The sequence below is a fragment of the Frigoribacterium sp. CFBP 13712 genome, from assembly GCF_014842255.1.
In the GTDB taxonomy this organism is placed as follows: Bacteria; Actinomycetota; Actinomycetes; order Actinomycetales; family Microbacteriaceae; genus Frigoribacterium.
Genome location: NZ_JACYVH010000008.1, coordinates 56942 through 97754, shown reverse-complemented (window position 1 = coordinate 97754; position 40813 = coordinate 56942). Strand labels below are relative to the sequence as shown.

At 71.5% G+C, this 40813-nt stretch carries 42 protein-coding genes and 1 pseudogene (1 of these 43 only partly in view); 28 read left to right on the top strand and 15 right to left on the bottom strand.

The window, feature by feature from the left end:
- The first annotated feature begins 414 nt into the window (after positions 1-414).
- The 3 genes from IFT51_RS13080 (at position 415) to IFT51_RS13070 (ending at position 2278) form a co-directional block, all read left to right on the top strand.
- Entirely contained in the window at positions 415-612 is a 198-nt protein-coding gene (locus tag IFT51_RS13080) for a hypothetical protein (RefSeq protein ID WP_192061519.1), read from the top strand.
- 722 nt (positions 613-1334) lie between these two features.
- A complete protein-coding gene (locus IFT51_RS13075) occupies positions 1335-1898 on the top strand; it encodes an SMI1/KNR4 family protein (RefSeq protein WP_192061518.1) in 564 nt (187 codons plus the stop codon).
- An 89-nt stretch (positions 1899-1987) separates the two neighbouring features.
- Complete coding sequence (locus tag IFT51_RS13070) at positions 1988-2278, top strand: hypothetical protein (protein ID WP_192061517.1); 291 nt, start codon at positions 1988-1990, stop codon at positions 2276-2278.
- 8 nt (positions 2279-2286) lie between these two features.
- Here the strand turns inward: IFT51_RS13070 and IFT51_RS13065 are convergent, their stop codons facing one another.
- Entirely contained in the window at positions 2287-2763 is a 477-nt protein-coding gene (locus tag IFT51_RS13065; protein WP_192061516.1) for a hypothetical protein, read from the bottom strand.
- Between the two features lie 149 nt (positions 2764-2912).
- The gene (locus tag IFT51_RS13060; RefSeq protein WP_192061515.1) at positions 2913-3134 is read right to left on the bottom strand and encodes a hypothetical protein; all 222 of its coding nucleotides are present in this window, start codon (positions 3132-3134) and stop codon (positions 2913-2915) included.
- Positions 3135-3228: 94 nt separating this feature from the next.
- Here IFT51_RS13060 and IFT51_RS13055 point away from each other — a divergent pair, with 94 nt between their 5' ends.
- A complete protein-coding gene (locus IFT51_RS13055; protein ID WP_192061514.1) occupies positions 3229-3435 on the top strand; it encodes a hypothetical protein in 207 nt (68 codons plus the stop codon).
- Between the two features lie 144 nt (positions 3436-3579).
- Here IFT51_RS13055 and IFT51_RS13050 read toward each other — a convergent pair whose 3' ends face one another.
- Both IFT51_RS13050 and IFT51_RS13045 read right to left on the bottom strand, forming a co-directional pair.
- Positions 3580-3966: a hypothetical protein gene (locus tag IFT51_RS13050; RefSeq protein WP_192061513.1), complete on the bottom strand. Its 387-nt coding sequence runs from the start codon at positions 3964-3966 to the stop codon at positions 3580-3582.
- Positions 3967-4174: 208 nt separating this feature from the next.
- Positions 4175-4840, bottom strand: a complete 666-nt coding sequence (locus IFT51_RS13045; protein WP_192061512.1) for an SDR family oxidoreductase — start codon at positions 4838-4840, stop codon at positions 4175-4177.
- A gap of 261 nt (positions 4841-5101) precedes the next feature.
- Here IFT51_RS13045 and IFT51_RS13040 point away from each other — a divergent pair, with 261 nt between their 5' ends.
- The 7 genes from IFT51_RS13040 (at position 5102) to IFT51_RS13010 (ending at position 10748) form a co-directional block, all read left to right on the top strand.
- Positions 5102-5407 carry a hypothetical protein gene (locus IFT51_RS13040; protein ID WP_192061511.1) on the top strand — a complete coding sequence of 102 codons (306 nt, stop codon included), beginning with the start codon at positions 5102-5104 and terminating at the stop codon, positions 5405-5407.
- Positions 5408-5416: 9 nt separating this feature from the next.
- Positions 5417-6577 carry a hypothetical protein gene (locus IFT51_RS13035; RefSeq protein WP_192061510.1) on the top strand — a complete coding sequence of 387 codons (1161 nt, stop codon included), beginning with the start codon at positions 5417-5419 and terminating at the stop codon, positions 6575-6577.
- A gap of 9 nt (positions 6578-6586) precedes the next feature.
- Positions 6587-6970, top strand: a complete 384-nt coding sequence (locus IFT51_RS13030) for a hypothetical protein (protein ID WP_192061509.1) — start codon at positions 6587-6589, stop codon at positions 6968-6970.
- 86 nt (positions 6971-7056) lie between these two features.
- Positions 7057-7617 carry a sigma-70 family RNA polymerase sigma factor gene (locus tag IFT51_RS13025; RefSeq protein ID WP_192061508.1) on the top strand — a complete coding sequence of 187 codons (561 nt, stop codon included), beginning with the start codon at positions 7057-7059 and terminating at the stop codon, positions 7615-7617.
- Positions 7610-8347: a hypothetical protein gene (locus IFT51_RS13020; RefSeq protein ID WP_192061507.1), complete on the top strand. Its 738-nt coding sequence runs from the start codon at positions 7610-7612 to the stop codon at positions 8345-8347. The genes IFT51_RS13025 and IFT51_RS13020 overlap by 8 nt, the downstream gene beginning before the upstream one ends.
- 370 nt (positions 8348-8717) lie before the next feature.
- The gene (locus IFT51_RS13015; protein ID WP_192061506.1) at positions 8718-9317 is read left to right on the top strand and encodes a hypothetical protein; all 600 of its coding nucleotides are present in this window, start codon (positions 8718-8720) and stop codon (positions 9315-9317) included.
- A 39-nt stretch (positions 9318-9356) separates the two neighbouring features.
- Positions 9357-10748 carry a signal peptidase I gene (locus IFT51_RS13010; protein WP_192061505.1) on the top strand — a complete coding sequence of 464 codons (1392 nt, stop codon included), beginning with the start codon at positions 9357-9359 and terminating at the stop codon, positions 10746-10748.
- On the opposite strand, the gene ctlX is transcribed toward IFT51_RS13010, so the two are convergent.
- Together ctlX and IFT51_RS13000 are read right to left on the bottom strand one after the other, a co-directional pair.
- Positions 10726-11823, bottom strand: a complete 1098-nt coding sequence (gene ctlX, locus IFT51_RS13005) for a citrulline utilization hydrolase CtlX (protein WP_197982047.1) — start codon at positions 11821-11823, stop codon at positions 10726-10728. The genes IFT51_RS13010 and ctlX overlap by 23 nt on opposite strands.
- 8 nt (positions 11824-11831) lie before the next feature.
- Entirely contained in the window at positions 11832-12860 is a 1029-nt protein-coding gene (locus IFT51_RS13000) for an ornithine cyclodeaminase (protein ID WP_371740801.1), read from the bottom strand.
- A gap of 193 nt (positions 12861-13053) precedes the next feature.
- Between IFT51_RS13000 and IFT51_RS12995 the strand changes: the two genes are divergently transcribed.
- Both IFT51_RS12995 and IFT51_RS12990 read left to right on the top strand, forming a co-directional pair.
- Positions 13054-13485 (top strand): Lrp/AsnC family transcriptional regulator, encoded by a 432-nt coding sequence (locus IFT51_RS12995; RefSeq protein ID WP_192061503.1) that lies wholly within the window; start codon positions 13054-13056, stop codon positions 13483-13485.
- Positions 13486-13534: 49 nt separating this feature from the next.
- Positions 13535-14095: a TetR/AcrR family transcriptional regulator gene (locus tag IFT51_RS12990; RefSeq protein WP_192061502.1), complete on the top strand. Its 561-nt coding sequence runs from the start codon at positions 13535-13537 to the stop codon at positions 14093-14095.
- Positions 14096-14674: 579 nt separating this feature from the next.
- Here the strand turns inward: IFT51_RS12990 and IFT51_RS15230 are convergent.
- A complete protein-coding gene (locus IFT51_RS15230; RefSeq protein WP_371740800.1) occupies positions 14675-15709 on the bottom strand; it encodes a MurR/RpiR family transcriptional regulator in 1035 nt (344 codons plus the stop codon).
- 202 nt (positions 15710-15911) lie between these two features.
- Between IFT51_RS15230 and IFT51_RS12980 the strand changes: the two genes are divergently transcribed.
- The 3 genes from IFT51_RS12980 to IFT51_RS12970 are packed head-to-tail and all read left to right on the top strand — an operon-like array spanning position 15912 to position 19225.
- Positions 15912-16934: an ornithine cyclodeaminase family protein gene (locus IFT51_RS12980; protein ID WP_243215858.1), complete on the top strand. Its 1023-nt coding sequence runs from the start codon at positions 15912-15914 to the stop codon at positions 16932-16934.
- Between the two features lies 1 nt (position 16935).
- Positions 16936-18531: an aromatic amino acid ammonia-lyase gene (locus IFT51_RS12975; RefSeq protein ID WP_197982046.1), complete on the top strand. Its 1596-nt coding sequence runs from the start codon at positions 16936-16938 to the stop codon at positions 18529-18531.
- Positions 18532-18589: 58 nt separating this feature from the next.
- Positions 18590-19225, top strand: coding sequence for a DUF6518 family protein (locus IFT51_RS12970; RefSeq protein ID WP_192061500.1), 636 nt, complete (start codon positions 18590-18592; stop codon positions 19223-19225).
- A gap of 166 nt (positions 19226-19391) precedes the next feature.
- Here IFT51_RS12970 and IFT51_RS12965 read toward each other — a convergent pair whose 3' ends face one another.
- From IFT51_RS12965 to IFT51_RS12955, 3 genes are all read right to left on the bottom strand, one after another.
- Positions 19392-21341, bottom strand: coding sequence for a BCCT family transporter (locus IFT51_RS12965; RefSeq protein WP_192061499.1), 1950 nt, complete (start codon positions 21339-21341; stop codon positions 19392-19394).
- 62 nt (positions 21342-21403) lie between these two features.
- Entirely contained in the window at positions 21404-22342 is a 939-nt protein-coding gene (locus IFT51_RS12960; protein ID WP_192061498.1) for an alpha/beta fold hydrolase, read from the bottom strand.
- Between the two features lie 218 nt (positions 22343-22560).
- A complete protein-coding gene (locus tag IFT51_RS12955; RefSeq protein ID WP_192061497.1) occupies positions 22561-22827 on the bottom strand; it encodes a hypothetical protein in 267 nt (88 codons plus the stop codon).
- A gap of 167 nt (positions 22828-22994) precedes the next feature.
- On the opposite strand from IFT51_RS12955, the gene IFT51_RS12950 reads away from it, so the two are divergent.
- Positions 22995-23528 carry a PadR family transcriptional regulator gene (locus IFT51_RS12950; RefSeq protein WP_244637286.1) on the top strand — a complete coding sequence of 178 codons (534 nt, stop codon included), beginning with the start codon at positions 22995-22997 and terminating at the stop codon, positions 23526-23528.
- A gap of 5 nt (positions 23529-23533) precedes the next feature.
- Positions 23534-25243 carry an AarF/UbiB family protein gene (locus IFT51_RS12945; RefSeq protein ID WP_192061496.1) on the top strand — a complete coding sequence of 570 codons (1710 nt, stop codon included), beginning with the start codon at positions 23534-23536 and terminating at the stop codon, positions 25241-25243.
- A gap of 212 nt (positions 25244-25455) precedes the next feature.
- Here IFT51_RS12945 and IFT51_RS12940 read toward each other — a convergent pair whose 3' ends face one another.
- From IFT51_RS12940 to IFT51_RS12925, 4 genes are all read right to left on the bottom strand, one after another.
- Positions 25456-25605, bottom strand: coding sequence for a hypothetical protein (locus IFT51_RS12940; protein ID WP_192061495.1), 150 nt, complete (start codon positions 25603-25605; stop codon positions 25456-25458).
- A complete protein-coding gene (locus IFT51_RS12935) occupies positions 25602-25739 on the bottom strand; it encodes a hypothetical protein (protein ID WP_192061494.1) in 138 nt (45 codons plus the stop codon). Before IFT51_RS12935 ends, IFT51_RS12940 begins: the two co-directional genes overlap by 4 nt.
- Positions 25740-25879: 140 nt before the next feature.
- Positions 25880-26872, bottom strand: a complete 993-nt coding sequence (locus tag IFT51_RS12930) for a MerR family transcriptional regulator (RefSeq protein WP_192061493.1) — start codon at positions 26870-26872, stop codon at positions 25880-25882.
- A gap of 200 nt (positions 26873-27072) precedes the next feature.
- The gene (locus IFT51_RS12925) at positions 27073-28077 is read right to left on the bottom strand and encodes a substrate-binding domain-containing protein (RefSeq protein WP_192061492.1); all 1005 of its coding nucleotides are present in this window, start codon (positions 28075-28077) and stop codon (positions 27073-27075) included.
- Positions 28078-28192: 115 nt separating this feature from the next.
- On the opposite strand from IFT51_RS12925, the gene IFT51_RS12920 reads away from it, so the two are divergent.
- Both IFT51_RS12920 and IFT51_RS12915 read left to right on the top strand, forming a co-directional pair.
- Positions 28193-29215, top strand: coding sequence for an amidohydrolase (locus IFT51_RS12920; RefSeq protein WP_244637285.1), 1023 nt, complete (start codon positions 28193-28195; stop codon positions 29213-29215).
- Positions 29212-29898, top strand: a complete 687-nt coding sequence (locus IFT51_RS12915; protein ID WP_192061491.1) for a cysteine dioxygenase family protein — start codon at positions 29212-29214, stop codon at positions 29896-29898. Before IFT51_RS12920 ends, IFT51_RS12915 begins: the two co-directional genes overlap by 4 nt.
- A gap of 124 nt (positions 29899-30022) precedes the next feature.
- Here IFT51_RS12915 and IFT51_RS12910 read toward each other — a convergent pair whose 3' ends face one another.
- Positions 30023-31537 (bottom strand): aromatic amino acid ammonia-lyase, encoded by a 1515-nt coding sequence (locus IFT51_RS12910; protein ID WP_192061529.1) that lies wholly within the window; start codon positions 31535-31537, stop codon positions 30023-30025.
- A 155-nt stretch (positions 31538-31692) separates the two neighbouring features.
- Between IFT51_RS12910 and IFT51_RS12905 the strand changes: the two genes are divergently transcribed.
- The 8 genes and pseudogenes from IFT51_RS12905 to hutI all read left to right on the top strand — a co-directional run.
- Positions 31693-32751: an ABC transporter ATP-binding protein gene (locus IFT51_RS12905; RefSeq protein WP_192061490.1), complete on the top strand. Its 1059-nt coding sequence runs from the start codon at positions 31693-31695 to the stop codon at positions 32749-32751.
- Positions 32748-33401 (top strand): ABC transporter permease, encoded by a 654-nt coding sequence (locus IFT51_RS12900; protein WP_192061489.1) that lies wholly within the window; start codon positions 32748-32750, stop codon positions 33399-33401. The genes IFT51_RS12905 and IFT51_RS12900 overlap by 4 nt, the downstream gene beginning before the upstream one ends.
- Entirely contained in the window at positions 33398-34165 is a 768-nt protein-coding gene (locus IFT51_RS12895) for an ABC transporter permease (RefSeq protein ID WP_192061488.1), read from the top strand. Before IFT51_RS12900 ends, IFT51_RS12895 begins: the two co-directional genes overlap by 4 nt.
- A pseudogene (locus IFT51_RS12890) lies at positions 34162-35063 on the top strand (glycine betaine ABC transporter substrate-binding protein); the annotation flags it as partial. The gene IFT51_RS12895 and the pseudogene IFT51_RS12890, both read left to right, overlap by 4 nt.
- 189 nt (positions 35064-35252) lie before the next feature.
- Positions 35253-37124 carry a urocanate hydratase gene (gene hutU, locus IFT51_RS12885; protein WP_192061487.1) on the top strand — a complete coding sequence of 624 codons (1872 nt, stop codon included), beginning with the start codon at positions 35253-35255 and terminating at the stop codon, positions 37122-37124.
- Positions 37108-38421 (top strand): allantoate amidohydrolase, encoded by a 1314-nt coding sequence (locus IFT51_RS12880; protein WP_192061486.1) that lies wholly within the window; start codon positions 37108-37110, stop codon positions 38419-38421. Before hutU ends, IFT51_RS12880 begins: the two co-directional genes overlap by 17 nt.
- Complete coding sequence (locus IFT51_RS12875) at positions 38418-39938, top strand: formimidoylglutamate deiminase (protein WP_192061485.1); 1521 nt, start codon at positions 38418-38420, stop codon at positions 39936-39938. Before IFT51_RS12880 ends, IFT51_RS12875 begins: the two co-directional genes overlap by 4 nt.
- On the top strand, positions 39935-40813 hold the 5' portion of the coding sequence (gene hutI, locus IFT51_RS12870; protein ID WP_192061484.1) for an imidazolonepropionase. 321 nt of this gene lie beyond the right edge of the window; 879 of the gene's 1200 nt are visible here — the first part of the coding sequence; the start codon lies at positions 39935-39937; the stop codon falls past the right edge of the window. Before IFT51_RS12875 ends, hutI begins: the two co-directional genes overlap by 4 nt.

Below are 40813 nucleotides of genomic sequence, written 5' to 3'. Positions count from 1 at the left end.
GAGCCGAACCGTTCCGCTATCGCGCATCGCAGCGGGTCGGGTGCCTCGATAGCCGATCCTTCACCGTGCAGAGCCCGTGGACCCTTTGCTTCGACCTACGGTCGGTAGTGGTCGCGCCTATTGGGATCCGTGAATGGCCCTGGGTGAGGCTTGTTCCCGTTGAGAACGCCCAAGCTGGTTAGCCCGGCCACGATGCCGATCGTCAGCAACTTCACGCCACCAAACAGAAGGTTCTTGGTCATGGTCGCTCCTCTCTCGTTCGTGACGCTATGTACTTGACTGAAGGGTCCCACGTCTAGATCGTGGCCGCTAGACGATCACCTTCCGGACTATGCCCGATGAGGTGAGCTAGAAGCAGGTAAAACGAGGACGGGCGCGCGAGGTCAGGCGGGATGAGAGAGCAAGATGAGTGCCATGACACCCGCAGACCTTCTCCTTGCCATCGGGGTTGCGTGCGTCATCGTCGCCGTTGGGATGAATGTAGTCACCGCCGCTCGTTTCAGTGGCGGCAAGGCGATGTCGAAAGAGCGTCGCCGCCGCTTCGCCGGGCTCACGGTCTCTATCGCTGTTGTGGGGCTGGTTTGCATGGTCGCTTGGTTCGCCCAGTCTTGATCGCTCCACCAAGCGAGCACGGGGCCGCCGTGGGCCCGATAGGGGATCGGCTACCGAAACGGCCACCCATCGCTCTGGAGACTCCTGTGTCGTCCCGTTTAGCAGAGGGGAGGATGTCTTAGTTTCGTGCCACGTCCAGTAGCAAACAGCCGGCTCCGAAGACGAGCCAGGAGACGATAATCCAAGGAAAGACGATGTGCCTGCGTCCTTGGTACATCGGTCCGCCGTCTCGGCGGTGGTGTACAAGCTCGTAGATCACGCCACTCAAAAAGCCGGCGAAGCCAAGGGCAAGAAGCACGAAGGGCAGAGCGTTCATCAGTCCTCCGGTTGTCGTCAAGGCCCCTTTCTTGCATAAAGGCACCGTGGCTAATAGAACCACAGCACCGATGCGCTGTGCCCAATAGGGGATCCTCGACCGGCCACGACGGAAGCTATACGAGCCAGCTCGTGGCGAAGAGAACGACTCCGACGGCGAGGGCTAGTGCTCCGACCGCTAGCAAGCGAAGCTGCTTGTGTCGTGGCAGCTCTTTTCCCTGGCTGTACTTCAGGCCAATGTGACCGAGTATGCCGAACACGACGAGCAGACATGGAAAGTAAGCGAGTCGGAGCCACTCGGAAGTAGTCATCCTGCATCTTCCCGCGTACTGACCGTTGCACGGCGGCCCGCAGCGGTGTCCCGGTAGCCGATCGGCTGTCGAACAGGTCGCGTCTATGCTGGCGACGTGTCTGCCGCCGAGGTCGTCGAGCTCCTTCGAGAACGACGTGTCGCCCTCGAGGCGGGGCTTTCCGAGGCTGAGTTGCGTCGTGCTGAACGCCGATACGGCGTCCGTTTCGCCCCCGACCACCGCGAGCTCCTGACCCTCGCGCTTCCCGTGGGTGATGGCTGGTACGACTGGCGGGCCAGAGGGGACGAGCGTGTCCGCAAGGCGATTCGAGAGCCTTTCACAGGTGTCCTGTTCGACGTCGAGAAGAACGACTTCTGGCCTGCGTCGTGGGGCGAGCGCCCCGACTCCTTCGCGGCGCGCTCCGAGGTCGTTAAGCGACAGGTCGGCACTTGGCCGCAGCTCGTACCTCTGTACGCCCACCGCTATTTGCCGGCTGCGCCGTTCGGTCCAGGGGCCCCGGTATTCTCCGTTCACCAGACGGACGTCATCGTCTTCGGCATGAACTTGCTGGACTATGCAGCTCGCGAGTTCGGCACGACCCGGGTGCTTCCGGAAGGCGACCTGGACACGAGCGGGCTGGAGCCCTGGTCCCTCTTGGCATTTGAAGAATACGTTCCGTAGGGCCGAACACGACCCGAAGGCGTCCCGATAGGGGATCGGTTGCTGGGTCGTAAGACTCTCCGCTCGCCCGGGCGCTGTAGAAAAGTTCCATGAACAGATACGACCCCCTGCCCGGCAAGACAGCTCGGGGCACGCGAACCGCCGGTCTCGCCGCAGTGGCCACGGGCGTCCAGGGGATCTTCCTCTACCGCGCCATCTTCGACGAACCTACGTTTGCCTCTTGGATGTTGTGGCTAGCGGTGTTCGTTGTCCTGCTCGTCGGTTTCATCTACGCCGGAATCCGAGACAGCCGGCTCAACAGGGCGGAGGCCGCAGAGCGGGACGAGCTTCTCGAGCGTGAAGCTGAGAGCAGGCGGCGCCACGGCCGAGCGTCACAGTAGGGGATCGGTTACCGAACTGCCGGTGCTTCTCGTCGCGCCAATCGTCGCAAGCTCAAGACCGCCGTGATGCCAGCACTTAGAGCAGCAATCAGACCGATGAACGCTCCGGAGAAAACGGCTTGAGTGAGGAGACCCACAGCTATCCCTGCTGAGATCCCGACAACTGCCGCCGCGGCCGATGCAGCTAGCGCCTGGCTTCTCGACCTGCCCCAACGCAGGCGCTGCCGCCACAGCGACGCGCAAATGAATCCAGCGACAGCCCCGATGAGGGCAAAGGCCACGGCAGCAGGAACGGCATAGATAAGGCAGATCAAGATCCATTCGGTGATCCCGCCGCCGTCGAGTCCGCCAAAGGCGCCCCATACGACCACCCACAGGACGGGCAAGATCAGCGCGCCGCCGGCGCCGATCAGGGCTCCCGTGAGGACCAAAACACGTCCGTCCGACCGCTGTGCGCGTACCGGACGCTCCAAGGTAATGCTCATTACGGCTCCTCCTTCGCATCAGGTTAGGGCCTGCCTACGGGGACGAGTACTCCAAGAATCGGGGGCTTCAGCGCGTGCAGCTCCCAGGGGTGTGCATCATGGGAAGCGAGCCCCCTTCTTCGGGTGACTCGTGTCCGATAGGGGATCGGTCAGCGGTCGGCATCGGGTTTACCTTTGCGCCAGACCTGCCGGCGCAAGATCAAGCCGGACACGATGTTTGCGGCGCCGGCGACGACGATGCACCATGTGGCCGCGATCGAAGAGGCCGACAGATCGTCGATCTCGTGAGACGTGGCTAGGAGTACGACGCCACCGATCAGGACGAATGCGCCACCAAAGGCGAGCAGGCTGCCGAGAGTCTTCGCGGTCATGACTGCACAGTAACTTCATGGGCCGTCGCCTCGCCGTGCCCGATAGCCGATGGCTGGTTAGGGCAGGAGCTCCGTGCCCTGGTTAGATCGACTCGTGGAACGGAACTACACCGGCGGGGTCTTCTTCTTCCTGCTTCTCGCCGCAGTCTTAGCCGCGTTTGGAATTTTCACGCTAGTCACCGTCCCAGATCTGGGAGTTGAGTTCCGCTGGGGTCTACCTGCCGGGGTAGCTGTTGGCCTCTTCTTCGTTCTCGCTGTCGCCGCGGTCGCTGGTGCCGTCTACTGCCTCCGTCGTCGCTGACTCACCAGCGCAAACTGGTGAAGATCGACTTCGTGAGAAGTTGGGTTCTTGCGCCGAGTGCCCGTAGAGGATCGGCTATCGGAAATGATGGGTTTTGCATCACGGCACCACAGCACTTCTTGGGGTGACGACGGATGCCATTGTTCAACGCGAGATGCGGCTAACGCGTATCGGCTTGGATGTCCCTTGCACGAGCATTTTCCCGTCAAACATGATGACTGACGGGCGGTGCGCGTAGCGGTACTCGTAGTGGTATTCCGCTTGACGCCACTTGCTCCCATTGGTCAGCTGCAGCTCCGTCTTGCCATCCCAGCCACTCCAGGCGCCATCAATCGTTGACTCGACGACAGAGATGCGCTTCACTCGCACAGCGCGCGTCATCCCTTCGACCAACATCAGCCCGTTCGTCACCTCGACCGCAGGGCGATACGAGTAACGGTACTCGTACAGATATTCCGACTGCTCCCAATACGATCCATCGCTGAGATGCACGATGGTCTCGCCGTCCCAGCCTTGCCACTCGTCGTCCACGCACAAACTCATCGCGCCCCCTCTAAGTCAGGATCAAGCTAGCAGCTGGCCCAGACAGCGTCTCGTTTTTCAGCAGGGAGCGAACCACCAGAAACGATCGGTTCCGGTACAACGCGAGCAAGCACGTGGCGAGCGGTCCGCAAACGTGGCCCGTATCGAAACCTGGTTTCGGCCCTGCCGGTTTCGCCCCGGAGTTTCGGGACGTCGCTCAGAACCGTGCGGAGAATCCGCCGTCGGTGTGGAGCAGCTGGCCACTGATCCAGCGGCCCTCCTCGGACAGGAGAAATGCCGTGACTCCGGCAATGTCCTTCGGTGTTCCGGCTCGACCGAGCGGGTGATACCCGGTCAGTGTTGATCGTGTCTCGTCGTCCATCCACCCTGTGTCTATAGGCCCTGGATTGACGACGTTTGCGGATATGAGTCGTGGCCCGAGTTCACGCGCGGCGGAAATGACGATTCGGTCGAGCGCGCCCTTCGACGCACCGTAGGGGAGATTTCCGGTCGTGTGATCGCTTGTGAACGCGACAATCGCTCCGCCTCCTGGATCGACCTCGCGAGCGAACGCGGCGATGAGAAGGAGCGTCGCGCGGGCATTAATAGCTAGGTGTTTGTCGAAGCTCTCGGCGGTGGTGTCGAGGATGCCGGATTCGACATCGTGGGCGTGACTTAGAACCAGAGCTGTCAGCGGACCACGTTCGCGCGTGATCCGTTCGATGAGGTCGGTCGGGACCGAAGCGTCCGACAGGTCGCACGGGTAATCGCCACTATCGAGGTCGCTGGTCACGACGTCCCAGCCGTCCTCCACAAGGCGGGGAATGACACCGGCGGCGATGCTATTGGCGCGCGCAGCTCCGGTCACAAGTGCGAGGGGCATGGATCGAGGCTAGCGGGGCTCGTTTGTAGGTTCCCGCAATCGCTCGAAACTGATCGTTTCCGGACCGCGGGCGCCACCAGGGCGACGCGGGCCGACGCGCCGTGCCGAAACACTGAACCGAAACTCAGTTGTCCCGGAAGCACCTCGGCACCGTTTCGGGTACGTCCTCGGGCGCTCGGCGGGATGCTCCGCCGGCTGCCCGCGCCGCCGAGGCCCCTGGGGGCTGTCGGACCGACCGGCGGCACCGCTAGCCTGCCGGGCATGGATGCGCCGATCGACCGACTGCTCGCGAGCGCCGGAGGGTCCGGTGCGATGTGGCCTGCGGCGTACGACCTGGGCTGGACGGCGATCATCGCGATCGGCGCGCTCGCCGCCGTCTGGATGCTCGTCAGCGTCGTCAGGTCGGCGCTCAGCGGTTCCGCCAAGGCCCTCTGGATCGTGCTCTGGGCACTGGTCGCCCCTGTGGCGATCGTCGCCTGGCTCGTGATCGGGCGAGACGCCCGCGCGTCGGGTCGCGAGATCCGCGCCTCGCGGGCCGGTCGCGAGCCGTCGGCCGACGCCTCCTAGGCTGAGCGCATGACGGCCCCGATCGACGCCGACGCCCTGCTCGCCGGCCCGCGCGGGCGGCGGCTCTGCCTCGAGCTCATGCGGCACGGCGACCCGGCCAGCGAGGCGCGTGAGCACTTCGGCCAGCTCGTCTTCTTCGCCTCGTACCGGTCGGCGAAGGCGAACGGGGTCGCGGTCACCCTCCTGCGGAGCAGCACCGCCGACGGCCCGGGCGCCGACGCCCCGCTGCCCGACCCGACCCCCGCCGAGCTCGCCGACGCCCTCGATCGGGTCCCGCTGCCGCACCTCGACGACGACACACTGACGACCGCCCTCGCCAGCACCGTCGACGCCGCCGCCTACTGGCAGGAGCCCGACGGCGACGACCTGCTGATGGCCGAGCCGCTCGTCACCCGGGCGCTCCGGCGGGTCGCCGAGCACGTCGTGTCGTCGCCCGCCACGGCGTGGTGGAGCGACCGCACCGCCCCCGACCAGCACCTCGTCGAGTTCGACCGGCCCGAGTTCCGCACCGGCGAGCCCCCGTCGTGGAGCGTCGTCGGCGTCCGCGCGGCCCTGCAGCAGTGGCGCGACGCCCGTGTCGCCGGCGAGGTCAGGGCGCTGCGTGAGCGGCCCCTCGACCCGTCCGCCTCGTTCAGCGCCGACTGGTGGTCGACCCCGAACTGGATCGGCCCGGTCACGACCCAGGCGGGGCCCGACGGCGCCCCGCTCGGCCTGCGACTCGTCGAAGACGGCTTCGGCGACACCCGCGCCCGCGTGCGGCAGCTCGACGTCCCGCCCGATGCCCGGGTGATCGAGGTCGACGGCCCCGACGACTGGGCCCGCCTCTGCCGCGAGCACCCGCTCGAGGTCACCGCGTCGCACCGGCACGACTGGTACCGCGCGACCGGTCGGGCCGGGGCATGGGTCTCGCCCGACTGGGCGTCCGTCGCCGAGATCGCCGATGCCGTGCACGTCTCCGTCGCCGGGTACCTGCTCACCGCCGGCCGCAGCGTCCCGGTCGACGAGAGCACCGCCTCCGTCCTGGCCGGCTGGAGCCCCGACGAGACCTACTGGCTCACCGACGTCGCCGCGAGCGACGCGCCCGCGATCACCTGGGTGCTCGACGACGACGGACGCTGGGTCCGCGACGCCCGAGGAGCCGCGACGAGTCAGAGACACGGCGACCGCTAGCCTGCTCGCATGACCTCGCCGATCGATGCCGACGCCGATGCCGACGCCCATCCCGGAGACGGTCGGCGGCCGCGCGTGCTCGGCGCCCTCGGCATCGCGGCGGCGGTCGGAGTCCTGTTCGCGTCGGTCATCATCGTCCCCGCGTTCTTCCCCATCTCGACGGTGGGCTCCCTGACGCCGACGGACCCCCTGCTCAACCGGGTCGGGGAGTGGTCTGCGATGTACCTCGCCCCCGGGATCATCGCGACCATCGTCCTGGCGTCGGCCGCGGGCGCCCGAGGAGGACGAGGGCGCCGCCGGGGGATCATCGCCGGAACGATGGCCGCCTTCTCTCTGCCGGTCTTCCTCGTCGCGCTGTTCGTCGACTCCGTCTTCTTCGATTCGGCCCCCTGAAGGAGGCGCGGGTCGGCGATGAACGGAACCGCACCTCCCGACGTATCCCCTCGAGACCCCGCCGCCCTAGTCTGAGAGGAACGTCGATGACGGCCCTCCTGACGCCGCACCGCCACCCGACCGCCGAGCGGAGCCCGATGACCGCACCACCGTCGAGCTTCGACGTCGACGAGGCCTTCGCCGAGCACGGGTCGGCGCTGCTCGGCTTCGCCGTCAACGCCCTGGGCGACCGCGGTCAGGCGGAGGACTGCGTGCAGGAGACGTTCCTGCGCGCATGGCGGGCGCGCGACCGGTTCGACCCGACCCGCGCCTCCGCCCGCACCTGGCTCTTCGCCATCGAACGGCGCCTCATCATCGACGTGCTGCGCGCCCGGCAGCGCACACCGCACCTCGTCACGCCCGACGACGCCCCCGACGCGTCGACGAACGACCCCGACCCCCTCGATCGCCTCGGCCTCGTCGAGGGGCTCGCCCGGCTGAGCGACGAGCACCGCGCCGCCGTGGTCGCCGTGCATCTGCGCGGTCGCACCTACCGCGACGTCAGCGAGAGCACCGGCGTGCCCGTCGCGACGCTCCGCACCCGCGTGCACTACGCCCTGCGCGCCCTCCGCACCCACCTCGACGAAGGCGACACGACCGATGACTGACCCGACGCCCTCGCGCCGCGACGAGCTGATCGCGGCGGCGCTCGCCGACGACCTCTCACCCGCCGAGGCGGCCGAGTTCGCCGCGCTCCGAGCAGAGGACCCCGGCGTCGACGCCGAGCTCGCCGAGCTGGCTGCGCTCACGGCGCGTCTCGCCGACCTCCCCGAGCCGGACGGACGGGCAGGAGGCGCGGGCTGGGTCGACATCGAACCCAGCGCCGAGCTGCGGCGACGCGTCGCGGGCATCGCGGGTGCGGACGCCCCCGTCACCCCACTGCCCGCTCGCAGCACCCGACGCCCGAGCCGGCGCACCCTCCTCACCGCGCTCGGCGCCGCGGCCTGCCTCGCGATCGGAGCCGGTGCGGGCGCCCTCGTCGCGACCCCCCGCGACGGTCACGTCGACGGTCCGCCCGGCACGCTCGGCGCCGTCGAGCCGGTCGCCTTCGCGGGCGCGCCCTCGGGGGTCGAGGTCGACGGCGACGTCGTGGCCCACACCTGGGGCACCGAGACGCTGCTGACGGTCACCGGGCTCCCCGCCGGAGACCCCTTCACCGTGGTCGTCGTCGGCGACGACGGGCGCGAGTACGAGTCGGGCACGTTCCTCGGCACCGACGTCGAGATCGACTGCAGCCTGAACGCGGGCGTGCTGCGCGAGGACGTCGCCGCCGTCGAGATCCGCGGGGCCGACGGCGCCGACATCGCGGTCGCCGAGGTCCCCGCCGTCGACGCCTAGCGCCCGACTCGCTGCGCCCGGCGCCCCGCGCCCAGTCCCCGCGCGCCACTCACCGCGGCCCGCCCGCGACTCACCGCGCCATTTTGTGGACACGACGCCAGGTTTAAACCTGGCGTCGTGTCCACTTCCTGGCGCTATGGGTGACCGCCGCCCTGCCCCGCGCCGCCCCGCGCACACGTCCCGCGAACGGGGGTCGGCCGCACCTCTTGCGCGCCCCCCCAAGACTGAACTATCTTCATTTTTGTACCAACGGAGCGTCATCGGGTCCTCACCGAACCCGAGCGATCGAGCGCCGCGACCCAACCACTCGCACCGTGCCTCCTACCGTCCACCGTGACGCTCCGTCTTCTTCCGGATCAGGAGCTCCACCATGTCCATCGCCGCAACCCGCGCCGCCCGCATCGCCGCCTTCGTCGGAGTGCCGCTCGCCCTGGTCGCCTCGGGCGTCATCGTGTCGACTGCGTCGTACTCGGCGTTCTCGGCCACGACGTCGAACCCGACGAACAACTGGACCGCGGGCAACGTCGCCCTGTCCGACGACGACGCGAACACGGCGATGTTCAACGCGACGGCGCTGAAGCCCGGCTCGACGGGGGCGAAGTGCATCGTCGTCACGTCGACCGGGTCGCTGCCCTCGGCCGTGAAGCTGTACGGCACCACCCCCTCCACGACGAACGCGCTCGCGAGCAGCCTGAACCTCACGGTCGAGCAGGGCACCGGCGGCACGTTCGCCGACTGCACCGGCTTCGTGGCGCAGGGCACCGGCGGCTCGCTGTACAGCGGCACCGTCGCCAACTTCGGCACGACCTACTCGAGCTACGGCAACGGGATCCCGACCTGGTCGCCCACCGGCACCGCCAGCGAGAGCAAGGTCTTCCGCTTCACCTACACGCTGCCCGCCAACGCGCCGTCGACGGTGCAGGGCGGCACGGCGGCCCTCGGCTTCACGTGGGAGGCCCAGAACAGCTGATCCGCGGCCTCCGGGCGCTCCGAACGAGAGGTCGTCGTCGTGTTCACGTCGCACGCTCACGTCGCAGCGGCATCCGGGGCGGCCTCGGCCCGGGTGTCGTCGGGCGGGTCGAGCGTCGATGCGGCCACGGTCGCCGACTGGTCCCGGATCGTCGCGGCGACGCTCGCCCGCGGGATCATCGCGACCCTGCTCGGTCTCGCCTTCTGGGCGGCGGCCCCCGCTGTCGTCGGCTGGCAGCCCACCACGGTGATGACCGGGTCGATGATGCCGCGGGTCGCCGTCGGAGACGTCGTCATCTCGCGGCCCATCGACTCCGCGCGGCTCGACGCCGGGCAGGTCCTGCTCTTCGACGACCCCGATCACGAGGGGGCGCTGCGACTGCACCGGGTCGACTCGACGGCCCCCGACGGCACGCTCATCACGAAGGGCGACGCCAACGCCGCCGCCGACTCGTCGTCGGTGCCCCGTGACGACGTGCACGGCATCGGCGTGCTGCGGGTGCCGCTCATCGGCATGCCGATCGTCTGGCTGCACGACGGCGATGCCGCGCACCTCGTGCTCGCCGGTCTCGCCTTCGTGGTGCTGATCGCCGTCACCCTGCTCGACGGGCCGCTGCGCCGTCGCCCCGAGCCCGACCCGTCGACCGTCGCCGGCCGCACGCACGGACGACACGGCGGAGGCCCCGCAGGCGGGGGTTCAGGAGGCGCGGGTCGAGCCGGCGCCCGTGCCGCCGGCTCCGGTCGGGGCGGAATCCACCGCGCCGGGGTCGCCGTCGGTCGGATGCTGCGGGTCGTCGCACCGGCCGCGCATGTGCAGGAGGTGCGCGACAGGCGGTCGCGCACCGCACCTCCTCGGCTCCCCGGCAGCGCAGGCGTCGGCACCCGCCGCCTCGTGCTCGTCGAGCGTCGCGCGGCGCATCGGCGCCGACGCCTGCTCTGGGGCTCGGGTCTCAGCGCGCTCGTCATCGCGACCGCGGGCATCGGGTTCGTGCTGCCCGCGACGGCGATCGCGGCTCCGTTCCTCGCGACGACCGTCAACCCGAAGTCGTCGTGGACGGCGGGCATGGTGGGTCAGCCGGCGGCCGTGCCGAACACGACGACCCTCGGGTGCGTCAACGCGGGGAGCAACGGGGTCACCATCACGTTCGCCTACCCGGCGGGCGCCGACGCGGACTCCTTCGAGCTCCAGGGGCCCGGCCTGCTGAACATCGGCACGGTGACCTACGGCAGCACCGCCGCGTCGTCGGCGACATCGGGTCCGAACTCGACGAAGTCGGTCACGTTCACCCCGACCGCGGGCCTCAACCTCAATCTCGCCTCCACGGTCAAGGTCAAGGCCGTGCTCGGGGCGACGGGCACCCTCTGGACCTCGACGTCGGACGCGACGACGGGTGTCACCGTGTCGCTCCTCAACGGGCTCCGCTGCCGCTGACGGCGCCGTGCGCCGGCAGGTGCACCCCGGCCAGCATGCAGCGCACCGAGCCGCCGGCCAGCTCGATCGTCGGCACATCGAGCGGCAGCGGGCGGGCGTGCCGCGCCACCGTCGCCCGCTGCGCCGGGGTGAGAGCCGCCCAGCCGCGCGCCGACACCGCGAGCACGGGCCCGTCGGCGCCCCGCAGCTCGAGGGCGTTGCCGGCGAACTCGGCGAGCTGGGCGCGGGTGAGGGCGACCACCTCGCGTCCGGAGGCGGCGATACGGTCGGCCACGCGCCTCCTCTCGCTCGACGACCCGATCGCCTCGAGGCCGACCAGCGCCAGGCGCGAGGCCACGCTCATCATCACGTTCGTGTGATAGATCGGCACCCCGTCGGCGTCGGTCGCGGTGAACGCCTCGACGTCGTAGTCGAGCCCGCGGCAGACGAGATCGACGGCGGCCCGGTCGGCCCGATGCGAGAGGGCGACGTAGGCGACCCGCTCGACGTGGTCGAAGACGAGCGCTCCGGTGCCCTCGACGTGCAGCCCGAGCGACTCGAGCGACGAGTGGTCGACCACCGACCCGACCCCGTACGAGCCGCGCAGCAACTCGACCACGTCGCCGCGCCGCTCCGCCCGCCGGTTCGGCGAGTGCATCGGGTAGAGCAGCAGACGCCCGTCGGAGTGCGTCGAGAACCAGTTGTTCGGGAACACCGCGTCGGGACGGTCGGCCCGCTCGTCGTCGACGAGATGTACGCGCACACCCGCGGCGCGCAGGGCGGCCGCCACCGAGTCGACCTCGGCCCGGGCTCGCGCGGCGATCTCGGCCCGCGACGCGTCGACGTCGGCGGGGTCGGTCTGGAACGCGTTGTCCCGCGCCGTCTGCGGGTTGGGCGTGAAGTGACGCGGACGCACCATCACGACGGCGGCGGGGGACTGGCGGGCGAGCCGCGCCTCCTCGGGGTCGGCGACGACCGGGGACGAGGAGGCGCGGGCCGGGTCGGAGACGCCGGTCGCGCTCGCGACGCCCCTCGGGATCGCGCCGGTCGCGCCGGCGCCGGTCGCGCCCGCGCCGGTCTCGACGACGCTCGTCACGTCGGTCCTCAGACCCCGACGGGCTGACGGGCGACGAGGCCGAAGAGGTCCTTCGGGTCGTCGGGGTCGGCGACGAGGTCGATCTCGACGGCGTAGTCGGTGCCGGCGACGTCGTCGCGCAGGTACTTGAGCGCGCAGACGTCCTCGATGGCGAAGCCGACGGAGTCGAACACCGTGATCTGCTCGTCGCTCGTGCGCCCGGGCAGTCGGCCGGCCACGACCTCCCACAGCTCGGTGACGGCGAAGTCGGCCGCCTGGTGCTGGATCTCGCCCTCGATCCGCGTCTGCTCGGGGTACTCGACGAAGACGTCGGCACGGCGGAGCGTCACCGGGTCGAGCTCGGTCTTGCCGGGGCAGTCGCCGCCGATCGCGTTCACGTGCATGCCGGGTCGCACGGCCTCGTCGGGCAGTACGATCGCGTTCTGCTTGTCGGCTGTGCAGGTGGTGACGACGTCGGCGCCCTCCGCGGCCTCGACCGGGCTCGAGCAGACGGTGATCTCGAAGCCGAGCGGGGCCAGGTTGCGGACGAGCTTCTCGGTCGCCCCGGGGTCGACATCGAAGACCCGCACGATCTCGATCCCCAGGGAGGCGCGCATCGCCAGCGCCTGGAACTCCGCCTGCGACCCCGCCCCGATCAGGGCGAGCACCCGCGAGTCGGGGCGGGCGAGACGCTTCGCCGCCATCGCGCTCGTGGCGGCGGTGCGGAGCGCGGTGAGGATCGTCATCTCGGCGAGGAACGTCGGGTACCCCGTGTCGACGTCGGCGAGCACGCCGAACGCGGTGACGGTCTGGAATCCGCGGGCCGGGTTCGACGGGTGGCCGTTGACGTACTTGAAGCCGTAGGTCTCGCTGTCGCTCGCGGGCATCAGCTCGATCACGCCGATCGGCGAGTGCGAGGCCACGCGCGGCGACTTGTCGAAGGCGGGCCAGCGGGCGAAGTCGCGCTCGAGGGCGGTCACCATGCCGGCGGTGATCGGGCCGACCCCGCGGTCGGTCACCCAGCGGATCATGTTCTGCACGTCTACGAAGCGCACCACGGGCGCCTCCCCTCTGCTCGTCTCGCCGGTCGCCCGGTCGTCCGGTCGTCTCGCCGGTCGCCTGGTCGTCTCGCCGGTCGTCCGGTCGTCGCTCCACGCTATGGCTGCGCGATATGCACCGGCAATCGTCAGCACGCGCTGAATCGCATCCCCGACTCGGCGATCCGCGCAGTGCTGCTGTACATTTCGGGTCATGGCCGATCTCGACGAACTCGACCGGCGCCTCCTCGCCGCCCTCCGGGTCGACGCCCGCGAGTCCGCCGCCGCCCTGGCGCGCCGACTCGGGGTCACCCGCGCGACCGTGACGTCGCGGCTTGACCGGCTCGAGGCGTCGGGCACGGTGCTCGGCTACACGGTGCGCGTGCGCGAGGACCACGACCCCGATCTGATCCGCGCGATCGGCTTCATCGAGATCGAGGGGCGGTCGACCGACCACGTCATCCGGCAGCTGCGCGGGTTCCCCGAGGTGGTGTCGCTGCACACGACCAACGGCGGGTGGGATCTCGTCGCCGAGTACCGCACCTCGTCGCTCGGCGAGTTCGACCGCGTGCTGGCGCGGATCCGCAGCGTCGAGGGCGTCATCAACTCCGAGACGAGTCTGCTGCTGAGCTCGGTGCTCCGGTAGGAGGCGCGGGCTGCGTACGTCCGTACGCATCGTGACTAAGGTGGTCGGCATGACGGCCCGGCGCAGCGACCCCGAGCGGCGCGATCGTCTGATCGACGTCACGCTCGACCTCATCGCCGAGAACGGCGTCGCCGGCATCTCGCATCGCAAGATCGCGACGCGCGCCGATGTGCCGCTCGGCTCGATGACCTACCACTTCGACGGGATGGACGACCTGCTGCACGAGGCGTTCACCCGCTTCGCCGGCACCATCATCGCCCGCTTCGAGGCGGCGCTCGGGTCGGCGACCGCACCCGACGAGGCCCGCGCGGCGATCGTGTCGCTGATCCACGACGATCTCGCGGCCGAGGGGAGGCTGCGCGATCAGGTGCTGTCGTACGAGCTCTACACGCTCGCCGCACGGCAGCCGGCGTTCCGCCGCATCACCCGCGAGTGGATGCGCCGCAGCCGCGTCGAACTCGAGCGGCACTTCGACCCCGACACGGCACGACGCGTCGACGCGCTGATCGAGGGGCTGTCGATCCACCGCGTGCTCGACCCCGAACCGCCGTCGCGACGCTTCACGGAGGAGGCGGTGGCCCGCATCACCGCGCCCGCCCCGCCCGCCTGACCCGCGCCCGCCCCGCCTGCCCAGACCCGCGCCCCCTCGCCTGCCCATAAACCGCGTTCGCGAAGATGAACTGCGTTGTATCGCGGTTCTTCTTCGCGAACGCGGTTCATCGCCGTTCGCCGCGTCTCCTCGTCCGTCCCCGCCCCTCCTGCAGTGCGCCTCCTCGTTTTCCTGCGCCGCGCCTCCTCGTCCACCCGAAAACCGCGTTCGCGAAGATGAACTGCGTTGTATCGCGGTTCTCCTTCGCGAACGCGGTTCATCGCTGCGCGGGGACGGGGGAGGAGGCGCGGGTCGGGTTGCGCAGAACGAGGAGGGGAGGAGGCGCGGGTCAGGTTGCGCAGAACGGCGCGGGGCGAGGGGGATGAGGAGGCGCGGGTCAGGTTGCGCAGAACGGCGCGGGGCGAAGCGGATGAGGAGGCGCGGGTCGGCTTGCGCAGAACGGCGCGGGTCGGCTTGCGCAGAGCGACGCGGCGCGGGGCGAGGCGGACGAGGAGGCGCGGATCGGCTTGCGCAGAACGGCGCGGGGCGGGGGAGGGGAGGAGGCGCGGGTCGGCGTGCGCAGACGCGGGGCGGGCCGGGTCAGGGGGAGCGGTACTCCCACTCGGCGACGCGCTCCTCGTGGGCGTCGAGGCGGGTGCGGGTGCGGCGCGCGTCGCGGGCAGCGACCCCCTCGAGCAGCGCGATCGACAGGGTGACGGCGGCGGCGTGCGAGTCGAAGACGAGATCCTGGCCGACGGGGGCCACGAGACGGACGTCGATCAGATGCGCGAACGGCACGAGCGGGGTGTCGATGATGCCGACCGTCGTCATGCCGAGCTCCCGGGCACGGGCGAGGGCCCGCACGGTGGCCGCGGGGTAGCGCGGCATGGCGAACACGACCAGCGTCGTGGCCCCGTCGAGATGCAGCTGCGTGAGGTCGTCGTCGAGTCGCGCCGCGTCGTCGAGCACGTGGACCCCGGGCACGATGCGCTGCGCCAGGTACCCGACGTAGTTCGCGAGCGCCGCCGACACCCGCAGCCCCACGATGCCGACCGGACGGCTGTCGGCGATCAGCTCGACCGCGCGCCGCATGGCCTCCGACGCGATGGTCGCCTCGACGGCGCGCAGGTTCTGCCGCTCATGCGCGAGGGCCGCGCCCGGCGTCGTGGCCGCACCGCCGACGCCGCCCGAGGCGCCGCCCGCGCCGCCCGCACCCCCGGCACCGCCGGCACGACCCGCACCCCCGGCACCGCCCGCGCCGATGACGCCGCCCGCCCCGCCCTCGCCGGGCCTGCCGCCGACACCGCCTGCACCGTCTGCGCCCGCACCGCCGGCACCGCCCGCCGCCGCCGCCGCCGGGGGAGTGGCCGTCAGCACGGCGTCACGCGCCGCGTTGCGGAACTCCGCGTAGCCCGAGAACCCCAGCGCCGTCGCGATGCGGGTGACCGTGGGCTGGCTGACGCCCGCCGCCTCGGCCATGTCGATGGTCGACGCGAAGGCCACCTGCGGCAGCGAGTCGAGCATGTGCTGCACCACACGGCGTTGAGTGGGCGACAGCCGGTGCTGGTGCACCAGGTCGATCAGCCAGCCGCGGACGCCGTCGAGCTGGTGGTCGTCCAGGTGCGGCGTGCTCACGGGTGGGGCCTCTCGGTGGGGTGCTCGCCACGGTAGCGGCGCACGGGGTCGGAACCGCGCCTCCTGAACATCATTAAACACAACCGTCACACAGCGCATGGAACAATTCACGCAAGCATCAGCACGCCAGCACGCCAGCACGCCAGCACGCCAGCACGCCAGCACGACAAGCACGTCCCGCGCACCCGACCCGAGGAGAACCGTGACCACACCGACCCGCCCGATCTGGCTGCGATACCTCTCGGGGCCCGACATCGACTCCCTCGACATCCCGTCGGCCGCGATCGTCGACGCGATCGACTCGGTCGTCGCCGCCCACGGTCGCGGCGAGACGGTCTTCGAGCCGCGCATGCACCTCGTGCCCGACAACGGCGGGGTGGGTCACTTCAACGTGCTGCGCGGGCACGTGTCGACCCTCGGCGAGCGGGGCGTCAGCGGCGTCAAGGTCGTCGGCGACTTCGTGCCGAACTACCTCGAGGGGCTGCCGAGCGAGATGGCGATGGCGACCCTCTTCGACCCCTACAACGGCACGCCGCTCGCCGTGATGGACGCCACGTTCGTCACCGAGGCCCGCACCGGCGCGATGACGGCCGTCGGCGCCCGGTACCTCGCCCGCCCCGATTCGAAGGTGCTGGCCCACGCCGGCGCCCGCGGCACCGCGTTCTCGAACGTCACCATGCTCGACGGGCTGTTCGACCTCGACGAGATCCGGGTCACGAGCCGCCGCGTCGAGTCGCGCGAGGCGTTCGGCGAGCAGCTGCGGGCCGTGACCGACACGCCCGTGGTCGTCGTCGAGACCGCCGACGAGGCGTTCGACGGGGCCGACATCATCGTCGAGGCGACGCGGCTGACCGAACCCGCGCCGCTCCTCCGGCGCGAGCACATCCGACCCGGCGCGTTCGTGGTGCCCTACGGCACGGTCAGCGCGGTCGAGCCCGAACTGCTCGACGTGATCGACAAGGTCGTGGTCGACGACTGGGCCGAGTCCCGGTCGGGCCGGTTCGGCGCCCTGCGGCACCACGTCGACACCGGGCTGCTCAGCCCCGAGACGCTCTGGGCGCAGCTCGGCGAGATCGCCTCGGGCGCGAAGGCCGGGCGCGAGTCCGCCGACGAGCGGATCCTCTTCTGGCACCGCGGCCTGTCGATCCTCGACGTCGCGCTCGCGCACCTCGTGCTGCGCACCGCCGAAGAGGCCGAGGTCGGCACGATGCTGCGGTACCGCTGACGTGGCCGCGGAACCGCTCGCATCGGCCGCACCGCTCGAACCGCGTCGACCGGTCGGACCGCTGGTCGTCGACCGGCCGACCGATCTCGACGCCGCCGCCGTCCTCGAGGTGGCCGACGGCCGCGAGCTGCGCCTCACCGACCGTCTCGTGGCCGAGCTCGACGCCGCGCGCGCCGAGACCCTCGCCGCCCTCGACGCCGGCGGTCCCGTCTACGGAGTCACCACCGGCATGGGCGCCGCCAGCACCATCGCCCTGGACGAGGAGGCGCGGGCCGGTCACCAGGCGCGCCTCCTGATCGCGCGCGCCACGGGATCGGAGCCCTGGCTCGCTCGACGCGAGGTGCGGGCGGCGCTCGCGGTGCGCCTCCGGACGTTCCTGTCGGGCGACGCGGGGGTCTCGTCGGCCCTCTGCCTGCGACTGGTCGACGTGCTGCGGCTCGACCTCGTGCCCGCCGTCCCGGCCACGCGACTCGGCACCGCCGGCGAGATCGTGCCGCTCGCGCACCTCGGCGCCGCCGCGACGGGTGCCGCCACCGGTGAGCTGCTGACGGCGGACGGCGCGGTGGTGCCCGCCCAGGAGGCGCTGGTCGCGTCGGGACTCGACCCGCACCTCCTCGGCCCGAAAGAGGGTGTGGCCCTGATCGAGGGCGTGCCGGTCACGACCGCGCGCGCGATCGTGCTGGCCGACCGCGCACGGCGGGTGGCCGGCCAGGCGCTCGCCGTGCTCGCGGCGGAGCTCGAGCTGGTCGGGGCGAACCGCGATCCGTTCCGGGTGTCGACGGCTCGGGCGGACGACGCGCTCGCGGCCGTGCTGAGGCGGCTCGACGGGCTGCTGGGGCCCGAGCGGGAGTCGGCGGCGTTGCAGTCGCCGGTGTCGTTCCGGGTGAGCGGGCCGGCGTTGGCGCATCTCGCCAGGGTGCTCGAGGCGCTCGACGCGGCGGTGCTGCGGGCCCTCGACGGCGTGACGGATTCGCCTGCGCGACTCGACGGCGCGTTCGTGGGCACGGCCGGATTCGACGGCTTCGACCTCGCGGCATCGCTCGACGCGGTCCGTTTCGCGGTGCTGCACCTGGCCGAGCTGGGCGCCGCTCGGCTGCACCGGCTGCTCGACGGGGCGGTGTCGGGGCTGCCGCGGCAGCTGTCGTCGGCACCGGGTGTCCAGGCCGGCATGGTGACGGTGCACAAGCGCGCGGTGGGCACGGTGCACGGGCTGCTGACGGCCGCCCGACCCGCGTCGCTGGGCATCATCGAGACGTCGCTCGGACAGGAGGACGCCCAGTCGTTCTCGCTCGAGGCCGCCGAGCTGCTGGCGGGGGCGCTCGACGGGGCGACCGACGTCGCGGCGTGCGAGCTGCTCGCGGTGCTGCACGCGCGGCGGTTGCGCGGGATGCTGGCGGGTGCTGGTGCGGGGGCCGGTGCTGGTGCGAGTGGGGGTTCGGGTGCCGGTGCTGCTGTGACGCCGCTCGACGACGAGCTCGCGACCGCGGATGCGCTGCTGCCGCCCGGTGTGGTCGACCGGCCCTTCGGACGCGACGTCGCGATGCTGGTGCGGGCGCTCGAGGCGGGGTCGTTCTCGAGGAGGACATCGGCCGTCTAGAGAGTGATCCGTCGCTCGCGGGCACGTCGGCGCGGCCATCGACGGTCATGCTGACCTCATGAGGAGAACCGTCGGATCCGCACTCGCCTGGTGGGCGGTCGCCGTCGTCGTGGGGCTGCTGCTCGGCGGTGCGACCTCGTTCGGGCAGCAGCACCTGCCCGACGGGCTCAGGTCGTTCGCCAACTCGAACAGCGGCTGGACGCTGCTCGCCTTCGTGGTGACCGTCGTCTGCACCCGGTGGGCGAGCGCCCGACGCTGGTGGATCGCGGCGGGCATGGGGCTGCTCGTCTTCCACGCCCTGCTGCAGGGGTACGTGGTCGTGTCGACGCTGCGGGGGTTCCCCGACTCGTACGGACCGGGCGACCTCTACTTCACCGTCGCGACGCTGGCCGGCCCGGTGATCGGACTCGCCGGGCTGTGGTGGCGGGCCGAGCGACGGCTGCTGCGGGCCGTGGGGGTCGCGGTGTTCGCGGCCGTGATGATCGGCGACGGCGTCTCGGGCCTGCTGCGGGTCGCCGAGACGACGGGCTGGCTGTACTGGACGATCAGCATCGTGATCGGCGTCGGGGTCCTCGGGTGGGTCGTGACCCGGCGTCTCGATCGACTGCGGGAGCGCGTGGTGGCGACGGTGCTGACGGCGGTCGGTGCGGGTGCGTTCGTCGCGCTGTTCGGCGTCTTGTCCGGCGGGGTGTGACCCGTTTCGGTGCGGCCCGGCCGTCTGCGACATGACCGTTCCCACAGGGGCCGGCGGATCGGGTGGTCGATGACCGTTCGAAACCGGGGTACACGGATTCGGGTCCTTGTGCTCCAGGGTGGGGCCGCCACGTAGGGGTACGTGATGCCGGCCCCGCCCCAACCCCCTACTTGCGGTCGTCGTCCGTGCCGCTGCCGGGGACGGCGCCCTCGGCGACGGTGGCGTCGTCGTCACCGGCGGCTTCCGACGCCTCCGACGCCTCGGCCGCGTCGGCCTCGGCGGCCGCGTACGACGCGCTCAGACCCTCGTCGGCGTCGTGCTCGACCCAGGCGAGGTCGTCCTTCGAGTGGTCGTACGCGGCCGGCACGAGCGCGAAGTCGTCGCCGAACTCCTCGAGGCCGTTGCGCACGCTGTGGCGCACGACGCGCTCGGCGTACTGGTCGCGGAGGATGAGCGGATCGCGCCGCAGGTCCTTCAGGAACGCGATCATGATGAACGCCATGATGATCGCGAACGGCAGCGCCGCGATGATCGTCACGTTCTGCAGCGCGCTCAGCCCTGCGCCGTCCTCACCGCCGGCGACCAGCAGCACCGCGGCGATCGCGCCGACGAGCACACCCCAGGTCACGGTGACCCAGCGCGACGGCTCGGGGCGACCCTGCTGCGACAGCGTGCCCATGACCAGCGAGGCCGAGTCCGCACCGGTGACGAAGAAGATGGCGACGAGCACGGCGGCGATGACCGTGGTGACCCCGGCCAGAGGCAGGCTGCCCAGCATGCCGAACAGCACCTCCTCGGGCGGGCTGCTGGGCAGCGGGGCGTCGTTCATCCGCTGGTCGATCGCCGTGACCCCGAAGATCGCGAACCAGATGAACGAGACGATCGACGGGACGACCACGACGACCGAGACGAACTGGCGCAGCGTGCGGCCGCGCGAGATCTTGGCGATGAACATGCCGACGAAGGGGGACCACGAGATCCACCACGCCCAGTAGAAGATCGTCCAGCTCGACAGGAAGGCCTGCGCCTCCTCGCCCTGCGAGCCGGAGCGCCCGATCATCATCGGCAGGTCGCCGACGAACTGGGCGGCCACCGACGGGATCACGTTGAGGATCAGCATCGACGGGCCGACGAAGAACACGAAGAGCGCCAGCAGGAGCGCCACGACCGTGTTGATGTTCGAGAGGGCCTGGATGCCGCGCGAGACCCCCGAGACCGCGGAGATGATGAAGGCGATGGTCAGCACGGTGATGACCCCGACGAGCAGGGCGTTGCCGGCCTGGCCGATGCCGCTGATCAGCTCGACTCCGTGGCCGATCTGCAGGGCGCCGAGGCCGAGCGAGGCCGCCGTGCCGAAGAGCGTCACGATGATGGCGAAGATGTCGATGGTCTTGCCGAGGGGGCCCTGGGTGCGGCCCTCGCCCAGCAGCGACGCGAAGATCGACGAGATCAGCGGGGTGCGGCCGCGGCGGTACGCGCCGTAGGCGATCGCGCCGCCGATGAGGGCGTAGAACGACCACGCCTGAGGCCCCCAGTGGTAGAGGACCTGCGTCAGGGCGGTGTGCATCGCCTCGACGGTCTCGGCCTCGTCGGTGCCGGGGGGCGGGCTCTCGAAGAAGGTCAGCGGTTCGGCGGCGCCCCAGAAGACGAGGCCGATGCCCATGCCGGCGGCGAAGAGCATCGAGATCCACGAGAACATCGAGAACTCGGGCGCCTCGTCGTCGCGCCCGAGGCGGATGCGCCCGAACCGGCCGAAACCGACCCAGAGCATGAAGACCATGATCACGGTCGCGATCGAGGTGAAGAACCAGCCGGTGTACTCGATCACCCAGGCGAGGACCGCCGAGGCGGTCGAGGCGAGGCTCCCGCCGCCGAGGACGCCCCACGCCAGGAACGCGACCGCGAAGAGGATCGCGACGCCGAAGACGGTTCGATCCGTACGGAACACACGGCCGGTCTGCTCGACTCCGAGGCCGGGGATCAGCGCCGGGTGCACACCGCTGGGCGGTGGTTCGGTGAAGTCGCGGACGAGGCGCCTGGCACCGCCTGGGGTGCGATCGTGCTGCGGATTGCCGGACGGCTCGGTCGATCGGGGGCCCTGCTCGTTTCCTTGCATGGGAAGCAATTGTCTGATGATTGCCGGGAAAGGTCCAATCAGAGGCCCACCAGGTGGCGCCGTCAGCTCGACGGATCGAGGAACCGGTCGGTCTCCGCGGCGATCCGCGGCGACTGCGTGTGGTGCAGGTAGTGGTCTCCCTCGAGCGGGACGACCTCGCCGCGCTCGACGCTCGCCGCCTGGCGTTCGTGGAGCCCGAGCCAGCCGTCGACGTCCGAGTCGTCCTGCACGACGAAGAGGAGCAGCGGGAGGTCCGCCGGGAACGTCGCTCCGCTGACCGAGGCGAAGTTGCTCGGGGTGCGCTCCATCTCGTCGAGCAGCGTCGGCGCCGTCGAGTTCTTCGTCGTGAGGAGGCGCATCTGCTCTTTGGCTCCCTCGTCGTAGGGCATCCCCTCGTACGCGTCGCCGGCGAGGGCGGACGCCACCCGGAGCAGACCGAGGTCGCGGAGCTGGACGAGCCCGTCGGTCGGAACGGGCTCATCCCACCCCGGCTGATCGGGGACGCTGCTGTCGATGCCGATGAACGCCGTGAGCTCGCCCGGGTGGAGCCGGCTCAGCTCGAGGGCGTAGACGCCGGCGATCGAGTGCCCCATGACCGCGTAGCGATCGACGCCCAGACCCTGCAACGCCTGGTGCGCCTCCTCGGCGATGTTCTCGGCGGTGCGTGGAGCATCGGTCTGATCGCTCAGCCCCGTGCCGAAGGGCTCGAGGGCGATGACGCGATGGGTGTCGTCGAGCTCGGAGATGAGCGGCTGGAAGTCCAGACCCGGGGCGGCCGTGCCGAGACCGGGCAGCAGGACGATCGTGTCGTCGCCCGTGCCGCTGACGACGGCGTTCATCTCCCTGCCGTCGACGGGCACCCGCTGCCCGTAGGGCGTGATGGCGGCGAGGTCCGACTCGGTGGCGACGACGTTGACGATCGACGTCGTGGCCAGGGTGAGAGCGGGGAGGGCGACCAGGGCGCCGACCACCCACAACGTCGCTTTCAGGGGCTTGCGCATGGAGTCCTCTCGGTGCGGTTCGGGGCCCGCACGGTCTCCGAGAAGCACACCAGAGGTCGACGGTCACGAGAAGTGCCGACGCGTCACCTGTCGCCCGTTACGGATGTCATGACCGCCCCGTCCGGCCATCGCCGACCGGCAGGAGGCGCGGGGCATCCGGTCGGTCGCCCCGGCACGACCTGCTCAGTCGACCGGTCCGCTCGGTCGCCCCGGTCCGCTCAGTCGTCCGTCGCAGGAGGCGCGGGTCGGGGATGCCGGATCGTCGCGACCGTCCCGACGACGCAGACAGCAGTCGCGATCACGAGGGCCCCGATCACCAGGCCGCCGAGGACGGACGTACCCCCGTCTCGCACCGCGACGTAGAGACTCTGTGCGACGCAGGACAGCCAGAAGACCGCGCCGATGCCCCACCCCACGGAGGACCCGCGGAAGGTCGGCCACTGAAGTCGCAGCCTGCCCCGCTGCTCTTTCCCGTTCTTCTCCATGCTCACCCCTTCGTCGTCGTCGACCACTTCACCGTACGTCGAGGTCGAGGAGGACTCAAGGAGCCCGGCCTCGACGGCGCACTCGCCAGTCTGAGTGCGAGCCCCGCCGGGTGACGGACGGCAGGTATATCGTTCGGGTATCGCTCGACCCTCGACAGGAGATCATCATGGGCACCTCGCGTACACCCGGTTCTTTCACCGTCGACCTCGACGGGATGTGGCAGGCGATGGACCAGCTGCGCTCGACGTTCGACCGTCGCGACGGCTCGCGCGCCCCGCGCGGCGAGATCCGCACCGCCATCCTCGCGCTGCTCGCCGAGCGGCCGATGCACGGCTACCAGGTCATCCACGAGATCGACGAACGCAGCGGCGGCGACTGGAAGCCCAGCGCCGGCTCGGTCTACCCGACCCTGCAGCTGCTCGCCGACGAGGGTCTGATCGAGGCCGAAGAGACCGAGGGGCGCAAGGTCTACTCGCTCACCGACGCGGGTCGCGCCGCCGCCGGCATCGACTCCGCCGACCCGTGGGCGCCCTCCCGCTCGACCGGCGACCGCCGGACTGCCCTGCCCAAGGCCGGCATCGACCTCGCTCGTGCGACGGCCCAGGTCGGCCGCACCGGCACCTCCGCGCAGGTCGACGAGGCGGTGGCGGTGCTCGACGACGCCCGTCGACGCATCTACTCGATCCTCGCCCGAGACTGACGCGGGTGGCGTCGCCCCGTCTCGACGAGGCCCACCCCGCGGTGCGCGACCGGGCCGGTCGTGCCCGCTACCGCCGCATCCTGCGGTTCGCGTCCCGTCACCTCGCCGTGACCTGGTGGTTCGAGCTCGTGCTGCCCCGGTTCGGTCTGCGCTGGGTCGCCGAGCGCACCCGCGCGAAGCGGATGCAGCGCTTCGCCCGGGGCTTCCACGCGCTCGCGCTCGATCTGGGCGGCCTGATGATCAAGGTCGGCCAGTACCTGTCGTCGCGCCTCGACGTGCTGCCGCCCGAGATCACGAAGGAGCTGGAGGGGCTGCAAGACGAGGTCACGCCCGTCCCGTTCCCCGAGATCCGGGCGCTCGCCGAAGCCGAGCTCGGCATGCCGCTCGACCGCGTCTTCACGTCGGTCTCGCCCGAACCGATCGCCGCGGCCTCCCTCGGTCAGGCGCACCGGGCCACGCTCGGCCCCGTCGACTCGGCCGACACGGGGCTCGTCGACGTCGTGCTCAAGGTGCAGCGACCCGGCATCGACCTCATCGTCGACGTCGACCTCGCCGCCCTCCGCAGGGTCGGCGGCTGGCTCAGTCACGTGCGACTCGTCTACGACCGCGTCGACGCCCCCGCGCTCGTCGAGGAGTTCGCGCGCACCAGCCTGGAGGAGATCGACTACCTCAACGAGGCCGCCAACTCGGCGCGCTTCGCCGCGGACTTCGCCGACGACGACCGCGTGGGGGTGCCCGACGTCGTGTGGGAGCGCTCGACCCGTCGCGTGCTCGTGCTCGAGGACGTCTCGGCGATCAAGATCACCGACGTCGAGGGTCTGCGCGCCGCAGGCATCGACCCCGCCGAGGTCGCGCCGGTCTTCGCCGCCGTGATGTTCGACCAGCTCTTCACCAACGGGTTCTTCCATGCCGATCCGCACCCGGGCAACATCTTCGTCACGCCGATCGCGGCGGCCGACGGCGAACGACCGTGGCGTCTCACGTTCATCGACTTCGGGATGATGGGCGAGGTGCCGACGGGCACGCGCAACGGCCTCCGGCAGCTGCTGATCGCGGCGGCGTCGCGCGACGGCAGCGGCATGGTCGGGGCGATGCGCGACCTCGGGGTGCTGCTGCCCAGCGCCGACACCAACGAGCTCGAACGCGCGGTGAGCGCCACGTTCGCCCGATTCGGCGGCATGGGCTTCGCCGAGTTGCGGCAGGTCGACCCTCGGGAGTACCGCGAGTTCGCGGGTCAGTTCGGCGACCTCATCCGCTCGCTGCCGTTCCAGCTGCCCGAGGACTTCCTGCTCGTCCTGCGGGCGGTGACCCTCACCTCCGGCGTGTCCAGCGCCCTCGACCCCGTCTTCAACCTGTGGGACTCCGTCGAGCCCTACGCCGCGCAGCTGGTGCGCGACGAGCGGGGCAACGCCGTGCAGGACGTCGCCCGTCGGGCGCTCGGAGCCGCGGAGGTGGCGGTCCGGTTGCCGGGACGCCTCGACCACCTGGTCGGTCGCCTCGAAGACGGGACCCTCGAGGTGGGCAGCCCGCGCATCGAGAAGCAGCTGGGGCGCATCGAGCGGACGGCCCGTCGGGTGCTGGCCGCGGTGATCTTCGGCGCGCTGCTCGTCGCGGGGGCGGTGCTGCGCGCCGACGACGACGGGCTCGGCACCGCGCTGATGATCGCGTCGGCGCTGCCGCTGCTGTACGCGCTCTTCGCGGGCCGCCGGCCCTAGCCGCGCGGCGCGTTGCGCGGATGCGTGGCGCTGCGCGGGGCGCGTTGCGCGGATGCGAGCCGCGTCGCACGGGCGCGCGGCGCTGGGCGCTGGGCGTTGCACGGGTGCGGCGGGTTCCTGTCATCCGCGGCGGGTCAGCGCTGACCCGCCCCCGATGACGGGAACCCGCCGCACCTAGCGGTGGCCGCGCTGGCGTCCGTCCGGCCGGGCGTTCAGGGGCGGTAGTCGGCCCGCTCGTCGCCCGTGGGCTGAGGCCCGGGATGCGGCTTGTTCCCCAGCAACGCGCCCATGGCCGTGAGGCCCGCCGCGATTCCCGTCGCGACGTGCTTCAGCACGCTCGCAGCGACCGATCCCGATGTCATGGGGTCCTCTCGGGTTCGGCGATCGTCGCGTCGTCGCCGCGCGACCGCCGACGTCCGCGGTCCTCCGCGCGCAGGACGACGCAGAGCCCGACGAAGCCGGCCCCGAGGAGGAGCGGCGCGAGATAGTAGATCACCCTCATAGTGTGTCGCGGCGAGGGCCTGTGGCCAAGCGATCAGCGGCGGAGAGGCACCGGGCCGCCTGGTTCGGCGGGTTCCTCTCATCCGCGGCGGGTCAGCGCTGACCCGCCCCCGATGACGGGAACCCGCCGCAGTCCTACTCGGCGGCGCTCGGGGCGCTCGGGTCGGGGGCACTCGGGTCGGGGGCGCCGAGCTCGAGGGCGAGCTCCATGCACCTCCAGCGGGCGGGGGAGTAGTCGTAGGGCATCTTGCTGATCGCCTCGGCGGCGCTCATGCGCCTCGGCCCCGCACCGCGACCGTCGGCGTCGACCGCGCCGCCGACCGCGTCATCCCCGGCGGGGTGCAGCTCGTCCCAGGCGTCGAGGATCGCGTCGTCCTCCGCGTCCTGGCCGGACGCCTCGATGGCGGCCTGCAGCGCCTCCTCGAAGGCGTGACGTTCGGCCGCGACCTGCGCCACCCGGGGGTCGTCGACCGCGACCGTGTCGTCGAGGGCCTCTTCGGCGGCGTCGACGCGGTCGGATCCCTCGCGCAGCACGGGGTGGGTGGCCAGGGCGACGAAGCGACCCGCCTGCATCGCGGCGGCGAGCGGACCGAGCATCCGCTCCGTGACCAGCAGGGTGTCCAGATCGTCTCGGCGCACCGAGCCCTCGGGCAGGGACTCGAGACGACCGGCGACGATGTCGTCGAGCAGGCCGAGTCGGCTGCCCCGGGTCCGCATGCGCTGCACCGCGGCCCGCTGTCGCCGCAGCTCCGCCTCCCTGGCGACGAGGGTCGACTCGAGCCTGTCCAGCACCCGCGTGACCTGCGGATCGATGGGAGCACGGTCCCCGTCCGCGCCGCCGTCACCGCCGGCACCGCCGTTCCCGGCGGCATCAGCGTCCCCGCCCGCATCGTCGGCGAAGGCCCCGCGGATGTCCTCCAGGGCGACCCCGGCGTCGGCCATCTTGCGGATCCAGAGCAGCCGGATCATCTCGTCGTATCCGTAGCGTCGTCGGCCGTCCGAGCCGCGCTCGGGCTCGGGCAGCACGCCGATGTCGTGGTAGTGCCTGATCGCCCGGGGGGTGGTGCCGGCGAACGCGGCGGCGTCCCCGATCTTGACCTGACGCGGCGAGACGAACGACGAGAACATGAGCTGAGCCTTCTTCGGTGGGTGGGAGGTGAGTCCACCAGACCACATGACGTTACGGCACCTGCAAGTCGCGCTCGCCGTCCACGCCGCCACCGACTCGACACGCCGCCACCGGATCGGGTGGCGGCGTGTCGAGAACGTGGCGGGATGGCGAGGTCAGCCGGCGGGCGAGGTGAGCTCAACCGGCGGGCGAGGCGAGCTCAGCCGCCGGGCGCAGCCGTCGACCCGCGCGGCATGAACACCGGCCGGAACGTCTGCCGCCGCGCCCCGCCGTCGAGCTCGTCCCCCGGGGTGTGCAGCGCGTCGACGGCGGCGTCGACGATGGCCGCCTCGTCCCACGCGAACGTGCTGAGCTGCGGCTCGACGAGCGGCGCCATCGCGCTGTCGTCGTACCCCAGCACCGACAGCTCGCGCGGCACCTCGAGTCCGACCCGCCGGGCCGCCGCGTAGGCGCCGAACGCGATCGAGTCGCTGAGGCAGAGCAGCGCGGTGGGTCGCGACGTCGAGCGCAGCAGTCGCTCCGTCGCGTCGGCCGCCTCGCCGACCGCGGCGGGTGTCGCGGTGACGGTCACGTCGAGGCCGAGCTCCGAGCCGAGCGAGGTCGCGAGCATCTCGGCCGGTCGCCCGGGGGTGGCGGGCAGCGCGGGGGCGAGCACGCCGACCGTCTGATGGCCGAGCCCGGCGAGGTGCCGCAGACCCGTGCCGACGCCGGACGCGTTGTCGAACAGCACGACGGGGGAGTCGGGGCGGTGGGTGATCGCGTCGCCGATCGACACCACGCGGATCTCGTCGGGCACGTCGGCCCAGTACTCCGCCGACGGGTCGACCGGCAAGACGACCACGCCGTCGACCTGGCGGCTGTTCAGGGCCGCGAGCACCGCCTCCTCGCGGGTGGGCGACGCGTCGACGTCGGCGATCGAGGCGTTCAGCGCGAGGCGGCCGAGCGCACGGCTGAGCATCACGGCGAGATCCTGCTGCCAGAGGTCGCGGAGCGTGCCGACGATCACGACGTTGCTGCTGCGGCCGCCGGCCAGCGCCCGGGCCACCGGGTCGACCGTGTAGCCGAGCTCTGCCGCGACCCGCAGCACCCGGGCCTGCGTCTCGGTCGAGCCGCGCAGCCCGCGAAGCGCGTACGACGTCGCGGACTTCGACAGGCCGGCCGCGTCGGCGACGTCCTGGAGCGTACGACGACGAGGCTCCTTCACCCGCACAGCATACGTGGCAGGGGGTCGCCGCCCCGGGTCGCGCCTCGATCGTTCGCAGAACGGCCAGCGTGCCGCCGCCTTGACAAAACGTGCTGTGAACCGGTTCACTACTCACATGAGTGAACCGGTTCACAGCGAGATGGCCATCGAGGAGGTGCGGGTCGGCGACCCCGCACCCGTCGCGTCGTCCGCCGCCCCGGCTCCGTCGTCGCGGGTCGCCGTCTCGCGCCGCATCGCCTCCGGCCGCACCGACACCCACCAGCACGTCTGGCCCGCCGCCTTCGTCGAGGCCCTGCGCGCCCGCACGATTGAGCCGCGCCTCGTCGACGACTGGACGCTGCTCACCGCCGGCGAGGCCCCCTACGCCGTCGACCCGGCCGCCCACGACGTCGAGCGCCGCCGGGCGCGTGAGATCGCCGAGGGCAAGGACGACGTGCTCGTGTCGCTGTCGAGCCCGCTCGGCATCGAGCACCTGCCGGGCGCCGAGGCTCGCGAGCTGATCGACGTCTGGCACCGCTCCGCCCTCGGACTCGGCGACCCCTTCCGCATCTGGGCGGCGACGCCCGTCGTCGAGCACGACCTCGTCGGGCTCTCCGATATATTGTGCGACGACCGGGTGGTCGGGCTGCAGCTGCCGGCCACGTGCCTCCTCGATCCGGCCGCCGTGCATCGGATGGCCCCCGTGCTCGACGTCGTCGCCGTCTCGGGCAAGCCCGTCATGGTGCACCCCGGGCCGGCGCCGGCCGTCGCCGACACCCCCGCCTGGTGGCCCGCCGTCGTGCCCTACGTGAGTCAGCTGCAGTCGGCCTGGTTCGCCTGGCACCAGGGCGGTCGCATCGCGCACCCGACCCTGCGCATCGTCTTCGTCGCCCTCGCCGGTCTCGCGCCGCTGCACCACGAGCGCCTCGTCGCCCGTGGCGGCGAGTTCGGCTCGGTCGACCCCAACGTGTTCTACGAGACCTCGTCGTACGACACCCGCGCCATCGACGCCGTCGTGCGCGTCGTCGGCGTCGACCCCGTCGTGCACGGCTCCGACCGGCCGTACGCCCAGCCGCGCGACCCCGGGCTCGGTCACGCCTTCACCCACGCCCACGTCCACGCGAACCCCCGCGCCCTGCTGACCGGAGAACCCCGATGACCGTCACCGCTCCCGACTCGACGACCCGCTCCTCCTCGGCTCCCCTCGACGGCGCCGGCGCCGGCGCCGCGTCCGCAGTGCTCGACGCGTCCGCACTGCCCGCAGCGCCCGCCGCGTCCGCCGCGCCCGCCCTGCCCGCACTGCCGGGCCGCGACCTCACCCGCCCCGAGCTGAAGGCGTGGGTCGACGAGATGGCGACCCGCCCCGAGGCCTGGCGCCACCTCGTGCAGCACGGCGGCGGCCAGCGGCACTTCGCCTCGCTGTACCGCGACAGCCACATCGACGTCTGGCTGCTCTGCTGGGACACCACCGACGACACCGGCTGGCACGACCACGACATCTCGTCGGGGGCGGTCGCCGTCGTCGAGGGCGCCGTGAACGAGGCGAACCCCCGCATGGGCGGCGAGGCGGTCAGCCGCGTGGTCGAGGCGGGGCGCTCGTTCCACTTCGGGCCCGACCACATCCACCGCATGGGCGGGCACATCGACGGGTCGGTCTCGATCCACGCGTACTCGCCGCCGCTCTGGCGCATGGGGCAGTACTCGATCGGCTCGAACGGCGTGATGCGCCGCCAGTCGGTCAGCTACGCCGACGAGCTGCGCCCGATGGACGACATCAGCGTCATCGAGCAGTACCGCGACGAGCAGGCGGCGGCCGACGCGCTCGCCGCCCGCGACGCCTAGAGCCCCAGCCGCCCGAGCCCACGCTCGTCGCATCGAGTGGTCCGAAGATGCTCTTCCCCGCTCGAGGAAGAGCATCTTCCGACCACTCGATCCGCAAGGAGGGGCGGCGCGGATGCGCTCGGCCCTACGCGGGGCAGTCGCGGAGGGCCGCCCCGAGCGTCGGCAGCTCGGCCTCCATCCGGGCGATGTCGGCTCCGAGTGGCCGGTCGTCCGTCGACGGGTCGATCAGGGCGACGAGTCGCTCGAACACCGGCCGGAGGCGCGTGCCGGCCACCCGGTCGGGCGCCATCTGCAGGGCGCGCACCGCGGCGAACAGCTCCACCGCGAGCACCGCGCCCGACGAGCGCACCAGGCTGGTCAGGAGGCGCGTGCTCTGGATCGCGAAGCTCGCGTGCTCCTCGAGGCCGAGCGACACGCTGATGCTGGCGTTCGTGACCGGCGTCGCGTCGATGCGCATGTGGGCGAGGGCGTCCTGGGCGACGTACTCGACGATCATCAGGCCCGAGCTCGTCGCGTTCCGTCTCGCGTCGGCGAGGAACGGCGGCAACCCGGTCATGTCGGCCCGCATCAGCAGCCCGAGTCGACTCGTCGACAGGCTGAACACGGGGTGCAGCCCCATGCGGGCCGCGTCGAGCGACCACGCGAGCGTCGCGAGGTGGAACTGCCCGTGGTGCCGCACGCCGTCGTCGACGACGAGCGGGTTCTCGGCCGGGCCGCCGAGCTCGCGGTCGAGAGCGTCGAGCAGCACCCCGAGCGCGGTGCGGGCCGGCGCGTGCACCTGCGGCGAGGCCCTCAGCCCGAAGGGATCCTGGAGGCGCGCCACCGGAAGCGGGTCGCCCTCGACCGCCTCGGTCAGCCAGCGCAGGCGGGCGGCCTCGCGCACCTGCCCGGGATGAGGTCGTGCGGCGTGCACCTGGGCGTCGAACGCCTCGGGCGACCCGCGCAGCGCCCGGAAGCTGAGAGCCGCGACGACCGTGGCGGCGTCGAGCTGGCGGGCGGCGACGTCGGCCGCGAGCGCTGTGGTCGCGAGGGTCACGGCGCTCGAGCTCATGAACGGCAGGGAGTCGGTCTCGGCGAACACCACGGGCGGCACGCCGCCGCTCCGCCACGGGAACTCGCCGATGAGGGTGAGTGCCAGCTCGGCCAGCGCGGTCAGGTCGCCGGTGCCGATCGAACCGGTGCGGTGCAGGGTCGGCAGCGAGTCGTTCCGCACCGCGGCGAGCAGACCCTGCACGACGCCCGGGCTGATGCCCGATCCGCCGGCCAGCAGCTGATTCAGCCGGACGACCAGGGCGGCCCGGGTGACGCGGTCGTCCTCCACCTCGCCGATGCCCGACGCGTGGCTGCGCAGCAGGCGCAGACCGTGGGCCGCCTGCTCGCGGTGCTCCTCCTCCGGGGTGAGGTCGACGGCGTCGTCGACGACCGAGATCCCGCGGTTCGCACCGACACCCGTGTTGGCGCCGTAGACGATGCCGGAGTCGCGCGCGGCAAGCAGGGTGCGATGCGATTCCTCCACCGTCGCCAGGGCGTATCCGGGCACCGACACGCGGGCGCGACGGTCCGCGAGGGCCACGAGATCGGCCACTCGTAACGGAGTGCCGTCTAGGGTGACCGGGGGAAGGTCGTCGCTGGCGTGCATGTCGGTCACTGTGCCTCCCTCGTGTTTCGGTCTCGTAAACAGGCCGTAGCGCTTATTGACGAAGTATTCATCGATTCCGCATGATGAATCAACTTATTCACGAATCGCCGGGAGCGCGCTCCTCAGAGCCCGGCATCGCGACAGGAGAACGCCCCATGATCACCTTCGACGGCGTCAGCAAGGTCTACCCCGACGGGACGGTGGCCGTCGACGGTCTCGACCTCGAACTGCCCACCGGCGAACTGACCGTGTTCGTGGGTCCGTCGGGCTGCGGCAAGACGACGTCGCTGCGGATGATCAACCGCATGGTGGAGCCCACGAAGGGCCGCGTCCTGATCGACGGGAAGGACGTCGCGACCGGCGACGCGGCGTCGCTCCGCCGCGGGATCGGCTACGTCATCCAGGCCGCGGGGCTGTTCCCGCACCGCACGATCGTCGAGAACATCATGACCGTGCCCGGCCTCGTCGGCACGAGCAAGAAGAAGGCGCGCTCGACGGCCGTAGAGCTCATGGAGCGCGTCGGGCTCTCCGAGTCGATGGCCGACCGCTACCCCGTGCAGCTCTCGGGTGGCCAGCAGCAGCGCGTCGGCGTCGCCCGGGCGCTCGCCGCCGACCCGCCCGTGATGATCATGGACGAGCCGTTCAGCGCCGTCGACCCCATCGTGCGCGAGGGTCTGCAGGCCGAGTTCCTCCGTCTGCAGCGCGACCTGGGCAAGACCATCGCCATGGTCACCCACGACATCGACGAGGCCATCAAGATGGGCGACCGGGTCGCCGTCTTCCGTGAGGGCGGGCACCTCGCCCAGTTCGCCACACCCCGCGAGCTCCTCTCGAACCCCGCCGACGACTTCGTGGCCGGCTTCGTGGGTCGCGACCGCGGGTTCCGCAGCCTGTCGTTCGACTCCGCCGCCGGTCTCGAGGTCGAGCCGGTCTCGGTGGCGCAGGCCGGGCCCGAGCGCCTCGTGCTCGACGACGCCGGTCGTCCGCTCGGCTGGACGGGCCCCGGCCTCGGCTCCGAGACCGCTCCCACGCACCCGGGCGGCTGGTACACCAGCAGCGACTCGCTCCGACTCGTCACCGACCTGGCGATCACGTCGCCGGTCGGCATCGTCATCCGCGTCGACGAGCACGGGGTCGTCGACGGCGTGATCCGTCACACCAGCCTGATGAAGCAGCTGGAGGCGCGCCGTCGTCGCGAGGTGGACGTCGCGTGATCCAGTACCTCCAGAACAACGGGCCGGTCATCCAGGCCGCCCTGTCGCAGCACGTGTACCTCGCGCTTCTGCCCGTGCTGCTCGGCATCGTGGTGTCGCTGCCGATCGGCTATCTGGCCGTGCGCTTCAACTTCCTGTACCACCCGCTGCTCAACCTCAGCGGCATCCTCTACGCCGTCCCGTCGCTGGCGCTGATCGTGCTGGTGCCGTCGATCCTCGGCATCCGCATCCTCGACCCGCTCAACATCATCGTCGCGCTGACCGTCTACACGGTCGCCCTGCTCGTCAGGGTCGTCGCCGACGGTCTCAAGTCGGTCGACCCGCTGGTCGCCGAGGCGGCCTCGGCGATGGGGTACCGGCGCCTGCGTCGTCTCGTCAGCGTCGAGCTCCCGATCGCGCTGCCCGTCATGCTGGCCGGCCTCCGGGTCGCGACCGTCGCCAACGTCAGCCTCGTCAGCGTGGGCGCCCTGATCGGCGTCGGCGGTCTCGGCACGCTCTTCACCCGCGGGCAGCAGCTCAACTACGCTCCGCCGATCATCGTCGGCATCGTGCTCTCGGTCGTGCTCGCCGCGATCCTCGACGGCATCATCGTGCTGATCCAGCGTCGTGCGACGCCCTGGGTCCGAGCGGCAGGGAGGATCGCCTCGTGAACGACGGTCTCCTCTCGTACCTGCTCGACGGCGACAACTGGCAGTTCGGCGCCACCGGTTCCATCCCGTCGCTGATCCTCACGCACCTCTGGTACACGATCCAGGCGGTCGCCGTGGCGGCGGCCATCGCCCTCCCGCTCGGTCTGTACATCGGGCACACCGGCAAGCTCTCGTTCATCGCGATCAACGCGGCGAACGCCGGCCGGTCGCTGCCGACCCTGGGTCTGATCATCCTGCTGGTCGTGCTGATGGGGCGCGGGTTCCTGCCCGTGCTGATCGCCCTGGTGATCCTGGCCATCCCGCCCATCCTCACGACGACCTACGCCGGCATCCGCGCCGTCGATCCGGCGGCCATCGACGCGGCCAAGGGCATGGGCATGCGCCCGATGCAGGTGCTCTTCAAGCTCGAGGTGCCGATGGCGCTGCCGCTCATCTCGAGCGGTCTGCGCAACGCGCTCCTCCAGGTGATCGCCACGTCGACCGTCGCGGCCTACGTCGGCATCGGCGGCCTCGGCCGTCTGCTCGTCGACGGCATCGCCCTGAACGCCTACGAGCGCGTCGTCGCCGGCGCCGTCGTCGTCGCGGCGCTCGCCATCGTCGTCGACCTGATCGCCGCGGTGATCCAGCGCTCCGTCATCTCGCCCGGCCTCACCGGCCGACGCGTCACCCGCCGTACCACCAAGACCGTCCCCGCACCCTCCACCTCACCCGCCCCGACCGGACAGCCCGGTCCCGGCACCCGAACGAAAGCCCCCACATCATGAAGAAGAAGAACCTCCTCGGCGCCGTCGGCGTCCTCGGCGTCGGCATGCTCGTGCTCGCCGGCTGCTCCGACCCCACCGAGTCGACCGGCGGCTCGGCCTCCGGCGACAGCGAGACGATCACCGTCGGCTCCGCGAACTTCCCCGAGAGCGAGCTGCTCGCCGAGATGTACGCGCAGGTCCTCGAGGCCAACGGCGTCGACGTCGAGCGCAGCTTCAACATCGGCGCCCGCGAGGTCTACCTCCAGGCCCTCGAAGACGGCTCGATCGACCTCCTCCCCGAGTACAACGGCGCCCTGCTCGCCGCGCTCTCCGACGACGGCGCGCCCGAGGGCGTCACCTCGCCCGACGACGTCTACGACGCTCTGCAGGACGTCCTCCCCGAGGGCATCGTCTCGCTGCCGCAGTCCGACGCCGAAGACAAGGACACGCTCAGCGTGACCAGCGAGACCGCCGACGAGTACGACCTCGAGACCATCGAGGACCTCGAGCCCGTCGCCGACCAGCTCCGCATCGCGGCCGGCCCCGAGTTCGCCGAGCGCATCCAGGGCATCAAGGGCCTCGAGTCCGAGTACGGCCTGACCTTCAAGGAGTTCGTGCCCCTCGACGCCGGCGGGCCGCTGACCCTCGCCGCCCTGACCGACGGCGACGTCGAGGTCGCGAACATCTTCTCGACCGACTCGGCCATCGAGACGAACGACCTCGTCACCCTCGAGGACACCAAGCAGCTGTTCCTCTCGGAGAACATCCTCCCGATCGTCCGCGAGGACAAGAGCGACGACACCGTCGAGGACGCCCTCAACTCCGTGTCCGAGGCGCTGACCACCGAGAACCTGACCGAGTACCTCGCCAAGGTCCAGGTCGACAAGCAGGACTCGGCGAGCGTCGCCAAGGAGTTCCTNCCCGCATCACGGCACCATCCGCGTCACCGCAGCACCCGCACCACCGCACCACCGCACGACCACAACCGAACAGCCCCGACCGGTGCCCCTCAGCGGGCACGCGGCGACTCGTCGCGCCCGCACGGCGTGCCGCGCGACGTCGCCGCCTCCTCCTGAACCGCAGATCGACCTCGAACGGAAGCCCCCTCGTGACCCTCGACACCGAGACCACCGGCACCACCGCCTCCTCCACCACCGGCACCGACGCGACCGGCGCCGCCGACGCGACCCGCGCCTCCTCGGGGCCCCGCCCGGTCCGCGCCCCGCGCGGCACCGAGCTCAGCTGCCTCGGCTGGCAGCAGGAGGCCGCGCTGCGCATGCTGATGAACAACCTCGACCCCGAGGTCGCCGAGCACCCCGACGACCTCGTCGTCTACGGCGGCACGGGCAAGGCCGCCCGCAGCTGGGAGGCGTTCGACGCGATGGTCGAGACGCTGAAGACCCTGAAGGACGACGAGACGATGCTCGTGCAGTCGGGCAAGCCGGTCGGCGTGTTCCGCACGAACGAGTGGTCGCCGCGCGTGCTGATCGCGAACTCGAACCTGGTGGGCGACTGGGCCAACTGGGAGGACTTCCGCAAGCTCGATGCCATGGGCCTGATGATGTACGGCCAGATGACGGCCGGCTCGTGGATCTACATCGGCACGCAGGGCATCCTCCAGGGCACCTACGAGACGTTCTCGGCGGTCGCGAACGCCGACTTCGGCGGCACCCTGGCCGGCACGATCACGCTGACCGCGGGCGTCGGGGGCATGGGAGGCGCGCAGCCGCTGGCCGTGACGATGAACGACGGCGTCGCGATCTGCATCGACGTCGACCGCACGCGCATCGACCGCCGGGTCGAGCACCGATACCTCGACGTCGCCGCGTCGAGCCTCGACGAGGCGCTCGAGCTGGCGATCGCCGCCCGTGACGAGAAGCGCCCCCTCTCGATCGGCGTCGTCGGGAACGCCGCCGAGATGGTGCCCGAGCTGCTGGCCCGCAAGGCCCCGATCGACATCGTCACCGACCAGACCTCGGCGCACGACCCCCTGTCGTACCTGCCGATCGGCACCCGCTTCGAGGACATGGCCGCCGAGGCCGCGGCCGATCCCGCCGACTTCACCCGCCGCTCGCAGGCCGCCATGCGCGCCCATGTCGAGGCGATGGTCGGGTTCCAGGACGCCGGGGCGGTCGTCTTCGACTACGGCAACAGCATCCGCGGCGAGGCCCGCACGGCCGGCTACGACCGCGCCTTCGCGTTCCCCGGCTTCGTGCCTGCCTACATCCGCCCGCTGTTCGCCGAGGGCAAGGGCCCGTTCCGCTGGGCGGCGCTCTCGGGCGACCCCGCCGACATCGCGGCGACCGACAAGGCGATCCTCGAGCTGTTCCCCGAGAACGAGTCGCTGAAGAAGTGGATCACCATGGCGGGCGAGCGCGTCGCGTTCCAGGGGCTGCCGGCGCGCATCTGCTGGCTCGGCTACGGCGAGCGTCACCTCGCCGGGCTGAAGTTCAACGAGATGGTCGCGTCGGGCGAGCTGTCGGCGCCGATCGTGATCGGTCGCGACCACCTCGACTCCGGCTCGGTCGCGTCGCCGTACCGCGAGACGGAGGCCATGCTCGACGGCTCGGACGCCATCGCCGACTGGCCGCTGCTGAACGCGATGGTCAACGTCGCGTCGGGAGCCACCTGGGTGTCGATCCACCAGGGCGGAGGCGTCGGCATGGGCCGATCGATCCACGCCGGTCAGGTGATCGTCGCCGACGGCACCGATCTCGCCGCCGAGAAGCTCGGCCGCGTGCTCGTCGCCGACCCCGGCATGGGCGTCATCCGCCACGCGGATGCCGGCTACGAGATCGCGATCGACGTCGCCGCCGAGCGCGGCGTGCGCGTGCCGATGCAGGAGCACCGCGGCAGCCGAGGAGGCGCGGGTCGGGTCTCCGAGGATGCCGCCGGCGAGAAACCCGCGACCGAGAGCGCTGCGACCGAGAGCTTCGCGGGCGACACCGCCGAGGGCACCGTCGATGGCCCCCGCCCGTAGCGGGGCGACGGCCGACCGCCCGCTGCTGCGCGCCTCCTTCGACGGGGTCTGGAGCGACCTCGAGGGCGTCGGTCGCGACCCGCGCTCGGGCGGCTACGACCGCTTCTCGTGGACGGGCGTCGACCTGGGCCTGCGCGAGTGGTTCGCCGCCGAGGCGACCCGTCGCGGGCTCGAGGTCGAGGTCGACCGCAACGGCAACCAGTGGGCCTGGTGGGGCGCGCCGGCCGACGGTGCCGTCGTCACCGGCAGTCACCTCGACAGCGTGCCCGGCGGCGGGGCGTTCGACGGGCCGCTCGGCGTCGTCAGCGCACTGCTCGCGGTCGACGCGCTGAAGGCGGCGGGCGTCGTGCCCGTGCGCCCGCTCGCCGTGGTCAACTTCGTCGAGGAGGAGGGCGCCCGCTTCGGTCTCGCGTGCCTCGGCTCGCGCCTGATGACCGGCGCCGTCGACTCGTCGCACGCCCTGTCGCTCACCGACGACGACGGCACGACGCTGGCCGACGCGATGTCCGCGGCCGGTCACGCGCCCGAGCACGTCGGTCTCGACGAGACCGCGCTGGCGCGCATCGGCGTCTTCGTCGAGCTGCACGTCGAGCAGGGTCGCCACCTGGCGCTCGGCGACGAGTCGGTGGGCGTCGCGAGCTCGATCTGGCCGCACGGCCGCTGGCACTTCTGCTTCGAGGGCGAGGGCAACCACGCCGGCACCACCCGGCTCGACGATCGCCACGACCCGATGCTGCCGTTCGCCGAGGTCGTCGGCGCCGCCCGCCGTCTCGCCGTCGAGGCGCAGGCGGTCACCACGTTCGGGCGCGTACGCGTCGAACCGAACGGCACGAACGCGATCCCGTCGCGGGTCGACGCCTGGCTCGACGCCCGCGGGGCCGATCAGGGCGGTGTCGTCCGTCTGGTCGACGACCTGCAGCGGATCGCCGAGGAGGCGGCGGCCGGCCACGGCGTCGGCCTCACCGTCACCCGCGACAGCTTCACCCCCGTGGTCGACTTCGACGCCTCGCTGAGCGATCGGCTGCGGTCGTCGCTCGGAGCGGCGTCGATCAGCGCGCCGACCCTGCCGACGGCCGCCGGGCACGACGCGGGGATCCTCGCGTCGCGGGTGCCGACGGCCATGCTGTTCGTGCGGAACCCGACCGGCATCAGCCACAGCCCCGTCGAGCACGCCGAGGCGGACGACTGCGTGGACGGCGTCGAGGCCCTGACGGTGGTGCTGCGCGACCTGCTCGTCGCACCGCTCGAGGTCGTGCCCGCCGCGGGCGGACAGCCCGGGGCCGGGGCCCGGCGATGACCGGCGCCGGCACGTCGACGTTCTGGGCCGAGCATCTGTGGACCGGGGTCGGCGACATCCGGCACGGCGCGGTCGTCGAGGTCGTGGGCGACCGGATCGTGTCGGTGGTCGACGACGTGGCCGCGCCTCCCACCGGTTCGATCGAGCTGCGCGGCGTGACGCTGCCGGGTCTCGTCAACGCCCATTCGCACGCGTTCCACCGGGCGCTGCGGGGGCGGACCCAGGTCGGCAGCGGCAGCTTCTGGACCTGGCGCGACGTCATGTACTCGGTCGCCGGGCGGCTGACGCCCGAGAACTACGAGACCCTGGCCACGGCCGTCTTCACCGAGATGGTGCTCGCCGGGGTGACGACGGTGGGCGAGTTCCACTACGTGCATCACACCGCCGACGGCACGCCGCACGACGACCCGCTCGCCATGTCGCGGGCGCTCGCCCGGGCCGCCGCGACGGCGGGCATCCGCCTGACGCTGCTCGACACCTGCTACCTGGTGGGCGGGTTCGCACCGGCGTCCGAGCCAGCCGCCGAGTCGGATGCCGAGCCGGCCGACGACCCCTCCGCCGAGCCGGCCGACGACCCCTCCGCCGAGCCGGTCGTCGACCCCTCCGCCGAGCCGGTGCACGTGCCGCTCTCGCCGGCGCAGATCCGCTTCGGCGACGGCACGGTCGCGGCCTGGGCCGAACGGGCGACCGCCGTGCGCGAGGCGCTCAGCGGCCCGACCGTCGTCGTCGGCGCGGCCGTGCACTCGGTGCGAGCCGTGCCCGAACGAGACCTGGCCACGGTCGCCGGGTGGGCTCGTGGGCGCGACGCCCCGCTGCACGTGCACGTCTCCGAGCAGCCGGCCGAGAATGCGGACTGCGCGCGCCTCCTCGGCTCCACCCCCGTCGCGCTGCTGCGCCGACACGGCGTGCTCGACCACCGGGCCACCGCCGTGCACGCCACCCACCTGACCGAAGACGACGTCGCCGATCTCGCGGCCGGCGACGCCTGGGCCTGCTTCTGCGTCACGACCGAGCGCGATCTCGCTGACGGCGTCGGCCCCGCGGGCGAGCTGGTCGAGGCGGGCGTGCCGCTCACCGTCGGCAGCGACAGCCACGCCGTCATCGATCTGTTCGAGGAGGCGCGGGGCATCGAGACCGGACAGCGTCTCGTCAGCAACCGGCGCGGCTGGTTCGGCGCCGCACGGCTGATGTCCGCCGCGACCGTCGAGGGCGCCCGTTCGCTCGGCTGGGACGACGCGGGGCTGCTCGAACCCGGAGCCCTCGCCGACCTCGTGACGGTGTCGCTCGACTCGGTGCGCCTGGCCGACGCTCGGCGCGATTCGCTGCTCGAGTCGATCGTGTTCGGCGCCACGGCGGCCGACGTGTCGACCGTCGTGGTCGGGGGCGAGATCGTCGTGCGCGACGGGGTGCATGCGCGGGTCGCCTCCCCGGGTGCCGCCCTGCGGTCGGCGATCGAGGCGGTGCTGCCGCCTGTGGACGAGCCCCTGTCAACCCTCCGAGAGGATCCCTCCGCATGACCGTCACCGCCCTGACCGGCATCTCGCAGCTGGTCACGAACGACCCCGTGCACGAGTACGCCGAGGCGTCGAGCGGGCCGCTCGATGTCGTGCTCGACGCCGCCGTGGTGATGGACGGCGATCGGGTGCGGTGGACGGGCCCGGCCACGCGCCTCCCCTCGGGCGTCGACCAGGTCGTCGACCTCGGCGGGCGGGCCGTCGTGCCCGGCTTCGTCGACAGTCACAACCACCTCGCGTTCGCGGGCGACCGGTCCGACGAGTTCGCGGCGCGGATGGCGGGGGAGTCGTACTCGGCCGGCGGCATCCGCAGCACCGTGGCGCACACGCGGGCGGCGAGCGACACCGACCTGGCGCGATCGGTGCGGCGTCTCGCCGACGAGGCCCTGCGGCAGGGCACCACGACGCTCGAGAGCAAGTCGGGCTACGGGCTCAGCATCGACGACGAGCGGCGGAGCCTCGAGGCCGTCCGCACCGTGACGACCGAGTCGACCTTCCTGGGGGCGCACGTCGTGCCGGCCGAGTTCGCGGGGCGGGCCGACGACTACGTCGCGCTGGTCATGGGCGAGATGCTCGACGCGTGCGCGCCGCTGGCGACGTGGATCGACGTGTTCTGCGACGTCGGCGCGTTCGACGTCGATCAGACGCGGGCGATCCTCACGGCGGGGATGGCGGCGGGGCTGACGCCGCGCCTCCATGCCGGTCAGCTGGCGCCGGGTGGCGGGATCCAGCTCGCGGTGGAGCTAGGGGCCGCGTCGGCCGATCATGTGACCTACGCGAGCGACGAGGACGTGGAGGCGCTGGCCGGGTCCACGACGGTGGCCACCCTGCTGCCCGGGGCCGAGTTCTCGACCCGAGCCGTCTACCCCGACGCGCGG

Bases quoted from the DNA above. Each gene is read 5' to 3' on its own strand.
- IFT51_RS13080 (WP_192061519.1), top strand. From the start codon at position 415: ATGACACCCGCAGACCTTCTCCTTGCCATCGGGGTTGCGTGCGTCATC.
- IFT51_RS13070 (WP_192061517.1), top strand. From the start codon at position 1,988: ATGAACAGATACGACCCCCTGCCCGGCAAGACAGCTCGGGGCACGCGA.
- IFT51_RS13065 (WP_192061516.1), bottom strand. From the start codon at position 2,763: ATGAGCATTACCTTGGAGCGTCCGGTACGCGCACAGCGGTCGGACGGA.
- IFT51_RS13060 (WP_192061515.1), bottom strand. From the start codon at position 3,134: ATGACCGCGAAGACTCTCGGCAGCCTGCTCGCCTTTGGTGGCGCATTC.
- IFT51_RS13045 (WP_192061512.1), bottom strand. From the start codon at position 4,840: ATGCCCCTCGCACTTGTGACCGGAGCTGCGCGCGCCAATAGCATCGCC.
- IFT51_RS13040 (WP_192061511.1), top strand. From the start codon at position 5,102: ATGGATGCGCCGATCGACCGACTGCTCGCGAGCGCCGGAGGGTCCGGT.
- IFT51_RS13035 (WP_192061510.1), top strand. From the start codon at position 5,417: ATGACGGCCCCGATCGACGCCGACGCCCTGCTCGCCGGCCCGCGCGGG.
- IFT51_RS13030 (WP_192061509.1), top strand. From the start codon at position 6,587: ATGACCTCGCCGATCGATGCCGACGCCGATGCCGACGCCCATCCCGGA.
- IFT51_RS13025 (WP_192061508.1), top strand. From the start codon at position 7,057: ATGACGGCCCTCCTGACGCCGCACCGCCACCCGACCGCCGAGCGGAGC.
- IFT51_RS13020 (WP_192061507.1), top strand. From the start codon at position 7,610: ATGACTGACCCGACGCCCTCGCGCCGCGACGAGCTGATCGCGGCGGCG.
- IFT51_RS13015 (WP_192061506.1), top strand. From the start codon at position 8,718: ATGTCCATCGCCGCAACCCGCGCCGCCCGCATCGCCGCCTTCGTCGGA.
- IFT51_RS12995 (WP_192061503.1), top strand. From the start codon at position 13,054: ATGGCCGATCTCGACGAACTCGACCGGCGCCTCCTCGCCGCCCTCCGG.
- IFT51_RS12990 (WP_192061502.1), top strand. From the start codon at position 13,535: ATGACGGCCCGGCGCAGCGACCCCGAGCGGCGCGATCGTCTGATCGAC.
- IFT51_RS12970 (WP_192061500.1), top strand. From the start codon at position 18,590: ATGAGGAGAACCGTCGGATCCGCACTCGCCTGGTGGGCGGTCGCCGTC.
- IFT51_RS12965 (WP_192061499.1), bottom strand. From the start codon at position 21,341: ATGCAAGGAAACGAGCAGGGCCCCCGATCGACCGAGCCGTCCGGCAAT.
- IFT51_RS12960 (WP_192061498.1), bottom strand. From the start codon at position 22,342: ATGCGCAAGCCCCTGAAAGCGACGTTGTGGGTGGTCGGCGCCCTGGTC.
- IFT51_RS12955 (WP_192061497.1), bottom strand. From the start codon at position 22,827: ATGGAGAAGAACGGGAAAGAGCAGCGGGGCAGGCTGCGACTTCAGTGG.
- IFT51_RS12950 (WP_244637286.1), top strand. From the start codon at position 22,995: ATGGGCACCTCGCGTACACCCGGTTCTTTCACCGTCGACCTCGACGGG.
- IFT51_RS12940 (WP_192061495.1), bottom strand. From the start codon at position 25,605: ATGACATCGGGATCGGTCGCTGCGAGCGTGCTGAAGCACGTCGCGACG.
- IFT51_RS12930 (WP_192061493.1), bottom strand. From the start codon at position 26,872: ATGTTCTCGTCGTTCGTCTCGCCGCGTCAGGTCAAGATCGGGGACGCC.
- IFT51_RS12920 (WP_244637285.1), top strand. From the start codon at position 28,193: ATGAGTGAACCGGTTCACAGCGAGATGGCCATCGAGGAGGTGCGGGTC.
- IFT51_RS12915 (WP_192061491.1), top strand. From the start codon at position 29,212: ATGACCGTCACCGCTCCCGACTCGACGACCCGCTCCTCCTCGGCTCCC.
- IFT51_RS12910 (WP_192061529.1), bottom strand. From the start codon at position 31,537: ATGCACGCCAGCGACGACCTTCCCCCGGTCACCCTAGACGGCACTCCG.
- IFT51_RS12905 (WP_192061490.1), top strand. From the start codon at position 31,693: ATGATCACCTTCGACGGCGTCAGCAAGGTCTACCCCGACGGGACGGTG.
- IFT51_RS12880 (WP_192061486.1), top strand. From the start codon at position 37,108: ATGGCCCCCGCCCGTAGCGGGGCGACGGCCGACCGCCCGCTGCTGCGC.
- IFT51_RS12875 (WP_192061485.1), top strand. From the start codon at position 38,418: ATGACCGGCGCCGGCACGTCGACGTTCTGGGCCGAGCATCTGTGGACC.